The 48,760-nt window shown below is 37.2% G+C and carries 50 protein-coding genes; 39 read left to right on the top strand and 11 right to left on the bottom strand.

All coding sequences use genetic code 11. The features are described 5' to 3' along the window. The first annotated feature begins 157 nt into the window (after positions 1 to 157). The 7 genes from ACIQXF_RS10260 to accC all read left to right on the top strand — a co-directional run bounded on the left by ACIQXF_RS10260 (position 158) and on the right by accC (position 4,935). Positions 158 to 367 (top strand): hypothetical protein, encoded by a 210-nt coding sequence (locus ACIQXF_RS10260; RefSeq protein WP_012295089.1) that lies wholly within the window; start codon positions 158 to 160, stop codon positions 365 to 367. 5 nt (positions 368 to 372) lie between these two features. After that, complete coding sequence (locus ACIQXF_RS10255; protein ID WP_402782439.1) at positions 373 to 750, top strand: hypothetical protein; 378 nt, start codon at positions 373 to 375, stop codon at positions 748 to 750. Positions 751 to 762: 12 nt separating this feature from the next. Continuing rightward, complete coding sequence (locus ACIQXF_RS10250; RefSeq protein ID WP_402782436.1) at positions 763 to 1,674, top strand: stage III sporulation protein AE; 912 nt, start codon at positions 763 to 765, stop codon at positions 1,672 to 1,674. 207 nt (positions 1,675 to 1,881) lie between these two features. After that, complete coding sequence (locus ACIQXF_RS10245; RefSeq protein ID WP_402782433.1) at positions 1,882 to 2,301, top strand: hypothetical protein; 420 nt, start codon at positions 1,882 to 1,884, stop codon at positions 2,299 to 2,301. Beyond that, entirely contained in the window at positions 2,302 to 2,859 is a 558-nt protein-coding gene (locus ACIQXF_RS10240) for a SpoIIIAH-like family protein (RefSeq protein ID WP_402782430.1), read from the top strand. Positions 2,860 to 3,060: 201 nt separating this feature from the next. Further along, positions 3,061 to 3,564 (top strand): acetyl-CoA carboxylase biotin carboxyl carrier protein, encoded by a 504-nt coding sequence (gene accB, locus ACIQXF_RS10235; protein WP_402782427.1) that lies wholly within the window; start codon positions 3,061 to 3,063, stop codon positions 3,562 to 3,564. A gap of 12 nt (positions 3,565 to 3,576) precedes the next feature. Next, positions 3,577 to 4,935 (top strand): acetyl-CoA carboxylase biotin carboxylase subunit, encoded by a 1,359-nt coding sequence (gene accC / locus ACIQXF_RS10230; RefSeq protein WP_402782424.1) that lies wholly within the window; start codon positions 3,577 to 3,579, stop codon positions 4,933 to 4,935. Positions 4,936 to 5,115: 180 nt separating this feature from the next. Here the strand turns inward: accC and ACIQXF_RS10225 are convergent, their stop codons facing one another. After that, a complete protein-coding gene (locus tag ACIQXF_RS10225; protein WP_402782421.1) occupies positions 5,116 to 5,850 on the bottom strand; it encodes a hypothetical protein in 735 nt (244 codons plus the stop codon). Between the two features lie 420 nt (positions 5,851 to 6,270). Here ACIQXF_RS10225 and ACIQXF_RS10220 point away from each other — a divergent pair, with 420 nt between their 5' ends. After that, positions 6,271 to 7,257, top strand: a complete 987-nt coding sequence (locus ACIQXF_RS10220) for a hypothetical protein (RefSeq protein WP_402782418.1) — start codon at positions 6,271 to 6,273, stop codon at positions 7,255 to 7,257. 340 nt (positions 7,258 to 7,597) lie between these two features. Here the strand turns inward: ACIQXF_RS10220 and ACIQXF_RS10215 are convergent, their stop codons facing one another. After that, the gene (locus ACIQXF_RS10215) at positions 7,598 to 7,777 is read right to left on the bottom strand and encodes a hypothetical protein (RefSeq protein ID WP_402782415.1); all 180 of its coding nucleotides are present in this window, start codon (positions 7,775 to 7,777) and stop codon (positions 7,598 to 7,600) included. A 35-nt stretch (positions 7,778 to 7,812) separates the two neighbouring features. Then, positions 7,813 to 8,181: a membrane lipoprotein lipid attachment site-containing protein gene (locus ACIQXF_RS10210; RefSeq protein ID WP_402782412.1), complete on the bottom strand. Its 369-nt coding sequence runs from the start codon at positions 8,179 to 8,181 to the stop codon at positions 7,813 to 7,815. A 292-nt stretch (positions 8,182 to 8,473) separates the two neighbouring features. Between ACIQXF_RS10210 and ACIQXF_RS10205 the strand changes: the two genes are divergently transcribed. After that, on the top strand, positions 8,474 to 8,884 hold the full coding sequence (locus ACIQXF_RS10205) for an Asp23/Gls24 family envelope stress response protein (protein ID WP_402782409.1): 411 nt from the start codon (positions 8,474 to 8,476) through the stop codon (positions 8,882 to 8,884). Positions 8,885 to 8,974: 90 nt separating this feature from the next. Here ACIQXF_RS10205 and ACIQXF_RS10200 read toward each other — a convergent pair whose 3' ends face one another. From ACIQXF_RS10200 to ACIQXF_RS10190, 3 genes are all read right to left on the bottom strand, one after another. Continuing rightward, a complete protein-coding gene (locus ACIQXF_RS10200) occupies positions 8,975 to 10,144 on the bottom strand; it encodes an MFS transporter (RefSeq protein WP_402782406.1) in 1,170 nt (389 codons plus the stop codon). 325 nt (positions 10,145 to 10,469) lie between these two features. Then, positions 10,470 to 11,336 carry a MerR family transcriptional regulator gene (locus ACIQXF_RS10195; RefSeq protein WP_402782403.1) on the bottom strand — a complete coding sequence of 289 codons (867 nt, stop codon included), beginning with the start codon at positions 11,334 to 11,336 and terminating at the stop codon, positions 10,470 to 10,472. 12 nt (positions 11,337 to 11,348) lie between these two features. Beyond that, a complete protein-coding gene (locus ACIQXF_RS10190) occupies positions 11,349 to 11,525 on the bottom strand; it encodes a DUF2197 domain-containing protein (protein ID WP_402782400.1) in 177 nt (58 codons plus the stop codon). Between the two features lie 197 nt (positions 11,526 to 11,722). Between ACIQXF_RS10190 and nusB the strand changes: the two genes are divergently transcribed. From nusB to ACIQXF_RS10115, 15 genes are all read left to right on the top strand, one after another. Next, positions 11,723 to 12,103, top strand: coding sequence for a transcription antitermination factor NusB (gene nusB / locus ACIQXF_RS10185; RefSeq protein WP_402782397.1), 381 nt, complete (start codon positions 11,723 to 11,725; stop codon positions 12,101 to 12,103). A 152-nt stretch (positions 12,104 to 12,255) separates the two neighbouring features. Continuing rightward, entirely contained in the window at positions 12,256 to 13,110 is an 855-nt protein-coding gene (folD, locus tag ACIQXF_RS10180; RefSeq protein WP_402782394.1) for a bifunctional methylenetetrahydrofolate dehydrogenase/methenyltetrahydrofolate cyclohydrolase FolD, read from the top strand. 207 nt (positions 13,111 to 13,317) lie between these two features. After that, positions 13,318 to 14,133, top strand: coding sequence for an undecaprenyl-diphosphate phosphatase (locus tag ACIQXF_RS10175; RefSeq protein WP_402782391.1), 816 nt, complete (start codon positions 13,318 to 13,320; stop codon positions 14,131 to 14,133). 276 nt (positions 14,134 to 14,409) lie between these two features. Beyond that, positions 14,410 to 15,762, top strand: coding sequence for an exodeoxyribonuclease VII large subunit (gene xseA / locus ACIQXF_RS10170; protein ID WP_402782388.1), 1,353 nt, complete (start codon positions 14,410 to 14,412; stop codon positions 15,760 to 15,762). 2 nt (positions 15,763 to 15,764) lie between these two features. Further along, positions 15,765 to 15,998 (top strand): exodeoxyribonuclease VII small subunit, encoded by a 234-nt coding sequence (locus ACIQXF_RS10165; protein WP_402782385.1) that lies wholly within the window; start codon positions 15,765 to 15,767, stop codon positions 15,996 to 15,998. A 3-nt stretch (positions 15,999 to 16,001) separates the two neighbouring features. After that, the gene (locus ACIQXF_RS10160; RefSeq protein ID WP_402782382.1) at positions 16,002 to 16,883 is read left to right on the top strand and encodes a polyprenyl synthetase family protein; all 882 of its coding nucleotides are present in this window, start codon (positions 16,002 to 16,004) and stop codon (positions 16,881 to 16,883) included. Between the two features lie 164 nt (positions 16,884 to 17,047). Then, positions 17,048 to 18,949 (top strand): 1-deoxy-D-xylulose-5-phosphate synthase, encoded by a 1,902-nt coding sequence (gene dxs, locus ACIQXF_RS10155; protein WP_402782379.1) that lies wholly within the window; start codon positions 17,048 to 17,050, stop codon positions 18,947 to 18,949. Continuing rightward, positions 18,949 to 19,767, top strand: a complete 819-nt coding sequence (locus ACIQXF_RS10150) for a TlyA family RNA methyltransferase (protein ID WP_402782376.1) — start codon at positions 18,949 to 18,951, stop codon at positions 19,765 to 19,767. Before dxs ends, ACIQXF_RS10150 begins: the two co-directional genes overlap by 1 nt. 100 nt (positions 19,768 to 19,867) lie before the next feature. Then, positions 19,868 to 20,317 carry a transcriptional regulator AhrC/ArgR gene (gene ahrC / locus ACIQXF_RS10145; protein WP_402782373.1) on the top strand — a complete coding sequence of 150 codons (450 nt, stop codon included), beginning with the start codon at positions 19,868 to 19,870 and terminating at the stop codon, positions 20,315 to 20,317. A 35-nt stretch (positions 20,318 to 20,352) separates the two neighbouring features. Further along, positions 20,353 to 22,044 (top strand): DNA repair protein RecN, encoded by a 1,692-nt coding sequence (gene recN / locus ACIQXF_RS10140; RefSeq protein WP_402782370.1) that lies wholly within the window; start codon positions 20,353 to 20,355, stop codon positions 22,042 to 22,044. 122 nt (positions 22,045 to 22,166) lie between these two features. Beyond that, positions 22,167 to 23,114: a SpoIVB peptidase S55 domain-containing protein gene (locus ACIQXF_RS10135; RefSeq protein ID WP_402782367.1), complete on the top strand. Its 948-nt coding sequence runs from the start codon at positions 22,167 to 22,169 to the stop codon at positions 23,112 to 23,114. A gap of 354 nt (positions 23,115 to 23,468) precedes the next feature. After that, positions 23,469 to 24,260, top strand: a complete 792-nt coding sequence (gene spo0A, locus ACIQXF_RS10130; protein WP_053483724.1) for a sporulation transcription factor Spo0A — start codon at positions 23,469 to 23,471, stop codon at positions 24,258 to 24,260. A gap of 663 nt (positions 24,261 to 24,923) precedes the next feature. Next, the gene (locus ACIQXF_RS10125; protein WP_402782364.1) at positions 24,924 to 25,298 is read left to right on the top strand and encodes a hypothetical protein; all 375 of its coding nucleotides are present in this window, start codon (positions 24,924 to 24,926) and stop codon (positions 25,296 to 25,298) included. 468 nt (positions 25,299 to 25,766) lie between these two features. Further along, entirely contained in the window at positions 25,767 to 26,033 is a 267-nt protein-coding gene (locus ACIQXF_RS10120; protein WP_402782361.1) for a hypothetical protein, read from the top strand. A 102-nt stretch (positions 26,034 to 26,135) separates the two neighbouring features. After that, the gene (locus tag ACIQXF_RS10115; protein ID WP_402782358.1) at positions 26,136 to 26,714 is read left to right on the top strand and encodes a hypothetical protein; all 579 of its coding nucleotides are present in this window, start codon (positions 26,136 to 26,138) and stop codon (positions 26,712 to 26,714) included. Between the two features lie 299 nt (positions 26,715 to 27,013). On the opposite strand, the gene ACIQXF_RS10110 is transcribed toward ACIQXF_RS10115, so the two are convergent. The 3 genes from ACIQXF_RS10110 to ACIQXF_RS10100 are packed head-to-tail and all read right to left on the bottom strand — an operon-like array spanning position 27,014 to position 28,420. Further along, positions 27,014 to 27,556 (bottom strand): DUF7010 family protein, encoded by a 543-nt coding sequence (locus ACIQXF_RS10110; RefSeq protein ID WP_402782355.1) that lies wholly within the window; start codon positions 27,554 to 27,556, stop codon positions 27,014 to 27,016. A gap of 10 nt (positions 27,557 to 27,566) precedes the next feature. Continuing rightward, the gene (locus ACIQXF_RS10105) at positions 27,567 to 27,983 is read right to left on the bottom strand and encodes a hypothetical protein (protein WP_402782352.1); all 417 of its coding nucleotides are present in this window, start codon (positions 27,981 to 27,983) and stop codon (positions 27,567 to 27,569) included. Next, positions 27,980 to 28,420, bottom strand: coding sequence for a LytTR family DNA-binding domain-containing protein (locus ACIQXF_RS10100; protein ID WP_402782349.1), 441 nt, complete (start codon positions 28,418 to 28,420; stop codon positions 27,980 to 27,982). Before ACIQXF_RS10100 ends, ACIQXF_RS10105 begins: the two co-directional genes overlap by 4 nt. A 636-nt stretch (positions 28,421 to 29,056) precedes the next feature. Here ACIQXF_RS10100 and ACIQXF_RS10095 point away from each other — a divergent pair. From ACIQXF_RS10095 to ACIQXF_RS10085, 3 genes are all read left to right on the top strand, one after another. Continuing rightward, positions 29,057 to 29,251 carry a hypothetical protein gene (locus ACIQXF_RS10095; RefSeq protein ID WP_402782346.1) on the top strand — a complete coding sequence of 65 codons (195 nt, stop codon included), beginning with the start codon at positions 29,057 to 29,059 and terminating at the stop codon, positions 29,249 to 29,251. A gap of 338 nt (positions 29,252 to 29,589) precedes the next feature. Further along, positions 29,590 to 31,161, top strand: a complete 1,572-nt coding sequence (locus tag ACIQXF_RS10090) for a flagellar assembly protein A (protein WP_402782343.1) — start codon at positions 29,590 to 29,592, stop codon at positions 31,159 to 31,161. Then, a complete protein-coding gene (locus ACIQXF_RS10085; RefSeq protein ID WP_402782340.1) occupies positions 31,154 to 31,882 on the top strand; it encodes a glycerophosphodiester phosphodiesterase in 729 nt (242 codons plus the stop codon). Before ACIQXF_RS10090 ends, ACIQXF_RS10085 begins: the two co-directional genes overlap by 8 nt. A 47-nt stretch (positions 31,883 to 31,929) precedes the next feature. Here ACIQXF_RS10085 and ACIQXF_RS10080 read toward each other — a convergent pair whose 3' ends face one another. Continuing rightward, the gene (locus tag ACIQXF_RS10080) at positions 31,930 to 32,166 is read right to left on the bottom strand and encodes a DUF2627 domain-containing protein (protein ID WP_402782337.1); all 237 of its coding nucleotides are present in this window, start codon (positions 32,164 to 32,166) and stop codon (positions 31,930 to 31,932) included. 298 nt (positions 32,167 to 32,464) lie between these two features. Between ACIQXF_RS10080 and ACIQXF_RS10075 the strand changes: the two genes are divergently transcribed. The 10 genes from ACIQXF_RS10075 (at position 32,465) to ACIQXF_RS10030 (ending at position 46,032) form a co-directional block, all read left to right on the top strand. Beyond that, positions 32,465 to 33,559 (top strand): Leu/Phe/Val dehydrogenase, encoded by a 1,095-nt coding sequence (locus ACIQXF_RS10075; RefSeq protein WP_402782334.1) that lies wholly within the window; start codon positions 32,465 to 32,467, stop codon positions 33,557 to 33,559. A gap of 194 nt (positions 33,560 to 33,753) precedes the next feature. Continuing rightward, positions 33,754 to 35,181, top strand: coding sequence for a dihydrolipoyl dehydrogenase (gene lpdA / locus ACIQXF_RS10070; RefSeq protein ID WP_402782331.1), 1,428 nt, complete (start codon positions 33,754 to 33,756; stop codon positions 35,179 to 35,181). Between the two features lie 87 nt (positions 35,182 to 35,268). Then, positions 35,269 to 36,285, top strand: a complete 1,017-nt coding sequence (locus ACIQXF_RS10065; protein ID WP_402782328.1) for a thiamine pyrophosphate-dependent dehydrogenase E1 component subunit alpha — start codon at positions 35,269 to 35,271, stop codon at positions 36,283 to 36,285. After that, entirely contained in the window at positions 36,285 to 37,268 is a 984-nt protein-coding gene (locus ACIQXF_RS10060) for an alpha-ketoacid dehydrogenase subunit beta (RefSeq protein ID WP_402782325.1), read from the top strand. Before ACIQXF_RS10065 ends, ACIQXF_RS10060 begins: the two co-directional genes overlap by 1 nt. A gap of 284 nt (positions 37,269 to 37,552) precedes the next feature. Beyond that, entirely contained in the window at positions 37,553 to 38,896 is a 1,344-nt protein-coding gene (locus ACIQXF_RS10055; protein ID WP_402782445.1) for a dihydrolipoamide acetyltransferase family protein, read from the top strand. A 120-nt stretch (positions 38,897 to 39,016) separates the two neighbouring features. Continuing rightward, a complete protein-coding gene (locus ACIQXF_RS10050; RefSeq protein ID WP_402782322.1) occupies positions 39,017 to 40,720 on the top strand; it encodes a methylmalonyl-CoA mutase family protein in 1,704 nt (567 codons plus the stop codon). Beyond that, entirely contained in the window at positions 40,717 to 42,870 is a 2,154-nt protein-coding gene (scpA, locus tag ACIQXF_RS10045; protein ID WP_402782319.1) for a methylmalonyl-CoA mutase, read from the top strand. Before ACIQXF_RS10050 ends, scpA begins: the two co-directional genes overlap by 4 nt. Beyond that, complete coding sequence (meaB, locus tag ACIQXF_RS10040; RefSeq protein ID WP_402782316.1) at positions 42,870 to 43,964, top strand: methylmalonyl Co-A mutase-associated GTPase MeaB; 1,095 nt, start codon at positions 42,870 to 42,872, stop codon at positions 43,962 to 43,964. The genes scpA and meaB overlap by 1 nt, the downstream gene beginning before the upstream one ends. A gap of 435 nt (positions 43,965 to 44,399) precedes the next feature. Further along, positions 44,400 to 44,840: a BrxA/BrxB family bacilliredoxin gene (locus ACIQXF_RS10035; RefSeq protein WP_402782313.1), complete on the top strand. Its 441-nt coding sequence runs from the start codon at positions 44,400 to 44,402 to the stop codon at positions 44,838 to 44,840. Between the two features lie 214 nt (positions 44,841 to 45,054). Next, positions 45,055 to 46,032 carry an aromatic acid exporter family protein gene (locus ACIQXF_RS10030; RefSeq protein ID WP_402782310.1) on the top strand — a complete coding sequence of 326 codons (978 nt, stop codon included), beginning with the start codon at positions 45,055 to 45,057 and terminating at the stop codon, positions 46,030 to 46,032. Positions 46,033 to 46,052: 20 nt separating this feature from the next. On the opposite strand, the gene prli42 is transcribed toward ACIQXF_RS10030, so the two are convergent. Continuing rightward, positions 46,053 to 46,148 carry a stressosome-associated protein Prli42 gene (prli42, locus tag ACIQXF_RS10025; RefSeq protein WP_158003016.1) on the bottom strand — a complete coding sequence of 32 codons (96 nt, stop codon included), beginning with the start codon at positions 46,146 to 46,148 and terminating at the stop codon, positions 46,053 to 46,055. Between the two features lie 125 nt (positions 46,149 to 46,273). On the opposite strand from prli42, the gene mce reads away from it, so the two are divergent. Both mce and ACIQXF_RS10015 read left to right on the top strand, forming a co-directional pair. Beyond that, positions 46,274 to 46,687 carry a methylmalonyl-CoA epimerase gene (mce, locus tag ACIQXF_RS10020; RefSeq protein ID WP_053594596.1) on the top strand — a complete coding sequence of 138 codons (414 nt, stop codon included), beginning with the start codon at positions 46,274 to 46,276 and terminating at the stop codon, positions 46,685 to 46,687. Between the two features lie 5 nt (positions 46,688 to 46,692). After that, entirely contained in the window at positions 46,693 to 48,240 is a 1,548-nt protein-coding gene (locus ACIQXF_RS10015; RefSeq protein WP_402782305.1) for an acyl-CoA carboxylase subunit beta, read from the top strand. Positions 48,241 to 48,760: the final 520 nt, after the last annotated feature.

Genomic DNA, 48,760 nt, shown 5'->3' with positions numbered 1-48,760 from the left:
AAGTTCTGCTCCATCTAGTTGTTATGTTCATTATAAATAAAAGTACCCTGTAAGAGAGACTTTTTTTAAGTGTCTATCTTATAGGGTACATTTTAATGTATGGAGGTCTTTTTTTTTGAATAGCAACATATATTGCTGTACACGAGGGGGCGTATGAATGGAATTACAAGACGTATTAAGAGTCGCTGGAGTGGGACTAGTAGTTGCGCTTCTTCATGTTTTCTTTGATCAAACAGGGAAGAAAGAATTTTCGTTTTTCCTGTTTTTCATTGCCTATTTATATATGACAGCGGAACTACTGCGATTTTTACGTCTATTTTTTAACGAAATCCTTACATTCTTTCAATGGCTAACCTCTTCAGGGTAGTGTAAATGGAAATTGTCATTGTAGCTGTTGTCATGCTGCTTTTATTATTGCTTATAAAAGAAGTTATACAGCCACTCCATGCGCTAATTAGTGTAATGTTTTCGTTTTTGTTGTTTAGTATTTTGTTCTCGACACTCTTATTGCCATTCGTCAAGCAGCTACTCGAAACGTTAGCCTTTCTGCCTTATGCGAAGGCCATTGTAGTCAGTGCTAGCCTTTTTTATGTAGGGCAATGGGTGACAATGTTACTTGTAGAACATAACTATAAAGTACTCGGGAACATTGTTTTTGATGGGGTGAAGATTGTCATTTTGCTGTATTGGTTCAAAGAATTTTTGGCTGTTTTACAGGGGGTGTCAGCCATTTTACAAAGGCTAAACTAAGGAGCGAAGACAATGCAGGAGCAAATACTTTCGTTTTTAATTGATCCATTTTTTCTCTTGCTGAAAATGACGCTCATTTTGTGTGGCTATGTCATCATTTTCTTAGTTGTTAATATGCTATTACCAGACTTTGAAAAAGGGACAAGAATACTTTTTTTCCTCATAGTACTCGCCACAATAGGGCCGGTCGTTGTGAATTCATTTACATTAATCGACGAAATAGCACAAGGACTTGCCCATATATTTACAGCATTTTATCCCATTCTTACTTCAAGCTTTCTTTTATCGAGCAGTATCACAGCAATAGCTTCTTGGCAGCCTTTTTTACTTTTTTTTGTACAAGTCTTAACCATTATTAGTAGTAAGTGGCTTATTCCTGGAGTGCTTTTGGCCATCGTTTTTGATGTTTGTAGTGTCATTGTGAGAGATATTTCCTTTACGAGAATAGCTGAATTAATTCGTTTTACGATTATGAGTATTGTTTCGGCATCTGTTATCTGCTACATCATCTTAATGTCAGCAAGTGGTGTTGCGGCATTTAGTGTGAACGCAGCTGTTGCGGAGCCTGTAAAAAAATTAATAGAAGAAAATATTCCAGTCGTTGGCTCTTTTATAGTCGATAGTTTTTCAATGTTCCAGCACATGACTCAATTTTCTTCTTCCATTAGTAGTATTAGTGCATTTATCGCGGTCATTACAGTGTCGTTCATACCGACAGTTCAGCTTGTTATTAGTGCTTATTCGTTGAAACTATTAGCAGCTATTTTAGAACCAATTGCCTTCGATGATATTTGTAAGCTACTAGATCATGTTAGTAAATCTCTATTTACTCTTTGTGCTGTATCATTTCTAATTGCTTTTTCATTTATGTTTTCTTGTTTTTTCCTCATCGTTTTTGTCCAAGTTATGGCTGGGGGTAGATAGATTGATTCTTTTATTAGCGTTGCTTTTTATATGTCAGATATTTGTGTTTCTGACTGATGATAAAGAAATAATTTCGCTGACAAAACTTGTTATTACGTTGATATTTTTGCAATTGCTATTAAAGATTCCATTTATCAATTCATAGGAGGAAACAAGCGTACATACACTTGAAAAAGAGAAGATGAAAGGAGGCATTGTACAAGTGATGTGGAAAAGACGGGAAAAAAAACAACGTCATTTATAGTCTTAATGCTTATTGCCGCCTCCGTGGGAATTTTCATCATTTTACCTATGTATCAAACGAATACAACAAATGAGAGAGTAACACAGATGACCAATGAAGAAAAACTTGAGCAGACACTTAAGGCTATGCAAGGTGTTGGGGAGGTTAAAGTATATTTTTATTACGGAGACATGACAGATGCGAAGGATGACACTAAACTATTCAGCCAATATTTTCGTGGGACTGAACAAAGCACGAAAGAAGTAACAGGGATGCTAATTGTTTCAGAAGGTGCATCAGATATCTTTGTGAAAAATGAAATTCGTGCTGTCGTCAGTCAAGTGATGCAATTACCGATTCATCGAATTATTATTGTTCCAATGGAAAATAAGGAGGAAAAGTAAATGCGCGTACGTAGAAGAACAGTTTGGTTTATGACATTATTAAGTCTAGTAGCAGTTATTTCAGTGTATTATTTGGTTGACCCAGCAAAGCAATTTAATGGACTAACTATTTTTACAGATGACACATTAAAGCAAACAGCGGTAACGGGTGTAACTGATCAAGAAGCAACGAAAGAGGGTGTAACGAAGGAAGTATCTTCTCCAAGTCACTTATTTGAAGAAATGCGCATGCAGGTTAGTGATGAAAGAAGCCAGCTTCGTCAACAATTAACACAGAAAATCGCTTCACAAGAATACTCAGCAGATGAAAAAAATACGGCATATAATGAGATGGATAAACTTATAAAACAAGAATCAGCAGAAGCAATGCTAGAAATGCTTATTAAATCTTTAGGCTACTCCGACGCGTTTGTACGAGCTGAAGGTGATAAAGTTTCCGTTACTGTTATGGCGGAGGAATTATCAAAATCTCAAGCAAATGAAATTATTTATTTGGTAAAAACAGAGATGGAAGGCGCAAATGATGTCCAAGTAAAATTTAGTGCAAATAACTTTTAAAAAGATAGAGAAAAAGAGGAATATTCTGTTTATTTATTAGCTATTGTTATATATCAGCATAATGAAAAGGCTTTCGTTTATTAAAAGAAAGCCTTTTATTTTGTTCATATTTACTTAATTTTCATTTAACTATTTCAAAATGTTCCGAAAAAATATAGAATAGTGATTGTAGTAGATTTTATTTCATAAGGAGAGTTAGAAATGTTCAAAATTCAAGAAATTCGTGAAATCATTAAATTAGTAGATTCATCTTCAATTGACGAGTTCGTTTATGAAGTAGATGGCGCAAAAGTTAAGTTAAAAAAGAATGGGGTAGTTGTTACTGATACTGTAGCACCTAAAAAAGAAGTAGTAGCCCCTGTTGTACAACAATCTGCACCAGCAGCTCCTGTTGCACCAGCAGCTCCAGCAAAAACTGAAGAAGCACCAGTTGCATCTGCAGCACCAGCCAATAACGATCCTTCGTTACATAAAATCGTTTCTCCAATGGTTGGTACTTTCTACCAAGCTCCAAACCCAGATTCACCATCTTACGTAAAAGTAGGGGACAAAGTAGGCAACGAAACAATCGTTTGTATCGTAGAAGCTATGAAGCTGTTCAACGAAATCGAAGCAGAAGTTCAAGGTGAAATCGTTGAAATTCTTGTTAAAGACGGCGAATTAGTAGAATACGGTCAACCATTATTCCTTGTAAAAGCTGAGTAAGGAGTGCAAACCATGAAAAAAGTTTTAATTGCAAATCGCGGCGAAATCGCTGTGCGTATCATTCGTGCTTGTAAAGAGTTAGGCATTCAATCTGTAGCTGTATACTCAGAAGCAGATGCAGACGCATTACATGTGAAATTAGCAGACGAAGCATATTGTATCGGGCCAAAGCTATCAAAAGATTCATATCTTAGCTTCCCAGCTTTACTTAGCGTAGCAGAAAAAACAGGCGCGGACGGTATCCATCCTGGTTACGGTTTCGTATCTGAAAACGCTGACTTCGCTGAAGCTTGTGAAAACGCAGGTATTAAATTCATTGGTCCTTCATCTGATTCCATTAAAATTATGGGTATTAAAGACGTTGCACGTACAACTATGGAAGCAGCAGGTGTTCCACTTGTTCCGGGTACTGGTATTGTTCCAGATATCGAAACAGGTAAAGAATGGGCTGCCAAAATCGGTTACCCAGTTATCATCAAAGCAACTGCTGGTGGTGGCGGTAAAGGTATCCGTGTAGCTCGTACGGAAGAAGATCTTGTAAAAGGCATTGAAATTACGCAAAATGAGGCTGCAGCAGCATTCGGTAACCCTGGCGTATATTTAGAAAAATTCATCGAGTACTTCCGTCACTGTGAAATCCAAGTATTAGCAGATGGCTATGGTAACGTTGTACATTTAGGTGAACGTGACTGTACAGTTCAACGTCGTATGCAAAAATTAGTTGAGGAAGCTCCATCTCCAGCTCTATCTTCTGAACGTCGTGCTGAAATGGGTGCAGCTGCAGTTAAAGCTGCACAAGCTTGTAACTATGAAGGTGCTGGTACAATCGAGTTTATTTATGACTATCAAGAAGATAAATTCTACTTCATGGAAATGAATACTCGTATTCAAGTAGAACACCCAGTAACTGAAATGATATCTGGTGTAGATCTTGTACAACAACAATTAAAAATTGCATCTGGTGAAAAACTTCCTTTCACTCAAGATGATATTAAATTAAATGGATGGGCAATTGAATGCCGTATTAACGCAGAAAATGCTTATAAAAACTTCATGCCATCAGCTGGTACTGTAGATACTTATGTAACTCCAGGTGGCTATGGTGTACGTATTGACTCTGCTGTTTATGCAGGCTATACAATCCCTCCATACTATGATTCAATGGTTGCAAAACTAATTGTTCATGCAAATACACGTGAAGAAGCGATTGCGAAAATGAATCGTGCGCTTAGCGAATTTGAAGTATCTGGTCCTGGTATCAATACAACAATTCCATTCCACCAAGCATTGATGAACAATGACGTCTTTAAATCAGCGCAATTCAATACGAAGTTCCTAGAAGAGAACGATGTTTTAGGGACAAGCAAGTAATTGATTTGTAGATTTAGGGAATAGAACACCCATCAAAGTCGTAATTTTAAACCTTCTAACTTTTATTAGTTAGGAGGTTTTTTTAGTTTAAAAGATACCTCAAGGTGATTCTATAAAGTAAAAGCATGTTTTGATGCGAAACCACAAAACATGCTTTTTTACCTTTACTAATCTTCTTTTTTACTTTTTCTCTTTAATCTTATATATAACTTTAAATGCGGTTTCGACTTCTTCATCAACTAAAAGGTCCAAATCTACTGTGCGAAGCAAAACTTGATTAGACCAAGGTACAAGAAGTTCACCGCTTGCCTCCTCATCTTGGTGCCGATACGTTAAATAGGAGTTTGGGTACGGAGAAGCTGTATTTTCATCTTTTAGTGCAGTTGTCAATTCCACTATTTGATTGTCGTTCAGTTCATACCCCAAACCTTTTGAAATCGCTTTAAATGCTCTTTTCATTATCTGTGAATCAATAGGTACATTATCTTTGGATGCTATGATATGAATCCATTGTAATTTACCTTCTATTTCATCAAATGTAACATTTGAGTTTTTAATAGAGTCCACATATGTGCCTTTATGATATGTTGCAACCTGAATAGAAATTCTAGAATCTCCATTTTCAATGTCAAAACTTTCTATGCTTGTCGGGTTTGAGTAGCTCGACTTGAGTGTTTCTTCGGGATCTATAAGGAATTCCTGTTTTAAAGCTTCGATAATCGGATGTGACGGAATTAATTTCTCTTTAAATTCCTTTTCATTAAAGCTTCCTTTTAGTTTTTTATATTCCACTTCAGCAGATACAAAATTCTTTAAAGCCATCCCCCCACTAATCGTACCTACTAGAATAAGTATAAATAGAGCAGATAATAAATTTGAACCTCGAGAACTCTTTTTTTTACGTCTTGATGCCATGCGATGTCTCCTTATCTTTAATCTTTTTTCATATCGGTTTAAATGGAATAGATTTTACTATATCTAGATTTTGGTAGAGTGCCTTAGTAGAAAAAGAAGAGAGAAGATTCTAGTGCATGTAACAGTGGAAGTATGAAAATCGAATTTCTCAAATTAAACTAAAATGCAGATAGCTATAACTTCACCAATGCCAAACAAAGGTGTATATAGTGTGAAGCAATTCTTTAAGTGCTTCAATGTACCTAATGTTTTTTGGGGAAATTTTCTTTATTTTCGACATGATTATGTTACAATATCGATATAAATATACCAGTATTTACTAAAGTGTGTACTTTTTTAGAAGGGGATAAAAATGAAGAATAAAATGAAATTAGGTATGTATAGCGCATTATTAGTGAGTAGTTTAGTAGGGGGGAGTATATGAAAAAATTATTTTTATTACCTTTACTTTCCCTATTTTTAGTAGCATGTGGAAATACAGAGAATGAAGCTATATCAAAATCCGATAAAAAACAGCCATCTGAGGAAATAGAAGAAAAAAGAGTCGTAACTGAAGAGGAGAAGGCTGCTAAACGGGAAGAAATTATAGCAAAACTAAGAGAAAACGCGCGTTATAATGATGAAATTACTGAGCCATTCAATCTAACTCCATCTGTTGGGTATGCTGACACTATTTCTGATGCCATTATAAAGGGCGAACATGCTGTTTTAAGTTTTAGGCGGTTCTCCAACACTCAATATTATGATTTTGATAATAATATAACTGTACCTGGGTCTATTATTGAGTTTTCTAAATATTTAACTCTCTATATAGATAATATCTATATTGCTTATGATGATTTATCAACTCAATACAGACAAAGTATTATACCTGATCGCTATACTGAAGAAGGAAAGAGAAATAAATTGAGTACTAATGCCGTATTGATATATGAAGGTACGATCGTAAACGGCTTCCCTAGCGGTGGAAAAAAAGGTTATATGAGGCCAAGTTTGAAAATACATGCTGAACCTGATACGTTGAGATATGACTTATATCGAAATGACCAAAGCTTTGATGTCGTTACTGACGAACAGTTTTTCTTTAATGGAAAAGAACGTTCAGAAGAATACGTTCAAGGGGATTCAAATAAATTTTATATTGTAAATTATATCCCTAAAAAGTATTTAGAAAAAGGATTTTCTTTATATGTCGTGCCACAAGACAATAATGGGCTCTCCTCTTATATTTGGGGAAGTTGGTTCTCAGCAGGGAGTATGCAAATAAAGGATCCTGATGAATCTTGGGCATATGGAAATCTGAATTTGGTTTCTGAATCCGATTTAACCAAAATGCATGAAGCAATTTATTTGCCAACAGAAGAAGAAATTGACCAAATGGTAAATGATGAGTTGGGCATTGAATAAAAACAATCATGCATATACTAATCAAAGGGTACTTTTCAACGACGTAAATAAGGCTACATTGAGATGAGATGTACAATGCAATTAGTTCTAAGCCTAGTAAAATGTAATACTTCATAAATATGCGGCATGATGTAGTACTTGTGTGACAAGGTCCCTTGCCATTTTATATGTGAAATAGCCATGCAAAATAAGGAAAAAGCTATGCGCTTCAAGACTTTTTTAGTGTAGTAGTTTAGTACGCAATTAATAAAATAAAACAACTACCACTTCTCACGATTTAAAAAAAATTACGAGAAGTGGTTTTTATGCTTCTAAGGTTTGCATTTGAGGACTTTATTGCTCACGTTATATTAAATTTATTTAACATCTTCTTCGTTTTTTCTACCTCACCAACAAAACACGAAATGAATGAGATTACCACTCCTAAAATTGAAAAAATATATCCTAATAATGTGAACGAAATTAAAATAAAAGCAATGCCAAGCAGTGAAACAGAAATGCCAAAAAGTGATAACCGCATACAATCCTCCTAAAATTTTCTTTTGAAAAATTGACTTAGAAAACGGTCACATTGTCAAAATGCGTAGACTTTCCGTTAATTTTAATATTAATAACCTCAAGTTCAGGATCTAATGTTAATTTATAAACATGTTGTTGATTTTCATTGTCTTGTGGATTCGCTTCATCTAACTTAATGATTAAAGTATTACCTTGTGTTTCAAGGCTCGTAGTAACGGTTCCTTTAGACTGAAAAACAATATAACAAATATTTTCGCTAATATTAATGGATTGAAGCGTATATTGGTCATCAATTACCTTTTGTACTTTACTTGGAACATTCTCAATTTCACGAATACTAAGTGTAGAGGAATTACATGCTGCTAAAATCAATACGGTAAAAAACACCAATAACAGTTTCTTCACTCTCTTTCCCTCCTATAAATTAACTAAAGGAAAATTATACCTATAAGGAAATCATATCATAATTAAAACGAAGGTATCCCTAAAGATTTCTTCGTTTATTGATTTATCGAGAATTTTTTATAATTTATCGAAAAAAATTTATGATTTATCGAAAAAAAATTAGACTTTATCGCCCAACTTTTTAAATTTATCGGATAAAACGGCTTTACGGAGCCAAACATTCCTTTTTATAGTATAATAAGCGTAAGTACAGCATTTGTTTGTGATGTGTAAGGGAAAGGATGATATTTGTATGGCAGAGAAAGTAGGGCAATCTTTCGTACAACCAACACCTTCTGGAAAAGAAGAACTTGGGAAAATTGAAGTAGCAGCAGAGGTAATCGAAGTTGTTGCTGGAATCGCAGTTAACGAGGTGGAAGGCATTGCTGCAACTCGCGGAAATATTGCAACGGGCGTAGTTGAACGTTTCGGAAAAAAAGTACACAATAAAGGCATTAAATCTGGTGTCACTGAAACAGGTGAAATTGCCATTGATGTATTTTGCTCTGTGAAATATGGCTATGCTATTCCAAAAGTAGCAAAGGAAGTACAAACTCAAATTCGCCAAGCAATTTTTAATATGACAGCACTTGAAACAGCAGAAGTGAATGTACACATTACAGGTATTCACTTTGAAAAAGAAGAAGCTGCCGTACATGAATAGAAAAAAGGATTGCCCATGATGATTTATTCATCAAAGGGCAATCCTTTTTCTATAACGGAATTATTAGCAGTGATTTGTCCCGCTACTTTTTTAGATTTCAATGTGCTTTGGCTTTTTCCAGAACAAAGCAAGTATAACGCCTAGTGTTAAAACAATTGTCGCAAAGTAGTATGGATAGTTCAAATTAAAATCGAACAATATACCACCTAAAATTGGTCCAAATATATTACCGAGACTTGTAAACATTGAGTTCATGCCACCAACAAAGCCTTGTTCATTACCGGCAATTTTTGATAAATAAGAGGTAACGGCAGGACGTATTAAATCGAAGCCTACGAAAATAAAGAATGTCACAAATAAGATGGCAAAATAATGACTAACGATTGTCATAGCAAAAGTCAGAACAGCAGATAGGATGAGCGAGTAGCGGATAACATTGATTTCGCCCATTTTCTTTGTAAGCCAATCAAATAGTATTAGTTGAGCAAGTGCTCCAACTATCCCACTTCCGGTAATAATAATCGCAATATCTGACGGTGTAAATGCAAATTTGTGATCCACGAATAGACTAAATAACGATTCAAACGCAGCTAAACCAAAGGATAGTACAAAAATAAGTACAAATGGGATAAGGTATAGAGGGCTAAAAATACGCTTCGCACTACCTAAAATTGATGCTGGACCCTCCTCATCACCTAAAGTACGTGTCGGTTCTATTAACAATATAAATGACAAGATTGCTGCTAAAAATCCAAGTATACCAGCAGCGTAAAAAGGTATGCGTGTGCCGAACTCTGCTAAAAATCCACCGATCCCTGGTCCAATTATGAAACCAGTACTAATTGCCGCACTCATATAGCCAAGTGCTTTTGGACGCTGTGACAATGAAGTAATATCAGCTATATATGCTGTCACCGCTGGCATAATAAAGGCAGCACTAACACCACCGAGCATACGAGAGATGAAGAGTACTTCAACCGTACGACCAACCCCAAACAATAGTTCTGAAAGGCCAAAAATAAAAAGACCAACAACGATCATAATTTTACGGCCAATTTTGTCCACCAGTTTACCTGCGATAGGGGATGCGATAAGTTGAGTAATCGCGAATGCCGCCACCATATAACCGACAACTTTGCCTGAAATATTTAGCTCATTCATGATAGTTGGTAATACTGGAATAACTAATCCAATACCTAAAAAGGCAATGAATAGATTTGATAATAAAATAGCTAAGGTTAAAATTTGTTTCTTATTCATACATTTCTCCTTCAATCTTTCACGATACACGAGATCTAAATCTACTAGAATATTTCCATGTAATACAATAAACCCTATAGTAACTATAGGGTCAAAAGATTTGTATTAATTTTTTTCGTTTATTATCCTGCGTTAACTGGCAATGATTTAAAGAGAAGCGCTAGGTACAAGGTTTCCCTAAAGCCAGGAATTTAGTTGTGAGATGAACTGCCTGTAAAAGACCGATTGGTGAAGATTAATCAATGGAAGGAAGAAAATCCACACTAATTAAGTTTCACTTTATCAGTGTGGAAGTATTGGCAAATAGTTATACAAGATAGCATAATTAATTTGATGTGAGATTGCGGTTAGACTCACTTGATTTTTGTCTAACTTTTAATTCAACGATGAATTTCTTTTCGTGCTCTGAAGCTAATGTCGCAGGCATATAAAGTTCATAAACTTTTGATTCAAAGAGGTCTTGTTGTGCCTCTACATATTGTCTCAGTTTTTCATAAAACGAAAAGTATGTATCAGGATGATAGATAAAGGCAATACATATATAGTTGCCTGCAGGTTTTATTGTTTGCTTGATATTGGGAGAAAGCTTAGAGAATGTACGTTCAGTTAAGAGTGGTGTAAATATGGCATCATACATAATATTATTTACATCTGTATATCGTGCAAGTGGAAAGATACATCCGTAACGACTATTTAAGACACTTCCTTCATTTTCGATTATTTTCGTGAGTGTCGCATAGTAGGCATTGGTACTAGATGTTGGTGTAAGTTCAGTTGTCTTAACTTGCAAAATGGGCATCTCTTCTTCTACTTGAACATAAACCTCTCCAAAGATCGGAATATCAATTTGTTCTTGCATTTGTTTTTTGGTTTTAAGCAAAGTATATTTTACTTCATTTAATCGCGAAATCTTCTCCTCAATCCGTTGTTCTTGTTGTTCTAAAAAAACTAGCAATTCTTCCGAAGTTAATCCGAGTGCTTTATTTATATCTTCAAGGGATATGCCGATATACTTCAGAGACTTAATAATATCTAAGTAAAAAATCTGATTATCCTTATAATAACGATAATTCGTAGTAGTATCGATATAGGCTGGTTTAAATAAATCAATTTGGTCATAGTAGCGCAAGGTCTGTACAGATAGATTTGATAATTTGGCGACCTCACCAATAGTATAATAATGTTCTTTCATAAATTGCCTCCATTAGTAATAGCTAAAGAAGTTTCGGATGGTATCAAAGCGTATCTTATGTTTACAACCCTCACAATAAAATAGGCGTGATTTGCGTTCTTTCAATTGCTTATATTGTTCCTCACCTTCAAATAACTTGAATGTTTTTTTACAGCTTGTACAGTTAACTTCATAATGTATAAATATCACCCCTGAAGGATAAAATCAATTTCCTTCAGTATACCATTCTTGTTATTGTGGATTCTCATTTTTCGAACAGGCAGTTAAAGTAGCAGAAAGTTGCTTGAAAAAGGTTTCAGATTATTGAAAACTTGCTTGAATCCGTGTTTCTCGTACGAATCTATGCTATTATAAACCTTAATGCCACTTAAGAAGGAGAGCTTTACATGAAACGACATGAGGCACGCGAAAAAGCGTTGCAAGTTTTGTTTCAGCTAGACAATACCGATCTAACAGTCGAAGAAGCAATGGGGCATATTAAAGGTCAACCGACAAATGTCTTCTACGAAAAGATTGTTACTGGAACAGCTGAACATTTGGAGGAAATCGATGCTACTTTAGAACAGCATCTTGAAAAGTGGTCACTTGCCCGTCTACCGAAAATTGAAAGAACGGTTTTACGCCTAGCTGTATACGAGCTTTTATACATGCCAGAAACACCAAAAAGAGTAGTACTTAATGAAGCAATTGAGTTATGCAAAACATTTGGCGATGATGGCTCGTCAAAATTTGTTAATGGTGTACTTTCTAAATTTACAGAACAATAATGTGAAACTGTAATCGGTGGGAATCCACTGATTACTAGTTGAACCAATCGGACTTTACGGTCAGCTCGCGACAAATGTTCATTTTTTAGTTGTCGTACTGACCGTTAGTGCGGGATAAAAATGTGTTGAATTGGAAGGAGTAACTAAGGTTTATGTCAAGTGCGATTATTAATGGTAAAGAAATTGGTCAAGAAATTCGAAATTCAGTAGCAGAACGTGTAGCACGTTTAAAAGAACAAGGATTAACACCGGGTTTAGCAGTTGTTTTAGTTGGTGACAATCAAGCCTCAGCTACATATGTGAGAAATAAGCAGAAATCTTGTGAAGCAATTGGTATGTTTTCAGAGCTAATTAAACTACCAGAAGAAACTACACAGAATGAATTATTAGCACAAATCGAATTATTAAATAAGCGTGAAGATATTCACGGTATTCTAGTACAATTACCACTCCCTAAACATATTGATGAGGACACTGTTATTGCCACAATCGCTGTCGAAAAAGATGTGGATGGCTTCTCACCAGTAAGTGTAGGGAAAATGATGCTAGGCCAAGAAACATTTTTACCGTGTACACCGTTTGGCGTGATGAAGCTTCTTGAGTATTCAGGAATCAAAATCGCGGGAAAACATGCGGTCATCGTAGGACGTAGTCATATCGTTGGGAAGCCAATGGGGCAACTTTTACTACAAAAGGATGCAACCGTTACATATACGCATTCCAAAACTCCAGATTTACCTTCATTCACAAAACAAGCGGATATACTAATTGCGGCAGTTGGACGTGCAAACTTTATTACAAAAGAGCATGTTAAAGAAGGCGCAGTTGTTATTGACGTGGGTATTAATCGTGATGAAAATAACAAACTTTGCGGTGACGTAAACTTCAGTGAAGTCGATGGTATTGCGTCTCATATCACACCTGTACCAGGCGGTGTGGGTCCAATGACAATTACAATGTTACTATTCAACACAGTGCAAGCTGCAGAAAATAAGCTTGCAAATTAAGTTAAGTTAATTTGAATGACTCTTTCATGAAAAAACCATCTCAATGATATCATTGAGATGGTTTTTTTCTACAAATGTAAGTTTAGCTATATTTTAATAATGAACCTAAAATTTGTTTTTTCTGATAACCTTTGAGAACTTTTGCAATGCTTTGAACGTCTTATGGATCGTTGGGTATACATACTATAAAGATATAAGGGGGCTAATATGGAAAACATAGATTTAATATTGATTATCAAACATGTTATTATCGGTCTTGTGCAGGGTTTCACGGAGCCAATACCTGTATCTTCAAGCGGGCATGTTATGATTGTAAGTGAAATTCTAGGTCTTGGAGAGCAAGGTTTTACTTTTGCTATTTTAACGAACACTGCTTCATTACTTGCCATTATTTATATTTATCGGCAGGATATTGTTCGACTCATCAAAAATTTTTTCCTTTACCTTAAAACTCATGAGAATCGCTATAAGGCAGATTTTCGTTTTGCTGTCTATATTGTAATTGGTTCTATTCCAGCAGGTATTTTAGGTGTTTTATTAAGCGATGTTATTGCTGATAAGGTGAGTATGACAACAATTGCACTGATGCTATTTGTGACAGGTATTGCCTTGTGGCTTATTCGCAATATGCGGGGCACGAAAAAGGATGCAGATTTGACTGCAAAAGATGCTATTATCGTAGGGCTTGGTCAAGCGGTTGCCTTAACACCTGGTATAAGCCGTTCAGGAGCAACGATTATTTCAGCTATTGCAGTTGGTATGAAGCAGGAAACAGCCTTAAGATTTTCCTTCATGCTTTATATTCCTGTAAGTCTTGGTGGTGTCGTTCTTGGCATAACAGATTTTTTAAACGAGCCAAATAAAGGTGCACTAGCCATTCCTTACGCGGCAGCATTTTTTGCGACGCTGTTCATGACTTATTTTGCAATGCGTTGGTTTATGGGCATAATGAAAAGTGGCAAGCTTAGCTACTTTACTTATTATTGTTTCCTTGTAGGTACGCTCTTATTAATATTTTATTAATGTTAAAGGTCTCATAACTATAGTTAGTTGTGAGGCTTTTTGATGTTAAAAAGAGAGATAAGAGCTTTAGAGCAGAGTGATTTTTGTGTATTAGTGTCAATACAGTGATATTAATTAGGTCATCATTCCAGAGATATGTTATAGTTGGCTTTCAATAGGATGAAAGACAGTCGTTTTTTCTAGCAAAACTGCATTTTGGCACGTCAAGGACATTAAAAAATGTTATGATAGTTGTAGTTTTGTGAAAAACTTGATTTTAGTAAAGGAGCCGAAAATATGTCATCTGCTTCTTATTTAACTGTAAAAGCATTAACAAAATATATTAAAAGAAAATTTGATGCCGATCCGCATTTACGTGAAGTCTACGTAAAGGGGGAACTTTCGAATGTCAAGATTCATCAATCCGGGCATATTTACTTTACATTAAAGGATGATGGAGCGCGAATTGCGGCTACAATGTTTAAAACGGCTGCCACAAAATTAGCGTTCGAACCTAAAGAAGGTATGCAAGTATTTGTCCGTGGAGATGTAAATGTTTACGAAGGCTATGGTACATATCAGTTATATGTACAGGAGATGCAACCTGATGGTATTGGTAGCTTATTTGTTGCCTTTAATCAGCTGAAAGAGCAGTTACAAAAAGAAGGGCTTTTCAAACCGGAGTGGAAACAACCGATTCCTAGGTTTCCTGAAAAAATTGGTGTTTTAACTTCGACTACAGGTGCAGCTATTCGAGATATTTGTACAACATTAAAGCGTCGTTATCCACTTGCGGAAATATTGATTTATCCGACGCTTGTACAAGGAGCACAAGCAGCGCCAAATATTGTTCAAAATATTGAACAGGCAAATATCGATGCTAATTGCGATGTTCTTATAGTAGGGCGAGGCGGAGGATCGATTGAAGATTTATGGGCTTTTAATGAGGAAATTGTTGCCCGAGCGATTTTTGGAAGCAGAATACCTATTATTAGTGCAGTTGGCCATGAAACCGATACGACTATAGCGGATTATGTAGCTGATTTGCGTGCACCAACACCTACAGCAGCAGCTGAAATGGCTGTTCCTGATCAACAGGATTTATTTCAGCGTGTGCTTACACAAAAATCACAGCTTCATCAAATAGTAAGGGCGCAACTTATGGCAGAACGACAACGTCTAAATAAGCTCCAACAGTCTTATCCTTTGTCGATGCCAGAACGCCTATATCGACCGTTTACGGAAAGGCTAGCACAGCTTGAGTCTGGTTTACAAAAAGCAATGCAGCTCGATTTGATGAAAAAAACAGCTCAGTTACAACAATTACATAGTGCGGTGGAGCAACATTCACCGAAAAAGGCACTAATTTTCCATCAACGAGAGCTAGAAACACGTATTCAACAATTAAACCGCGCTTCAGCGCACTATGTGGCGAAGCAGAAACAACAATTTGAGGCGACAGTCAGAACTTTAGAAGCATTGAATCCGCTTGCTATTTTAACAAGAGGCTTCACAGTAGCTTATAAAGATAACGAAATGTTAAAATCATCAGCTGATTTAAAACCACACGATCAACTAACACTTTCCTTCCATGATGGAAAGGTTATTGCTGATGTGACAAAAATCTTGCCAAATAATGAGGAGGAATAGTTGTGGCCGAGAAACAACAAACTTTCGCAGAAGCAATGACGGCACTTGAGGAAATTGTCCGCCAGCTAGAGCAAGGTGATGTGCCATTGGAAAACGCGATTGATTTATATAAGCAAGGAATGGAGCTATCGCAATTTTGCCATAGTAAGCTACAGCATGCTGAGGAACAGTTAATATCAATTGTCCAAGAGAATGGCGAAACGACAGCATTTGATCCACTAAAGGGAGAGAACTAAGAAATGAATGAGCAATTAAAACATTTTATTGAAAGCAACATACCCCAAGTTGAAGCTGAAATGTTTGCACTTGTTGAAAGAATTGAGGCTCCAGCTGATTTAAAAGAATCAATGCTGTATTCATTAAAAGCTGGAGGAAAACGTATTCGCCCTCTTTTCGTATTAGCCGTACTTGAGCTTTATAACAAGAATTTGAAGGATGGGTTAACTGTAGGATCAGTTATTGAAATCATCCATACGTATTCGTTAATACATGATGATTTACCAAGTATGGATAATGATGATTTCCGTAGAGGTAAGCCTACTAATCATAAAGTATACGGCGAAGCACTTGCGACACTTGCAGGGGATGCACTGAACACAATTGCGTTCGGGATTTTAGCACGTATGGATGTATCAGCAGAAAAACGTATTGAACTTGTAAACCTTTTAAGTATAGCAGCTGGTGCAGAAGGTATGGTTGGAGGCCAGGTACTTGATATGGAAGGTGAAAAACGCCAGTTAAAACTAACTGAGCTTGAGCATGTCCATGTCAATAAGACTGGCGCTTTATTACGATTTAGTATTGAAGCTGGGGCTGTGTTAGCAGATGTATCACAAGAAGATCGCATAACTTTAAAGGAATATGCGCATCACATCGGTCTTGCCTTCCAAATTCAAGACGATATTTTAGATATTGAGGGAACTACTGAAGAACTTGGCAAAACTGCAGGTAAGGATGTAGCAAGTGATAAAAGCACATACCCAGCCCTCTTATCTTTAGATGGAGCAAAGGAAAAGCTTGCAGAGCATTATCAGCTTGCCATTAGCGCACTCGATAATTTACAAGTAGATGTTAGCTTACTACGTGAGTTTGCAGCCTATATTGTTCATCGTAAAAACTAGAAGAAAAACAAGGCGTTAAAGGCAAAGAATATGCTAGAATAGGTGAGGATGTTTGCCAATGTGCAAACAATGAAGTGCTCGTACTTTTAGCATATTGATAACACTGCTATAATGGTGGAAACACAAATACGGTGAATAATTTATTGAAAAGGTGTGTGAGAAAGGTGGATTTAAATAAGATAACTAGTCCATCCTTTTTAAAAAACTTAGACAAAAGGGATCTTGAGCGACTTGCACAAGAAATTCGTACCTTCTTAATCGAAAAATGTTCTGTCACAGGTGGTCATATCGGACCGAACCTTGGTGTTGTCGAGCTAACGATTATGCTGCATAAAATGTTTGACAGTCCAAAAGATAAGTTTTTATGGGATGTTGGCCACCAAGCATACGTGCATAAAATTTTGACAGGTCGTGCCAATCAATTTGATACACTACGTCAGTTCAAAGGGCTTTGTGGATTTCCAAAGCTTGTAGAGAGTGAACATGATGAGTGGGAAACAGGTCATAGTTCAACTTCGTTGTCAGCAGCCATGGGAATGGCAGCAGCGCGTGATATCAAAAAGGAAAAGAACTTTGTAGTACCAATTATTGGAGATGGCGCTTTGACTGGGGGTATGGCACTTGAGGCATTAAACCATATCGGTCATGCAAAAACAAATATGATTGTCATTTTAAACGATAATGAAATGTCAATCGCTCCAAACGTTGGCGCGTTACACAATGTGTTAGGACGTCTTCGTACAGCTAAAGAATATTCAAAAGCTAAAGAAGAACTAGAATCTCTTATTAATAAGATTCCTGTGCTAGGTGGTAAGCTTGCTTCTACTGCGGAGCGCTTAAAAGATAGCTTAAAATACTTAGTAGTATCAGGCGTGTTCTTTGAGGAGTTAGGATTTAAATATTTAGGACCAATTGATGGACATGATTTCGATGCTCTTGAGACAACATTAACATATGCTAAAAAAGTAAAAGGCCCAGTGCTCGTTCATGTTATTACGAAAAAAGGTAAAGGATACAAACCTGCTGAGGATGATACAATTGGTAATTGGCATGGGACTGGTCCGTATAAAATTGAAAACGGTGCCTTTGTAAAGTCTGAGGCAAAAGGTCCGGCTTGGAGTAGTTTAATTGCTGAGACTGTGCGTAAAATTGCTCATGAGGATAAACGAGTTGTCACAATCACTCCAGCAATGCCAGTCGGCTCGAAATTACAAGGTATTCAAAAGGATTTCCCGAATCGTTTCTTTGATGTAGGGATTGCTGAACAACATGCAGCCACAATGGCAGCAGGTCTGGCAACGCAACAAATGAAGCCGTTTTTAGCTATTTACTCAACGTTCCTTCAACGTGCCTATGACCAGGTACTACATGATATAGCACGTCCAAACTTGAATGTCTTTATTGGTATTGATCGTGCTGGCTTAGTTGGCGCAGATGGTGAAACACATCAAGGCGTATTTGATATTGCATTCCTTCGCCATATCCCGAATATGACGATTATGATGCCAAAAGATGAAAATGAAGGTCAGCATATGGTGAAAACAGCCATTGAATATGATGGTGGTCCAATTGCGCTACGTTATCCACGAGGTAATGGTATTGGCGTTCCGTTGGATGATGAGCTTAAGACTCTACCGATTGGCAGCTGGGAAGTATTACGTGAGGGTAAGGATGCTACAATTTTAACATTTGGTACGACGATTCCAATGGCAATGGAAGCGGCGAATCTATTAGCACAGCAAGGTGTGGAAATAGAGGTTGTCAATGCCCGTTTCATTAAACCAATGGATGAGGATATGCTACATCGTATATTAGTAGGTCGTAAGCCAATATTAACAATTGAAGAAGCAGTTTTACAAGGTGGCTTTGGTAGTGGGGTATTAGAATTTGCCCATGATCATGGCTACTTACATGCAATTATCGATCGTATGGGAATTCCAGATGAATTTATCGAGCATGGCAATGTAGATCAGCTACTCGCTGAGATTCATATGACAGCTGAGGATACAGTGGCACGTATGCATGTGTTACTACAACAAAAACAGCAAGTAGGTTTGAATAAATAATGACAAAACAACCGAAAGAACGTGTAGACATACTACTTGTAGATCGAGGGCTATGTGAAACGCGTGAAAAAGCAAAACGCTCCATTATGGCAGGGCTAGTTTTCTCAAATGAAACTCGCATTGATAAGGCGGGAGAGAAAATAGCAATAGATGCACCATTACAAGTAAAAGGCTCTGATTTAAAATATGTAAGTCGTGGTGGCTTGAAGCTAGAAAAGGCACTACAAATTTTTGATATGTCTGTAGAGGGCAAGCTAATGCTTGATATTGGCTCCTCTACAGGCGGTTTTACCGATTGTGCATTACAGCATGGGGCAAGACATTGCTATGCATTAGACGTTGGCTCAAACCAACTTGCTTGGAAAATTCGCTCTGATGAACGTGTGACGGTGATGGAAAAAACAAATTTCCGATATACGACAGCGCCAGATTTAACAGAAGGCTTACCGGATTTTGCAACAATTGATGTTAGTTTTATTTCGTTATCACTAATTTTGCCTGTCTTAAAAACACTTTTAATGCCAGGTGGGAATGTGATGGCGCTAGTAAAGCCTCAATTTGAAGCCGGGAAAGAGAAGGTTGGTAAAAAAGGCATCGTTCGTGATAAAAAAGTACATTTAGAAGTATTAGAAAAGACAGCTGCAATGGCGACAGAGGTTGGCTTTGTTGTGAAGGATGCTTCGTTTTCTCCTATCACAGGAGGCGAGGGGAACATTGAATTTTTATTCCATTTAGTGAATCCTATCGCTGATGAAGAAATTCCTGCATATACAGCTTTTAATACACTAGTTGAAGAAGCGCATAACTCACTAAAATAACACGTGCTCACTACCTGAGCCGTGTTTTTTCTTGTGCTTTGGTACTGAAAATGGTAGTGTGAATATACAAATATTTAATTATTTATAAGAGGTGACCACTATGAATAAAGGACAAAGACACATAAGGATTCGGGATATTATTGCTAATCATGAAATTGAGACACAAGATGATTTAGTCGATTTTTTAAAAGATGCAGGCTATAATGTGACACAAGCAACGGTATCAAGAGATATAAAAGAACTTCATCTTGTTAAAGTACCTTTACAGGATGGGCGCTATAAGTATAGCTTGCCCGCAGACCAACGTTTCAATCCTGTACAAAAATTACACCGTGCATTGGCCGATGCTTTTGTCAGCATTGACGGTGCATCTCACTTTTTAGTTATGAAGGCTCTTCCTGGGAATGCCAATGCTATTGCATCACTACTTGACCATCTAGATTGGCCAGAAATTTTAGGTACAATTTCTGGTGATGATACCATTTTAATAATTTGTCGAAACGAAGATGAGCGTGAAAATACAAAAAATCGCTTATTAGACATGCTATAAAATAGCAGGGTAATTTGATACAGAGGTGACATTTCGTGTTAAGAGAGCTTAGTATTCGAAACTTTGCCATCATTGAGGATTTAACGGTGAGTTTTTCAGACGGTTTAACTGTGTTAACGGGAGAAACAGGTGCTGGAAAATCAATTATTATTGATGCAGTACATTTACTTGCTGGCGGCCGGGGGAATTCTGAATTTATTCGACATGGAGCTAGAAAAGCTGAACTAGGTGGGTTATTTCAAATTTCAAATCCTGGACATCCTGTTCATAAGAAACTTGAAGAGGCAGGCATTGAGATTGAAGAGGATACCATTATTTTGCGCCGTGATTTAAATGATACTGGCAAAAGTATTTGCCGAGTTAATGGTAAACTTGTGCCATTATCGGTACTACGTGATATTGGTGCCAGCCTCATCGATATTCATGGACAGCACGAAAATCAAGAGCTTATGGATGAGAAACAGCATATTCATTTACTTGACCATTTCGCCGAGGAACAGCTTATACCAATCCAAGAGTCGTACTGTTCCAAATATGATGAATATCGTTCTCTAAAAAAAGAATTAGCTTCGATTTCAATTGATGAACAGTTGATGGCGCAACGTATTGATTTGTACCAATTCCAAATGAAAGAGCTAGAGGATGCCAATTTAAAGCTGGGTGAGGAAGATGAGCTTTTAGATGAACGGCGCCGTCTTATGAATTTCAATAAGATTTTCGAACGTTCCAGTGCAGCATATGAAGCTATTCAAGGTGATTCCAAAGGCCTTGACTGGATTGGTAATGCAATGGGTGCCCTAGAAGATGCTGCGACAGTTGACGAGCAATTTAAAGAAGCGTCGGAAGCTGTTACCACTGCCTTTTATGCTTTACAAGATGCTGCCTATCAGGTCAAAAATGTACTAGATGAATTAGAATTCGATCCAGCTCGTTTAAATGAGGTTGAGCAGCGATTAGCCCTGTTACAGAATTTGAAGCGTAAATATGGCTCAACAGTAGAAGAAATTTTAGCGTATTACGAAAAAATTAAAACAGAGCTAAATGAGCTTTTAAATCGTGATGAAATTTTGCAAGTTAAAGAAAGAAAAGTATTAGAAATGGAATTAGTATTAAATGAACTTGCTGCAGAGCTTTCTACTGTACGAAAGGCCGCTGCACATGACTTAAGTGAAGCCATTATGGCTGAACTACGTGAATTACATATGGAAAAAGCGAAATTTATTGTCAACTTTGATGAATTGCCGTACTTTGATGCGAATGGTAAAGACCAAGTAATTTTTTATATTTCTACGAATGTAGGCGAACCACCGAAATCTTTACCGAAAATTGCTTCCGGTGGTGAATTATCGCGCATGATGTTGGCACTAAAGACGATTTTCTCTTCGTCAAACGGTATAACTTCTATCATATTTGATGAAGTTGATACAGGTGTTAGTGGCCGTGTGGCTCAGGCTATTGCAGAAAAAATTGCCGCCATATCCGTTAATTCTCAAGTCTTATGTATTTCTCATTTACCGCAAGTGGCAGCGATGGCAGATCATCATTATTTTATCAAAAAAGAAGTCGAGCATGATCGTACATTTACATCATTGTTGGAAATTGATACAGATGCTCGAATTGAAGAAGTCAGCCGTATGATGTCTGGTGCTGAAATTACAGAATTAACACTACAGCACGCAACGGAGCTTTTAAAAATGGCAAATGAACGGAAAAAACAAATGAGATAGCCATAAATCCAGAAACAACATCAATTGTTTCTGGGTTTTTTCTTTTTGCACAAATATTTACCGCTTATAAGAATGCCACAACAACACATAGTAAAAAGACAAAAATAAAAAGGAGGTGTCGTATGTTTCGTCGTTGGCGTCAATTAGTCATTTTGCCTATGCTCATCGTTTTATTGTGCTTGCCCGTTCAGGCTTTTGCTGCAAAAAAGCTTATTCCGATGGGCGAAGCAATTGGAATTCAACTTCAGTTATCACATGTGTTTGTAGCGCATGATGTACTATTAGCTTCCAATCAGTGGATGAAAGGAGGCGCTGTTATTGAAAAAATAAATGATATCACTGTAAAAACACTTGCCGATGTCAAACAAGCTGTTACTCAGCGGGGACAGCAGAAATGGACGATAAAAAGTGAAGGAAAAGAAGTAACGCTTGTGTTACAAGAGCAAGAAGCAGAACATGTCATTTCATTTTTGAAAGATGAAACAGATGGAGTAGGAACATTGACATACATTGATCCAGAGACAAAAAATTACGGAGCATTAGGCCATCAAATTGTCGATTCAACCTTACAAGAAGCCCCTATTTTCCATGCTGGTTCCATTTTTTTAGCTTCCATTCAACAAATTCGTAAAAGCATACCAGGCCAACCCGGCTATAAAATATCCTCCATTGAAAAACATCAAGAACCACTAGGAAGTATTGATAAAAATACAGTTTATGGTATTTTTGGGCGTTGGGAAAACGGTTACCAACAAAGTTTGCCAAAAGCAATTGAAATTATGCATGAAAAGGATATAAAAACAGGAAAAGCTGAAATCTATACGGCGATAGAGGGCAGTAAGGTGGAATCTTTTTCAATCGAAATTACAAAGGTCGAAAATGAACGCCTTGAATTTATAGTATCGGACAAAAAGCTCATTGAAAAAACAGGTGGTATTTTGCAGGGGATGAGTGGCAGTCCAATAATTCAAGACGGTCGTTTTGTGGGTGCTGTTACACATATGTTTGTGGAGGAGCCTAAAAAAGGAGCAGGAATTACAGTATCGGAAATGTTAAGAAAATCTTCATAAAAAGGATGGAGCCGCCTTTTGGTGGCTCCATTCCTTCATACATAGAAGTGCCATTTATTATCTTGTTCAACAAGTATTTTGTTTATTTATAAAGGGATTAGCGATACTTAAAAAAAACTGTAGTTTTATCTCCATTTTTTCACTAAAATAAATGATATAAGCATTCGACAATTTGCAAGTATTTATCATAACTTGTCGATATAAAAAGAAAGTATCGGACTACATACTCATTTTTGGAAATAGAAAAGGTTTTTAAAACAAAAATGTCGAAAATTCCACAGTGTGCCAAAATTGCATAAGGGGATAGGAAACGCTTTGAGAGATTCAAAGCAGATTTTAGAAGGAGGAATTTAAATGACAAAGGTAAAAGTGGCGATTGCAGATGATAATCGAGAGTTATTAAAAACAATGGAGCAGTATTTTCAAGGGCATCCCGAAATAGAAATTATTGCAACTGCTTCAAATGGGAAAGTTTGTTTACAAATGCTTGAGGAATTTACACCAGATATTTTACTTCTAGATATAATAATGCCACATCTTGATGGCTTAGCTGTATTAGAATCGATGTATCAAAATGAGCGAATGTCATCGATTCAAGTCATCATGTTAACTGCTTTTGGTCAAGAAGATGTCATGAAGCAGGCTGTTGATTTAGGTGCCTCATATTTCATGCTAAAGCCATTTGAATTCGATCAATTGGTTCAAAAGATTTTACATTGCGCTGGACAAAAAGCAACACTTCCGAAAAAGACGAGCGTTTTACAACCTGCAGCGCCTCAAAAATTAAATCAACATCAATTAGACAGTACGATTACAGCCATTATTAAAGAAATCGGGGTTCCTGCACATATTAAAGGTTACTCTTATTTACGGGAAGCTATTCAAATGGTGTTCGAAGATATTGAGCTATTAGGTTCTGTGACGAAAATTTTATATCCAGAAATCGCTAAAAAATTCAATACGACTCCATCACGTGTAGAACGTGCCATTCGCCATGCTATTGAGGTCGCATGGAACCGTGGCAATTATGAATCGATTTCGTCGATGTTTGGATATACCGTACATCACTTAAAGTCGAAGCCGACAAATAGCGAATTCATCGCTATGATTGCGGACAAAATTCGTATCGACATGATGGCGAGCTAAGCATTGGTATGACTGCGTTTGTGGACGCCAGGCTAACGGAGAATATGCGGTAAACTTATTTTCTAAAACAGTTATATTACTTTTATAATAACGCCTTTCTTAAACAGGTTATTACGACTGATTAAGGGGGCGTATTTTTTATGGCTTTAAGTTTCCGTATTAGAAATAGATCGCTACATGTTCGATTGTTCCGCAAAGGTCTTTAAAACATTAAAATCGTATGAACAAACACTTAGATTATTCGCAAGGTCTTTTGGATAACTTCGAAATAGAGGATGATAAAAGCGTCAAGGCAGAGCATATACAAGCTTATATTCGTTCAATCGAAGAAAGGCGACGAGTTTACAGTAAGTACCGAGGAATCGCCTGTAAACTACCCAGAACGACGCAGCGATTTTGGTAAGCCTGTGAGTAAAACGACAATAGCGAATTGTGTATCGTAACATAAGAAAAGTGAAGTTTATTCATTAATGCGCCCGATTATGGAATAAAAACGTATTACTTTTTCTGTCTGTTTTACAAATTTTCAATCTCGGAAGTTAATTCTTTGTTAAAAACTAATATTATTTTTCGTGCATTTTTTCGGACAGATCTATGTATAAAAAATTCGAACTAGAGAAAAATAAAATTGATAAGTAAAAATGTTATAAAGAAAATATAACTATGGATTTTCAACCAGCAAAAACTGTTGACGAGTGGAATACACTAATGAAAAGTGATTCTAAAGACTTGATACGATTTTTAGATGACTGGAATTCTTTTAAAAGACATAAACAAGACTTACTGGAAGGTATAGATGAAAAGATTATTGAAGCATTTACAGAAAAACCAGTCTTCAATAATGGTGGTCTTGCAGGTGCTAGATATGACATTTTAGCCGACAAGCTAACCTTTACTCAGTTTGAAACTCTTTTTGGTTATTTTGGACTTAGTATGCATTTGTTTGATGGAGGAAATGATGATTGGAGGAACTACTATTGTTCTAGTCCTGGAACCTGTGGAAGTATGCCTGGATTCATCTGCACCAGCAATTGTTAAGCATACGATTGAATTCACATATGTAAAAAAGAAAGACGATTGCCACTATTCGGCGTCGTCTTTTATGTTCTTTAATGTTAAGATGTCGGAAATATTCACCCCCAATACTTTACATAATGTACCTAAAGTATCTCGCTGATAATGAAAGTTGCAGTGGGCATCGTAAATATTCAACGCAAACTACTGAACAGACGTTATAATGATAGTTTACGGCAATGTTATTGTGCCAGCTTTCTCGTTTTGACAGGCATCATCTGGTGTTCAGACCTTGCGCACAACTTTTTTTATTTTAGAAAAATAATGGATATTTTCTAAATGATTGTTACTATTCAACGAACGAAGCAGTTTAGTTGAACAGCAATTGGGGTTATTCGGTAAAATTAATATAAGAAATTGAAAAAATAATATAAAATGGAATATGAGAGTTTTTACTTTTTTGACCAATCAGTGATTTAGAGGTGATTAGTAATGACACTTAGATGGTTATGGATATTGGTTATTGCGTTTAGCGTACTAGAATGGATTTCAATTCCATTCATAGGAGCATTTACAGGAAAACTATATCAATTAGTTTATGGTATATTAATAATTGCTTTTATTATTTACCCATTATTTTTCATGACTTCTCTCTTGCTATTACAAAAGGGAAATAAAAAAATTGGTGCAGTAATTTTGCTTATTCCACTAATCGTGTATGCACCCTTGCTAATAGGTCTTCAAACGTTGCTTAAATAAAGTATGACTAATTGAGCTAACGTTGCAGTTTAGTTGAAGAAGGATTAATTGATTATCTCTATAATTATGGAAATAGTGACAGTATCAAAAGGAGAGAGAAAATTGGATAATTCATTATTGATGAAGACTGATACATCCTTAACTTTGAACTTTTTGATTTACTTGCAAAATATTTTCCTCAATCAAAATCAAAATGAAGAAGAATTAAGGTTTCCATATTTATCAAACAGAATGATGTTTAAAGAACACTTTGAATTAAAGTATAAGGAACTTTGGAATGAAGTCTCAGAAAAAATATATAATGATGATGGTAGCGATTTAAGAATATTTTATGAAGAAAAAGATGTATTCTATCAAAGACTGTTTATAAATAATGCAGATAGTTTGAAAGGTTTTAATGAAGTATATAAATCTTTTCAAGTGTGGTGGGGTAGCTTTGCAGGGAGCTTTTCGGTAGAAAGGTCTATCAATGAAATAGGTCGAAGTTTATATTTAGAATTGGCAAATTTTCTAAAGAATAGTGGAGTCGAACCTCAAAAGCACTTAAATATAATTTTAGTATATGATGACTGTTTATTAGCTAATAATGAAGTCTATTCATACTTTGCAATTCTTCCTATAAAAGATTTCTTTGTTAAATATAAAGAATTAGTTTCTAAATTAAGAGAATGTTTTTATTAAGCAGACAGGGGCTTTAGTTTAATATTCGAGCTATTTTTTAACCTCGGAAATTTCCGCTATAATTTTTCGGCGGTTAATATACAACGCTGTCAGACGCAGCGGGAATCGTTGAATCGGATGGTTATTTACCTATAAACTTCTTTGGGGGATATAAATAACTAAATAAAAATGTGTAAATTTAATGCACATCTTGTTTATTTGTTTACATCAACAATAAATAGGAGTGCGTTTTTTTGCGTACAAAAAAGTGTATGATATTATATCTAAGCCACGGCAAGAGTAAAAAGCTAGTCTTATTACTAGCTTTTAATTTCCTTTTTCAACATTAAAAATAAGTAAAGCACACCAATTTCTATGATTAGCGGGACAAAAATAATATTTAAATGGAGGAAAATCACACTTATCAAAATAGCTATACAAATAAATATTGAACTATATCGATAACTTTTTGATTGATAAAAAAATGAATATGGTAACAAATGTGCACCGTAAATAATTGCATATACAGGTAAGACCCACATAGGTGCTTTAATTAATAGAAGAATACAAATAATTAAATATAAAACTTGATTGTTTGTTGCAATCAACAGTCCATTAATCAATGGATTTTCTTTATAAAATAAATCAACATTTAATATTTTGGCACAAAGAATTGAAACAGGAAATAGCAATGCTCCACAAGATAAAATACCAATATTTTTTATCATTAAATCAAAAGGCAGCAAAGCGATTATTGTAATAACTCCCCAAATAAATATCGAGGCCATTATAAAAGGAAGCCCCTTCTTTTGTTTCTTTGCAATATCATTTAATAATACTTGTAAGCTAGTATCAATGTTCATTTTCGTCTCCTTAATTTTCTAGCGCTTTATTTAAACTATCCGCTATTTTTTTATTTTCATATTTTGAGAAAAAATAAAATCCGATGATATGGCCAATCAACGTTATTACTACAATTAGTAACAAATAAGGTTTGATAATTTCGAATACTTTTGGTGAAAAAAGATATACACTTTCAATACAACAGAAAAAATTCAAAAAAGTACTAATAGTAATTTTAGTTGTTACTTTGAATGTAGAGTAGTTCCACAAATAAGGATAAGCTATACCAAAAACAATCCCCATTAGAATACTGATTCCAATTAAATTCCAAATATAAAGAAATCGGACTGTTTCTTCATGAAGATTAAAAATAGTAATTAAAAAAACAATCCAAATCATCCCCAAAAATGAAACTTGCAAAAAGCTATTTTTTAAATCTTTTATCATATCAGTCTCTCCTTAATAGACTTTGCATAATGTCTACTGACAATATACTTATTTTGTTGTTTTGTAATAACTTCCAATCTCGCATGGCTTCCCGAAGCAAACGAGCTTATTTGATTCATATTCAAAATCAACGAATTGTTGATTCTAACTAATCCGAATGACTCCAAGTAAGATAATTCTTTTAAAATCTTATTAAGAAATAGTTCTGTTCCATCTATTAAAAAGATTTTAGTGAAATGACCTGATGCTTCAATTACTTCGATGTCATTTAGTTCAATCATAACCTGACGATTTGTTTTGAGATCTGTTGCGAATAATGTCCTAGATTGAAAAAAACGTTGTTCAAACGTCGAAAGCAATTCTTTATTTGATGGATTACTAATAATCTCAATTTCAGAGGATGATTGATTGTTTTTCCAAGTATAGTTGAATTTCATGTTGATCTCCTTCCTGTTTTTATCGTAGCAACACTTCTCAGAACTTACGATGATTTTTCGTTTTGTTGCAAAAAAAATAGATTTTGTTACAACATTGATTCAGTAAATTTAAAGCTAGAGTTTTCATGCCATCACAAAACTTATCTATTTCCTACAACAAGAGGAACACAATTAAACGTGTCTATTTTTGAAGGCACAGTGAGGAGAAAAGGGAAGAGTTTTTTAGACATATTTCTTTGTAAAGGTAATACAAGACACATTAACACAATATCATTCCCTACATCATCTATACTATTTGATACTTTAGTCGTAATGCTATATATTAAATAGCTACCGATTTTGATGCTTGATAAAACAATTGCTATACCAGTATTTTATGTGGTAATGATACAATAGGAAAGCGTTGTTTGGTATATATATGGTAAATATGAAACGGAAGAAATCAGCCAGCCATTATCTCTTAGCGACATGATAAGTCCTAAAAGCCTTAGAAGTCTATTCAGCAATAAAGTGCAGCTCTATGCAGAAAAAACATATACAAAATGACAAGCCAATTTGTAGTAGTACATAAGGGTAAAAGTAATTTTTAAAGATCTGAGAATTAATAATTAGTTACATTTAAAAGGAGGGAGATTGTTGAAAAGCGTAAACTTTCAACTTGATGAAAATAACTCGCTAGAGATAACCCAGATAGAAGATAATTTATTTGAGGTACGACTTGGAATTAACGGAAGCATTAATATTTCCTATATGACGCGTGAACAACTAGCAAATATCGAGCAACTAGGCGCTAATATTCGTATAGACACAATTCAAGAAAGGCTGCTTTAGGTAGTCGTATTTTTTTGGCTTGGTATTGAAGACCTAATGCAAATTTATAAAAATTGTGACAGAAACATTATTTATAAGAAAAAATAAGTGAAGATTTTGTAAAACCACCTGACTATTTCCATGAGTTTTATATACTTATAATAGTGGAATATTTTGAAATGAGTAAAAATATTCCTTTTTATAGTAAAAAACAGCTAATATCGAAGTAGAAAAGTAAAAAATAGCTTTGTGTTTTACTGATAAAGTAGGGGTATTTTCTTTCTGAGTAGTGACAATTGTCTCTAAACAAATGTAAATAGATTGTATATACTTACAGATAGAGGGAAGGAGGAGGTAGCTTGATTCTAGTTCGAAATGATAACTTCGAAATATCGGAAGAAAACGGAAAGGTATTTTTACTTACTTTCAATGCGGGTTTTCCATTAAAAGAATTTGATAGTATTTTACGTAGTCATCCACGACTTAAATTGTCTAATTTTTCAATATTAAAAAATGTCTTAGCGACAGAAGGCACAAGCCCTGTTGAAATTGGGCGCTGGCTTCCTAATGTTGAAGCTGAAATTGCACGAGATAAAATGTCTGCCTCTATATTTATCTATGAAACGCATGATTTTATTGAAAAGAATAAAGAAAAATTAACGCAACAAATTCTGGAAACACTTGAGGACGAAGGAATTGTTTACGGAATTTTAGATTTTGATATTTCGAAGCTTGAACCAGGAAAAGCATTTTTAATTGCACAAGGAACACCACCTATAGCAGGAACAGATGCTCAAATTACATACTTACCTAAACCAGAGAGAAAGCCAGTAATTCGCGAAGATGGGAAAGCTGATTATTATGACATGAACTTTATTTCAGAAATTTCTGAAGGCTCATGGCTTGGCGAGAAAATTCCTGCGACATTAGGTAAACCAGGGAAAAATGTACTAGGAGAAGTGATTGCAGCTGCACCTGGTCGTGATTTTCCTATACGATACGATATAAAATCAGCTTATGAAGTGGAAGAGGACGGGAAAATTGTTATCCGTTCAAAAATAGCTGGTGTATTAGATGATGTCAAGGGCATGATCGGTGTTAATAGACATTTACCTATTCATGGGGATGTTGGTGTTGAAACCGGTAATCTTGAATTTAATGGATCACTTAGCATTAAAGGAACGGTCACATCTGGCTATACAGTCATTGCTACTGGAGATATTTCCATAGAAGGCGCAGAAGGTGTAAGCGGTGCCAAACTAATTAAATCCATCGAAGGTGATGTCTATATTCGCGGTGGGATTTTTGGCCTTGGTTCGACTATTGTAGAGGCAGGCGGCAATATTTTCGTGAAGCATGTCAATGAGGCAAATTTATTTGCAGATGATAGTATTCATATTGGATTTTATGCATTGGGATCACAGCTCACTGCAAATTCTATCTTTGTAGACGAACGAAAAGGTAAAATTATTGGGGGGCGTGCTGTAGCAAAGAGCACAATCGTTACGGCTATCTCTGGAAATCGTTTGGAGCGACGAACTGATTTAATTATCGAAAGCGTCAATAAAAAGGAAAGCTATTCCATAATGCAAGAGAAGGCTACACAGCTTAAAGAACTGCAATCAGGAATCTCAGAGCACGAGGCAAAAATTAAAGGTTTATTACCATTCCTTAAACAAATGTCTAAGGAACAGGTAGCAACATTTGAGGAAACGAAGCAGGCCTTAACAAAATTGAAGGCTGAAGCAGCAACAATTGATCGTGAGGTTAAGATCATGATGGATGAAATGCGTCATGCTGGAAAAGAGGAAATTCTCGTGACCAAAGAAGCTCATCCTGGTACCTATATTCAAATTGGCAAAAAATCATCTATGCTAAGTAAAATGACAAATGGTAAATTTCTTCTTGAATTTGGTGAGTTGAATGTCTAACGACTCATTCATTCCTGTGTTCGCACATCGAGGGGCTTCAGCGTATGCACTTGAAAATAGCTTCAAGGCTTTTGAAAAGGCATTAGAGCTAGGTGCAGATGGGATTGAAATAGATATCCAGCTTTCAAAGGAAGGAACTCCAGTTGTGTTTCATGATCCACAGTTGTCAAGGTTAGCTGGCATTAATAAGCTTGTGAATGAATGTACGATAGAAGAGCTACTGAGTTTTAAACTTGGGAAACCGTGGAGACGATTATTTTCAACGTATAAAATCCCAACTTTTGAGGCAGTTTTGGCATGGGCAAATTCACAACAGCTACCTCTTAATATCGAATTAAAATCAACAATCCTTGATAATAAAAGCGCACTTATTCAAATGCTTCACGGACTTACTTTACCTATTGGTAGTCATTTTTCATCTTTTCATTACGAGCTACTAGAGATCGTCAAAAAATATAAGCCACATTATGAAACAGCACTTATAGCTACCAAAAAATTAAAATGGGATTTGCTAAGTGATTACAAAGCTATTGACAGTGTGCACATGCATAAAAAATATTATAAACCAAGATATTTAGAGGTATGTGTAGCAAGTGGTAAAGCATGTCGCTTTTATGCGATTGATGGAAATGAAACATTTTTGACGAATCCGCATCCTTCTGTAATTGGTTGGATTACAGATTATCCTGATATAGTAATAGCGAAACAACAACGTCAATAAAAATAGCTATCCAGTAAGTCTGATGCGACTTATTTGGATAGCTATTTTTATTTTTTTTGGAAGCGCGGAGCCACTTTTCCATTTTTTCGATCGCGGTGAAGTAAAAATCCTGCGAAAAAGCCAAAGCCAATAACAAAGAAAATGATGCCAACGACGAATTGTAGCCATAAAAATGGGAAAGGGGAAATGAGCTTTCCAAATAATGTATCACGCATAAATTTAATGCCACCTGCAGCCATAAGACCTGGAATAAGCATTACAATAAATGCAGCTAAACGAGCCATGCATGTCCCTCCTTATTCCTCAGTTTAATTGTACCTGTGGATAATGGAATGTCAAGAAACGTTATACATCTATGTATCTAGTTAATGCATTTGCAAGTAACATTTAAATCAGTAATTGTAACTGAATGTTTAGAAAATTCTTACTTAAACGAGAATGTGTAATAATAGTTGCGAAATTGTGAAATTGTCAGTATTGTAAAATTAAATGGAGCAATATTATCCATTACTAAACAATTTTATAACTTGATTGGGATGGGCATTTGGAGATGCACTTTCCAAAGCAAAGGGGCGAGTTTTCATGGAAATCTTCAAGTATATGGAAAAGTATGATTATGAACAATTGGTATTTTGCCAGGATGAAGCATCAGGGTTAAAAGCGATTATCGCTATCCATGACACGACACTTGGACCAGCACTAGGTGGAGCACGCATGTGGACATATGCATCAGAAGAAAATGCGATAGAGGATGCATTACGTTTAGCAAGAGGGATGACGTATAAAAATGCTGCAGCTGGTTTAAACCTTGGCGGTGGAAAAACGGTCATTATCGGTGACCCATTTAAAGATAAAAATGAAGAAATGTTTCGTGCACTAGGACGTTTTATTCAAGGGCTTAATGGCCGCTATATTACGGCTGAAGACGTTGGTACAACGGTAACAGATATGGATTTAATTCATGAGGAAACAAATTATGTAACGGGAATTTCTCCGGCTTTTGGTTCATCAGGAAATCCATCTCCAGTAACAGCTTATGGAGTTTACCGTGGTATGAAAGCAGCGGCAAAGGAAGCGTTTGGATCTGAATCACTAGAGGGACGTACAATTTCTGTACAGGGGCTAGGAAATGTAGCCTACAAGCTTTGCGAATATTTACATAATGAGGGTGCAAAACTTGTTGTTACAGATATTAATCAAGCGGCAATTGATCGAGTTGTCAATGATTTTGGAGCTACTGCTGTGGCACCTGACGAGATCTATTCTCAGGAAGTTGATATCTTCTCACCTTGTGCTTTAGGAGCGATTTTAAATGATGAAACGATTCCTCAACTAAAAGCAAAAGTGATCGCTGGATCTGCAAATAACCAACTACAAGATTCTCGCCATGGCGATTATTTACATGAATTAGGTATTGTTTATGCACCTGATTATGTAATCAACGCAGGTGGAGTAATCAATGTAGCTGATGAATTATACGGCTATAACCGTGAGCGTGCAATGAAGCGAGTTGACGGAATTTATGATAGTATCGAAAAAATCTTCGCTATTTCAAAACGTGATGGCATTCCGACATATGTAGCGGCTAACCGTTTAGCTGAAGAACGTATTGCTCGAGTATCCAAATCTCGTAGTCAATTCATAAAAAATGAAAAAAATATTTTACACGGTCGTTAAGAATCGCATATTAGTTTAGAGAAGTCGCATTGTCGACTTCTTCTAACTTTAAATAGTAAATTAAAAGATTGAAATGTAATTAAGCTAAAGCATTAAGCACTAATACTTTTGCAAGGCAGCCTTATCTATTGGGGTTGTAAAAAGATTGTATAGATAGGATGCTTTAGCATTTTTTCTCATAAGGGGGAATCCATATGGCTCAAAATTATGATGTTGTCATTTTAGGCGGAGGTACAGGTGGCTATGTTGCAGCAATTCGTGCAGCACAGCTGGGCTTGAAAACAGCCATTGTCGAACGCGAACGTCTAGGAGGCACATGCTTGCATAAAGGCTGTATACCAAGTAAGGCCTTACTTCGAAGTGCAGAAGTGTATCGAATGGCAAATAAAACAGCCGCTGATTATGGTGTAGAAATTGAAGGGGTTACATTGCAATTCGACAAAGTGCAAGCTCGGAAACAAGCTATTGTTGAGCAATTGAGCCAAGGCGTGAATACACTGATGAAAAAAGGGCAAATAGATGTTTATCACGGAACAGGGCGAATTTTAGGGCCGTCAATTTTCTCTCCAATGCCTGGTACTATTTCAGTTGAAATGAGTAACGGTGAGGAAAATGAAATGCTTGTGCCAGCAAATGTTGTGATTGCAACAGGATCGAAGCCAAGAGAAATGGCAGGGTTAACAGTTGATGGTAAATACGTGATGAACTCTGATCATGCGTTACTGATGGATGAACTGCCAAAATCATTGTTAATTGTTGGCGGTGGAGTTATTGGAATAGAATGGGCATCTATGCTGTGTGATTTTGGAGTTTATGTAACAGTCATTGAATACGGGCCATCGATTTTACCTGCAGAGGATGCAGATATTGTTAAAGAAGTGACAAAGCAGCTTGAAAAAAGAGGCGTCCGTATCGTGACAAATGCTCGCCTTGATACTGGAGCTTTTAAAATTGAAAATGATAACGTTTTCATTTCTGCGAAAGTTCATGATAATGAAGAATTATTTGAGGCTGATAAATTATTGCTGTGTGTAGGGCGTGAGGCAAATACGCAAGGCATTGGATTAGAAAATACAGAGATCGAAGTAGAGAATGGGTTTATCAAAGTAAATAATTCGTATCAAACAAAGGAATCACATATGTATGCCATAGGTGATGTTATCGGTGGCTTACAATTAGCACATGTTGCTTCACACGAAGGGCTGTCTGCTATCGAACATATTGCAACAGGTAAAACAGAGGCACTTGATGTCTTGAAAGTGCCAAAGTGCGTTTATTCTTACCCAGAGGTTGCAAGTATTGGCTTAACAGAAAGTGCTGCAAAAGAGCAAGGGTATACATTAAAGGTCGGTAAGTTTCCATTTAAAGCGATTGGCAAAGCACTTGTCAATGGAGAGACTGATGGCTTTGTAAAAATTGTTGCTGATGAGGGCACTAATGATATTTTAGGTATTCATATGGTGGGACCACATGTGACAGATTTAATTGGAGAGGCATCACTTGCTAAATTGCTTGATGCAACGCCATGGGAAGTTAGTCAGGCTATTCATCCACATCCGTCACTCAATGAAGTACTCGTGGAATCAGCACTTGCAGTTGATAATCGTGCCATTCATTTTTAAGATTCATAAATTTCTTAACTAAAGTATGGTCATGTGGGGATAAAAAATGCTTTAGTTATTTCTCTAAAATACGAAAGGGGTGTTCGTATGCAAGATGTTCAAATCAAGCATGAAGATCTAGGTTTATCAAATGAAGATGTACTTGGAATGTTCGAAACGATGTTAATGGCAAGAAGATTAGATGAAAGAATGTGGTTATTAAATCGTTCTGGTAAAATTCCGTTTGTTATTTCTTGTCAAGGGCAGGAGGCAGCACAAGTTGGAGCAGCCTTTGCACTCGATAAAAATAAGGATTATATTGCACCGTATTATCGTGATATGGGTGTTGTTTTACATTTTGGTATGACACCAAGAGAGTTGATGTTATCTGCTTTTGCCAAATCAGAAGATCCTAACTCTGGTGGTCGTCAAATGCCAGGTCACTTTGGACAAAAGAAAAATCGTATTTTAACAGGCTCTTCACCGGTTACAACGCAAGTGCCACATGCTGTTGGTGTTGCACTTGCGGGTCGTTTACAAAGAGAGGATTTTGTTTCATTCGTTACACTCGGTGAAGGCTCATCTAACCAAGGTGATTTCCATGAAGGCGCAAATTTTGCTGGAGTACACAAGTTGCCAGTCATTATCATGGTAGAAAATAATCAATATGCAATATCTGTGCCAGTTGAACGTCAATTGGGCTGTGCAAAAGTATCTGATCGAGGTATAGGCTACGGTATGCCTGGAGTTACTGTTGATGGTAAATGTCCATTACAAGTCTATAAAGTTGTGAAAGAGGCAGCCGATCGTGCACGGAATGGAGAGGGTCCAAGTTTGATCGAAACGGTAACATATCGTTTGACAGCCCATTCTTCAGATGATGATGATCGTCAATATCGTACGGCTGAAGATATTGCAGAAGGAAAGGCAAAAGACCCTATTCTATTATTTGAAAAGTATTTAATAGATGCTGGCGTGATGTCTGAAAAAGTACGTGCTGAAATAGAAGAGCGTGTTATGGCAGAAGTGAATGAAGCAACAGATTATGCAGAAGCTGCTCCTTATGCACAGCCAGAGCATGCATTGAAATATGTCTATGCACCAGTGGACGGAGGTGACGTGTAATGGCAGTAATGTCTTATATTGATGCGATTACATTAGCGATGAAGGAAGAAATGGAACGTGATGAACGAGTTTTCATTTTAGGGGAGGATGTTGGTCGTAAGGGCGGTGTATTCAAAGCAACCACTGGTCTGTACGAACAATTTGGTGAATATCGTGTACTTGATACACCGCTTGCAGAAAGTGCTATAGCGGGGGTAGGTATTGGGGCAGCCATGTACGGCATGCGTCCTATCGCCGAGATGCAATTTGCTGATTTCATTATGCCTGCTGTTAACCAAATCGTTTCTGAGGCAGCAAAAATCCGTTACCGTTCTAACAATGACTGGTCTTGCCCAATGGTTATACGTGCACCATTTGGCGGAGGTATTCACGGGGCACTCTATCATTCTCAATCTGTTGAAGCGCTTTTTGCAGGCACACCTGGGTTGAAAATTATCATTCCATCAACGCCCTATGATGCAAAAGGTTTATTAAAAGCAGCAATCCGTGATGAGGACCCAGTATTATTTTTTGAGCACAAACGTGCATATCGCCTCATTAAAGGTGAAGTGCCAGCAGATGATTACACATTACCTATTGGCAAAGCAGATGTTAAGCGTGAAGGAGAAGACGTTACTGTCATTACGTATGGTTTAGCTGTTCATTTTGCTTTACAGGCGGCAGAGCGCCTAGCTGCAGACGGTATTTCGGCCCATATTCTTGACCTACGCACAGTATATCCGCTCGATAAAGAAGCAATCATTGAGGCGGCAAGTAAAACAGGTAAAGTTTTACTAGTTACCGAGGACAATAAAGAGGGCAGCATTATGAGTGAGGTTGCGGCAATTATTGCAGAGCATTGTTTATTTGAACTCGACGCACCAATTCAACGCTTAGCTGGCCCAGATGTTCCAGCAATGCCATATGCACCAACGATGGAAAAGTATTTTATGATAAACCCTGAAAAAGTAGAGCGTGCGATGCGAGAATTAGCTGCCTTCTAATTGAAAAGGGCATATTGTTAGTCTTTTTTCAGTGACTCGAAAAAGTTAAAGCCTAGAGGGATGAACAGATTTTGACAGGACATAAATTTGCAATTAGTCATTGAAATTATCAATCTTCCTAAGCGATAGTGATTGGAGCAAAGATTATTGGCTGTTTGTGAAAAGTTGAAATCTGTACGAGTGTTGATCTACGCGTAAATGAAACCGTGTCTTTACCTCAGCTGTTTTAAAGCGGTGCGTCAGATACAATTACGCTTAGGCATATTTGATGGGAGGAATAGATGATGGCGATTCAAAATATTACAATGCCTCAACTCGGTGAAAGTGTAACAGAAGGTACAATTGAAAAATGGCTTGTAAAGCCAGGTGATACGGTAAAAAAATATGATCCATTAGCAGAAGTAGTAACTGATAAAGTAAATGCAGAAATTCCGTCTTCTTTTGAAGGGGTCATTACAGAGCTACTTGCAGAGGAAGGGCAAACGTTACCTGTTGGAGCAATCGTTTGTTCTATTGAAATAGCAGGTGACAGCGAGTTACCTCCTCCACCTCCATCGAAGAAATCAGCGGTAAGTACAGCTATTTTAAATGCAGGTGTACAAAAGAAACAAGAGGCTCAGCCAGCCACTACTGCTCCGATAGTATCGCAAAAAGCAGTTCGACAGGATAAAATACGCTATTCACCAGCTGTTCTTCGACTTGCACAAGAGCATGATATTGCACTTGACCAAATCACAGGAACAGGTGAAGGGGGACGTATTACAAGAAAAGACCTTATGCAACTGATAGAAGCTGGAAATATTCCAACTTCGCAGGTTGAAACACTGCCTGCTGTCGATACAGCCGTGCAACAGCCTACACCAGTAGCAGCACCTGCTTCACAGGAACTTACTAAACCATCATCACCAGCACAGCCAATTCAAGCTGGCGATATTGAAATTCCAGTGACGAAGGTGCGCCGTGCCATCGCCAATAATATGATGCGAAGCGTCCATGAAGTGCCGCATGCATGGATGATGATGGAAGTAGACGTAACAGATTTAGTAGCATATCGTGATAGTATTAAGTCAGAGTTTAAACAAAAAGAAGGCTTTAACATTACTTATTTTGCTTTCTTTGTGAAGGCTGTTGCTCAAGCACTAAAAGAATTCCCAATGATGAATTCCATGTGGGCAGAGGACAAAATTATTCAAAAACATGACATAAATATTTCCATCGCAGTCGCGACAGATGATGCATTATTTGTTCCTGTTATAAAACACGCGGATGAAAAATCGATTAAAGGTATTGCAAAAGAAATTAACGAGCTTGCTGTGAAAGTTCGCGCTGGAAAACTGGCAATGGATGATATTAAAGGTGGTACATTTACGGTCAATAATACGGGCGCATTCGGCTCTGTTCAGTCGATGGGCATCATTAATTATCCACAAGCAGCAATCCTTCAAGTGGAAAGTATTGTAAAAAAACCGGTTGTTTTACCGGGTGGAATGTTCGCTGCACGAGATATTGTGAATTTATGTTTATCTTTAGATCATCGCGTTTTAGATGGACTAGTTTGTGGTAAATTCCTAAATAGAGTAAAAGAAATACTCGAAAAGACGAATAAATCTTCAATGTCAGTCTACTGATGACTTGTCGGAAACCTGTTGTATAACGGTTTCCGCATTTTTTTTGCTTTCCGAGTCGCAATTTGTCATGTAGAATAACAAATAGAAACTACTAAGGGGGGAAGCTGATTAAGCGTCCGCATGTCAAACAACATGAAAAATATTGAATTTGAAAAGCCGTCCTATTCAGAATGGCAAGATGCAGCAATCAAGGCTTTAAAAGGGAAACCATTCGAGTCTCTTTTAACGAAAACGAGTGAAGGTGTTACATTAGAACCTCTTTACACGCAAGAAAGTTTAGTAGCAAAACTTGGTGAAGAACTTGATAAACAAGTTGCCACAATCCGTTCCCTACAAAATAGTCAGGCATTCCAAGTGGCACAGCAAGTATATGCTGATACAAGCGAAGCATTTTTTGCACAGCTTGATGATAGCTTAGCTCGTGGCAATGAAGTAGTAACAATTGATAGCCGTGTAAAATTCGCATGGACTGAGGAAGTATTGGCACAATTAGCTCCTTATTTCTCAGAATATTCGTTTAAAATTACGGTTGAAAATTCAAACGACTCATTATTAGCAGTATTCGACAAAATAGCAGTTGACCAACGAGAAGCTGTAAAAGGTTTCATCGTATCGAAAACCCCAATCTCTTTAAATGATTTCCCGAATGTGCGCTCAATCGGTGCGGATACAACGGTTTATCATAACGAAGGAGCAAATGCAGTACAAGAATTAGCATATGCACTTGCACTAGCGGCAAAATTCGCAAATCAAGAAGAAAGCTTTGAAGCATTTGCCAAGAAATTCTATGTATCATTTGCAATCGATACACAGTTCTTTACAGAAATCGCGAAACTCCGTGCATTTAAAGTACTTTGGAAAGCGTTCTCATCCGCATATGGTGTAGCTGAAAATGTAAAAGTTCCAACTATTGCTGAAACTTCATTAAGAAGCTTCTCAAAGCTGGATGTTTATGTAAACTTATTACGTGCAGCTAATGAAGCGCTTTCGGGCTTAATTGGCGGTGCGGATGTCTTTACAGTTCACCCACATGATGCATTAACAAAACCAACAGAGCAATCAATTCGTATTGCACGAAATGTATCTTTAATCTTAAAAGAAGAAACAAATGTATTAAAGGTAACAGATCCTGCTGGTGGCTCATACTTCATTGAGTCATTAACAGCAGATTTCGTGACAGAAGCTTGGGCTTTATTCTTAGAAATTGAAGCAGCAGGAGGCATTGATGCTTATACTGTCTCAGGTAAGCTTACTGAGGAAATTGAACAATCCTATCAAGCGCGTATTAAAGCCGCACAAACACGTAAACAATCGTTAATCGGTACAAATATTTATGCAAATCCTGCAGATGTGCTTGAAGACGAGATAAACCCACTATTTGCAGAAATTAAGCGAATTGCTAAACCTTTCGAGCAATTACGTGCTGCAATGACTGCTGCAAATATGAATACAGGAATCTTAGCATTAGGTACATTGAAAAGCTCAAAACCACGTGCTGATTTTGTGTCAGGTTTCTTAAACACTGTAGGTCTAGTACCAGAAAAAAGTGAGCCAGTTGCAACAGCTGAAGGAGCAATAGCTTGGTTAAACGCTACAGATGCAAAATATGTAGTAATCGCAGGTAACGATGACGATACAAAAGAATTAGTACCAGCTATTTTAGCAGGTAAACCAGCTAACGTAATTGTGGACGTAGCAGGTAAATTTAAAGACGAAGAAGAAGCTTGGTTAGCAAATGGCTTAAACGGCTTTATTTTCGCAGGACAGAACATCATCGAAAAATTAAATTCAGTGTTCGCTAGCATGAAGGAGGTCCAACGATGAGCAAGCCAAATTTTAGTGCAGTTGAAATCGAAAAAGTATTAGCAGCTGAGGCACCTCAAGCGTCAGAAGATAAATTTATGACAAATGAAGGTATCGAAATTAAAGATATTTACACAAAAGATGATATTAAAGACGCAAAACATTTAAATGATGTTGCAGGTATTGCACCAAATACACGTGGTCCATACCCTACGATGTATGTTGCTCGTCCATGGACGGTTCGCCAATATGCAGGTTTCTCTACAGCCGAAGAATCGAATGCATTCTACAAGCGTAATCTAGCTATGGGACAAAAAGGTCTTTCTGTTGCCTTTGACTTAGCTACCCACCGTGGTTATGACTCAGACCATCCACGTGTAACAGGGGATGTTGGTAAAGCTGGGGTAGCGATTGATTCTGTAGAGGATATGAAAATTTTATTTGACCAAATTCCTTTAGATCAAATGTCAGTGTCAATGACAATGAACGGTGCTGTTTTACCAGTTCTTGCGTTCTATATCGTTGCAGCAGAAGAGCAGGGAGTTACACCTGACAAGCTTGCTGGTACGATTCAGAACGATATTTTAAAAGAATATATGGTTCGTAACACTTATATTTATCCACCAGCTATGTCTATGAAAATTATTGCTGATATTTTTGAATATACAGCGAAATACATGCCAAAATTCAACTCTATTTCGATTTCTGGTTACCATATTCAAGAAGCGGGTGCAACGAATGACATAGAGCTTGCTTATACATTAGCAGATGGCCTTGAGTATGTCCGTACTGGGCTAAAAGCTGGAATCGATATTGATGCCTTTGCACCGCGTTTATCATTCTTCTGGGCAATCGGTATGAATTATTACATGGAAGTTGCAAAAATGCGTGCTGCACGCCGAATTTGGGCGCAAATGATGTCAACGTTTAATCCGAAAAATCCTAAGACATTAGCGCTTCGTACACACTCACAAACATCTGGTTGGTCTTTAACAGAGCAAGATCCATTTAATAATGTGACACGTACGCTAATTGAAGCAAATGCATCATCAATGGGCCATACGCAATCACTTCATACAAATGCACTTGACGAAGCGATTGCTCTGCCAACTGATTTCTCAGCACGTATTGCACGTAATACGCAGCTATTTTTACAGGAAGAAACAGCGATGACAAAAGTTATTGATCCATGGGGCGGTTCGTACTATGTGGAGAAATTAACGGACGAAATTACAAAATCTGCGTGGGCATTAATTGAAGAAATCGAAGAACTTGGTGGTATGGCAAAAGCAATCGAAACAGGTCTTCCAAAAATGAAAGTCGAGGAAGCAGCGGCAAAACGTCAAGCAAAAATCGACTCAAAAACAGAAACAATTGTTGGTGTAAACAAATATCGTCTAGAAAAAGAAGAACCTATTGATATTTTAGACATTGACAATACATTAGTACGTCAAAAACAAATTGAGCGTTTAGAAGCAATGAAGGCAGCTCGTGATGAAGCAGAAGTACAAAAACATCTAGCTCGATTAACTAAAGCGGCGCAAGATGGGGAAGAAAACTTATTAGCTATAGCAGTAGATGCAGCGCGTGCTCGAGCTTCATTAGGTGAAATTTCAGATGCGATTGAAGTTGTATCTGGTCGTCATAAAGCAGTAATCCGTTCAATCTCTGGCGTTTACTCTGCAAACTTCTCAGATGAAGAGCAAATTGCGGAAGTAAAACAAATGACAGAAGAGTTCCTTGAAAATGAAGGTCGTCGTCCACGTATTTTAGTAGCGAAAATGGGACAAGACGGACATGACCGCGGCGCGAAAGTTGTCGCAACTGGTTATGCTGACATAGGCTTCGACGTTGATATTTCACCATTATTCATGACACCTGCTGAAGCGGCTCAAATGGCTGTGGAAAACGATGTACATGTAATCGGTGTATCTTCTTTAGCGGCTGGTCATAAAACACTAGTGCCTGAGCTAATCGAAGAGCTAGGAAAGCTAGGTCGTGAAGATATTATCATCATTGTTGGCGGTGTAATTCCAGCACAAGACTATGAATTCCTTTATAACGCAGGAGCAGTAGCAATCTTTGGTCCTGGTACAGTAATTCCTGTATCTGCCATTAAAATTATCGAAGAAATCTACAAACGTCTAGGTTATGAGGAAGTGTCTGAATAATGGACAAAAACAAAGGAATGCCTGAAAGTGCGCTATTTGTTATGGACGGAGTAGAGGCAACTCACGACGGAATGCAAAATGGTACACCGAAAAAGTTCCGAAAGAAAAAGGCAGACAATATTAATATACAGGAGCTTGCGCAAGAAGTACGCGCAGGCTCTCGTACACAATTATCAAAAGCCATTACACTCATTGAAAGCTCAAATGTAACGCATAAAGTGCAGGCACAAGAGCTTTTACAAGAGCTTCTACCGCATACAGGAAACAGTGTCCGCATAGGGATCACTGGTGTTCCTGGTGCTGGAAAAAGTTCTTTCATTGAGGCTTTCGGAACGATGCTTTGTGAGATGGGGAAAAAAGTGGCAGTCCTTGCGATTGATCCAAGCTCTTCTTTATCAGGAGGGAGCATTTTGGGCGATAAAACACGAATGGAGGAGCTCGTGAAGAAGCCGAATGCATTTGTTCGTCCATCCCCATCAGCTGGTACCCTAGGGGGTGTCCATAAAAAGACACGTGAAACGATGCTAGTTTGTGAAGCAGCCGGTTACGATGTGATTTTAATTGAAACAGTCGGTGTTGGACAAAGTGAAACGTATGTCCGTGGTATGGTTGACTTTTTCTTGCTACTAGTATTAACAGGTGCTGGAGACGAGCTACAAGGCATGAAAAAGGGCATTATGGAATTGGCAGATGCCATTGTAGTGCATAAGGCTGATGGTGATAATGTACGACTTGCGAAAAAGACGGTTTCCGAGTACAAGCAAATCTTACATTTCTTACAGCCCGCGACACCAGGATGGATGTCCACAGCAATGCCGGTTAGTTCATGGGAAAAACGTGGGCTCGACAAAGTATGGAGCACAATCGGAGAATTCAGACAAATCGTTGAGGCGAATAATTACTGGTCGATTAGACGTCAAAATCAAACAAAAGATTGGTTCCAATCGATGATTATTGATCATTTAATCGATACGTTTTATGGTGATCCAGAGCGTAAAGCACAAGTGCAACTGCTAGAACGTCAAATTTTAAATGGACAGTTGACCGTAACACAAGGTGTAGATCATTTATTTAGCGATGAACAATCACAGTAATAATATATTTTGTTATCCGGCTTTAACAAAGCAGTAATTTATGTACCAAAAGCGAGGCGTCAGTTACAATACTTTCACCCTCTAGATTTTGCAAAAGCAAAGAAGTTAAGTGAGAAATTAACTGCCCAGAAATGCCCGTCTGGTGAAGAGTAATAATCGTTAGAGAATGAGGAAAACCTCCACTGATTAAGTTTCACTTTATGTGAGCAAGAAGGTGCACAAAATCGTCACTTACTGCTATGATAGAAGATGTATTAGCGTCGAAAATCTAAAGCTAGTGTTTAACTTCTTTCAGCTGAAAGAAGTTAAAGCCTCCGGCGGATGTCACGGAATCAGATAGGCGTTCTTTGTGCATGCACAAAGCCGATTCCGGACGCAATTATGCCGAGGCATAATTGATGATGATGATGCAAACTTGAAAGGGGCTATCGCTTTATGAATATGGATTACGATTTATTTATGCAAGAAATTTTAAAAACGGCACGTGGGGAAATTGAGGCAGCTGGTTATGAACAGCTACGCACACCAGAAGCTGTTGAAGAGGCGTTTGCTCGTCCAGGTACAACATTAGTCATGGTAAACTCAGTATGTGGCTGTGCAGGGGGTATTGCACGTCCAGCAGCAGCACAAAGCGTACATTACGATAAACGTCCAGACCATCTTGTAACGGTATTTGCTGGCCAAGACAAAGAAGCAACTGCAGCTGCCCGTTATCACTTCGGTGAAGATCACTTACCATCCTCCCCATCCTTTGTATTACTTAAGGATGGACAAGTGGTAGCAGAAGTTGGACGCTATGAAATTGAAGGACATGACCCAATGTCTGTTGTGACAAACTTACAAGCAAACTTTGAGGAATATTGCGACGAACTTTAATTTTATTCATTAAAAGAGAAGCTATTCTATAAGTAGGAAGCCCCGCAGCGATATAAAGTCTGCGGAGGCATACTGCTTAGCCACTTCAAGCTTTGCATCTTTTGACTTTAATTACATTTAGAATTTTTGAAATATTGGCTAAATAAATAACTGAATGTTATCTTAGTAATGACTAAAATTAGTGAAGAATACTGAAGGATGGGAGGCAGTCGACTTGAAGAAATTTTCAATCGGCTATCGTACATTAAAAACGGCAATTGGTACGGCAATTGCTATAGCCATTGCTCAGTATTTTGAATTAGCTTCTTATGCATCTGCTGGTATTCTAACAATATTATGTGTACAACCAACGAAGAAAAAATCCCTTCGTGCGGTATATACACGATTCGTCGCGAGTATTATCGGTATGTTTTATGCATTTTTGAGCTTTCAGCTATTTTCCTATCATCCGCTTACATTAGCAGGAATGCTGCTAATTTTTATACCAACAATTGTATCATTAAAGGTAGCAGATGGCTTTGTCTCCAGCGCCGTTATTATCATGCATATATATGCTGCTAAGAGTTTCTCAATGGAGCTTGTTTATAATGAATTTGCTTTAATGGCAATTGGTTATGGAACGGGAATAGCTATTAATATGTATATGCCAGACATTAAAAAGGAATTAAATTACTACAGAGTTAAAATTGAGGAACTTTACAGTAGGATTTTTTTAGAAATTGCCAACTATTTAAGAGAGGGCGATACGTTATGGGATGGACAAGAAATTATTGAAGCAATCACAGCTTTAAATAATGCCAAATCCCTAGCATTTAAAGATGTTGAAAATCATTTTACGAGACGAAAAAATGACTACTATTTGTATTTTGATATGCGTGAACAGCAGCTAGAAATTATAGATAGGGTACTTCCAAAAATAACGGCACTTCCTGTTATAGTACAAGAGGCGGTTATCGTTGCCGACTTTTTGCAAGACCTCGGTGAGCACGTTCATTCAGGGAATACGGCTAGTCATTTCAGAGAGAAGTTAGAGCATGTAAAACGAGATTTCGCCCAATTACCTTTACCAAAAAACCATGAGCAATTTCTAGCACAAGCAGCGCTCTATCAATTTATAGAGGAAATGGATCGATATTTAGAAATTAAGCAGTCTTTCAAGGGGTTAAAGGTAAAGAAAGAGCGCCCGCAGTAATGCGGACGCCTCGCTTTTCATTACACTAGCATCGATAAGCCGAATGCTAGTGATGAGATTACCATGATCGCGACCATAGTATAAACAACAATTTTTTGAAATTTTTTATTACTCATATGCTCGTTCGCTCCTTCTTTTCTTATAAATAGTTTAGCAAATCTGAAAAATTTCTCAAGTAGTAGAGTTTTGACGAAAAAGTCTGTAAAATAGAATATGTACCATAACAGAAGGAGATGTCACCATGGAGAAAGTAGATCACATTGGTATTGCGGTTCGCGATCTTGATGAACGCATTACATATTATACAGAAACTTTAGGCTTAAAGTTACTGAAGGTGGAAGAAGTAGAATCTCAACAGGTTCGTGTTGCATTTATTGACGCTGGTAACGTGAAAATTGAACTATTAGAACCGATGAGTGAAAAAAGTGCTATTCACGGATTCATCGAAAAACGTGGAGAAGGTATTCACCATGTTGCTTTCGGTGTGACAGGAATTCGTGAGCGTATGGCAGAGCTTCGTGAAAAAGGCGTACGTCTTTTATCAGAAGAACCAGGACCAGGTGCTGGTGGTGCAGAGGTTGCTTTTATGCATCCTAAATCATCTTTCGGTGTGTTATATGAATTATGTGATAAAAGTGGAAAAGGGGATAAGTGATTAGTATGGATATGTTCGACAGAATTAATGATTTATATGACCGTAAGACGGTAATTGAGCTTGGTGGTGGCTATGAGCGCATCGAAAAGCAGCATGAAAAAGGTAAATTAACAGCTCGTGAGCGTATTGAATTATTACTTGATGAAGGTACATTTTTCGAAATCAACCCATTCATTACACACCGTACAGTAGACTTCGGTATGGACAAATTAGAAGGTCCTGGTGATGGTGTAGTAACTGGTTTCGGTAAAATCAACGGACGTCCAGTATACTTATTCTCTCAAGATTTCACAGTATTTGGTGGAGCACTTGGTGAAATGCACGCAAAAAAAATGGCAACAGTCATGGATCTTGCTGCGAAAAATGGCACACCTTTTATCGGTATTAATGATTCAGGTGGTGCACGTATTCAAGAGGGTGTACTTTCACTTGATGGATATGGTCATATTTTCTATCGTAATGCAATCTATTCTGGTGTAATTCCGCAAATCTCAGTAATTATGGGACCATGTGCTGGTGGAGCGGTATATTCTCCAGCAATTACAGACTTCATTCTAATGGTTGATAAAACATCTCAAATGTTCATTACAGGACCTAAAGTTATTGAAACGGTTACTGGTGAAAAAATCTCTGCTGAAGATTTAGGTGGTTCTAAAGTCAATAACGCTGTAAGTGGTAATGCACACTTCCGCGCACCATCTGAAGAAGAAGCTATTAATCAAATTAAGAAGCTATTGAGCTACTTACCACAAAACAATAAAGAAAAAGCTCCGCGTCAGGCACGTCCAGAGGGTGATGACTATCGTCCAGAAATCGTGGATACAGTGCCAATTGAAACAATACGTCCTTATGATGTACGTAAAGTAGTGGAGCAAATAGTGGACGAAGGTTCATTCATGGAAGTGCACTCAGAATTTGCGAAAAACGTAGTAGTTGGTTTTGCTCGTATCGCTGGTGAATCAGTTGGTCTTGTATGTAACCAACCTAAAGTACTTGCTGGTGGATTAGACATTGATTCATCTGACAAAGCTGCTCGTTTCATCCGTACTTGTGATGCTTACAATATACCAATCATTACTTTTGAAGACGTTTCTGGCTTCTTCCCAGGCGTTAAACAAGAGCATGGTGGTATCATCCGTCACGGAGCGAAAATCCTTTATGCATACTCAGAAGCAACTGTACCAAAAATTACTGTAATCCTGCGTAAAGCATATGGTGGTGCATACGTTGCCCTTAACTCTAAATCAATTGGGGCTGACCTTGTGTTCGCTTGGCCTAACGCAGAAATTGCGGTTATGGGTGCAGCGGGTGCAGCTAACATCATCTTTGCACGTGAAATTGCAAAGTCGGATGATCCAGAAGCAACACGTGCAGCAAAAATTGAAGAATATAAAGAGAAGTTTGCAAATCCATATGTTGCAGCATCTCGCGGTATGGTAGACGATGTTATCGATCCACGTGATACACGTATTAAGCTAATTCAAGGACTTGATATGCTATCAAACAAACACGAAACACGTCCAGAGAAAAAACACGGAAACATCCCTCTATAAGAATTGTACAAGCCCAGTAACCATTTGGTTAGTGGGCTTTCATGTTATTGAAAAACTATTGTGTCAATGAAATTAAAGTAACCTAATAAATAAAGTATGACCTTTCGGCAAAAAAAAGGGGTTGATTTCCATTCCGACTGGTCGCTTTGTTGTTGCTGTCGCTACGCTTTCGCACAGAGCAAAGCTTCCTAGGGGCGTCCGATGGCTTGCTCTCCAGGGGCTCGGGCCAACACGATGTTGGTCACGAAGGCGTTATCACAGGACGTGATGCTTTTAGCCTTCGTTCCTCTATCGCTAACCCCCAAGGAGTTGACCAGTCTCCACTCCAATCAACATTTCACTTAGCATAAATCTTCTTGCATTCACGTTAATTTATAGTGATAAATTAATAGCTCAGCAATGAATGTTAACTGTGCGAAAGCGAAGCGACAGCAACAAATGTTAACTGTGCGAAAGCGAAGCGACAGCAACAAATGTTAACTGTGTGAAAGCGAAGCGACAGCAACAAATGTTAACTGTG

Origin of the sequence: Lysinibacillus sp. NPDC097231 (assembly GCF_044761885.1) — a bacterium.
Classification (GTDB): Bacteria; Bacillota; Bacilli; order Bacillales_A; family Planococcaceae; genus Lysinibacillus.
This window is presented reverse-complemented; position numbering and strand designations above follow the sequence as displayed.

What these genes read in the sequence shown, in the direction of transcription:
- prli42 (WP_158003016.1), bottom strand. Translation starts at nt 46,148, where the DNA reads ATGAGTAATAAAAAATTTCAAAAAATTGTTGTTTATACTATGGTCGCG.
- mce (WP_053594596.1), top strand. Translation starts at nt 46,274, where the DNA reads ATGGAGAAAGTAGATCACATTGGTATTGCGGTTCGCGATCTTGATGAA.
- ACIQXF_RS10110 (WP_402782355.1), bottom strand. Translation starts at nt 27,556, where the DNA reads ATGAACATTGATACTAGCTTACAAGTATTATTAAATGATATTGCAAAG.
- ACIQXF_RS10215 (WP_402782415.1), bottom strand. Translation starts at nt 7,777, where the DNA reads ATGCGGTTATCACTTTTTGGCATTTCTGTTTCACTGCTTGGCATTGCT.
- meaB (WP_402782316.1), top strand. Translation starts at nt 42,870, where the DNA reads ATGGACAAAAACAAAGGAATGCCTGAAAGTGCGCTATTTGTTATGGAC.
- ACIQXF_RS10015 (WP_402782305.1), top strand. Translation starts at nt 46,693, where the DNA reads ATGGATATGTTCGACAGAATTAATGATTTATATGACCGTAAGACGGTA.
- ahrC (WP_402782373.1), top strand. Translation starts at nt 19,868, where the DNA reads ATGAATAAAGGACAAAGACACATAAGGATTCGGGATATTATTGCTAAT.
- ACIQXF_RS10035 (WP_402782313.1), top strand. Translation starts at nt 44,400, where the DNA reads ATGAATATGGATTACGATTTATTTATGCAAGAAATTTTAAAAACGGCA.
- ACIQXF_RS10195 (WP_402782403.1), bottom strand. Translation starts at nt 11,336, where the DNA reads ATGAAAGAACATTATTATACTATTGGTGAGGTCGCCAAATTATCAAAT.
- ACIQXF_RS10120 (WP_402782361.1), top strand. Translation starts at nt 25,767, where the DNA reads ATGACACTTAGATGGTTATGGATATTGGTTATTGCGTTTAGCGTACTA.
- ACIQXF_RS10060 (WP_402782325.1), top strand. Translation starts at nt 36,285, where the DNA reads ATGGCAGTAATGTCTTATATTGATGCGATTACATTAGCGATGAAGGAA.
- ACIQXF_RS10105 (WP_402782352.1), bottom strand. Translation starts at nt 27,983, where the DNA reads ATGATAAAAGATTTAAAAAATAGCTTTTTGCAAGTTTCATTTTTGGGG.
- ACIQXF_RS10200 (WP_402782406.1), bottom strand. Translation starts at nt 10,144, where the DNA reads ATGAATAAGAAACAAATTTTAACCTTAGCTATTTTATTATCAAATCTA.
- ACIQXF_RS10055 (WP_402782445.1), top strand. Translation starts at nt 37,553, where the DNA reads ATGGCGATTCAAAATATTACAATGCCTCAACTCGGTGAAAGTGTAACA.
- ACIQXF_RS10205 (WP_402782409.1), top strand. Translation starts at nt 8,474, where the DNA reads ATGGCAGAGAAAGTAGGGCAATCTTTCGTACAACCAACACCTTCTGGA.
- ACIQXF_RS10050 (WP_402782322.1), top strand. Translation starts at nt 39,017, where the DNA reads ATGTCAAACAACATGAAAAATATTGAATTTGAAAAGCCGTCCTATTCA.
- ACIQXF_RS10255 (WP_402782439.1), top strand. Translation starts at nt 373, where the DNA reads ATGGAAATTGTCATTGTAGCTGTTGTCATGCTGCTTTTATTATTGCTT.
- ACIQXF_RS10150 (WP_402782376.1), top strand. Translation starts at nt 18,949, where the DNA reads ATGACAAAACAACCGAAAGAACGTGTAGACATACTACTTGTAGATCGA.
- xseA (WP_402782388.1), top strand. Translation starts at nt 14,410, where the DNA reads ATGTCATCTGCTTCTTATTTAACTGTAAAAGCATTAACAAAATATATT.
- lpdA (WP_402782331.1), top strand. Translation starts at nt 33,754, where the DNA reads ATGGCTCAAAATTATGATGTTGTCATTTTAGGCGGAGGTACAGGTGGC.
- ACIQXF_RS10075 (WP_402782334.1), top strand. Translation starts at nt 32,465, where the DNA reads ATGGAAATCTTCAAGTATATGGAAAAGTATGATTATGAACAATTGGTA.
- ACIQXF_RS10220 (WP_402782418.1), top strand. Translation starts at nt 6,271, where the DNA reads ATGAAAAAATTATTTTTATTACCTTTACTTTCCCTATTTTTAGTAGCA.
- ACIQXF_RS10065 (WP_402782328.1), top strand. Translation starts at nt 35,269, where the DNA reads ATGCAAGATGTTCAAATCAAGCATGAAGATCTAGGTTTATCAAATGAA.
- folD (WP_402782394.1), top strand. Translation starts at nt 12,256, where the DNA reads ATGTCAAGTGCGATTATTAATGGTAAAGAAATTGGTCAAGAAATTCGA.
- ACIQXF_RS10100 (WP_402782349.1), bottom strand. Translation starts at nt 28,420, where the DNA reads ATGAAATTCAACTATACTTGGAAAAACAATCAATCATCCTCTGAAATT.
- ACIQXF_RS10085 (WP_402782340.1), top strand. Translation starts at nt 31,154, where the DNA reads ATGTCTAACGACTCATTCATTCCTGTGTTCGCACATCGAGGGGCTTCA.
- accB (WP_402782427.1), top strand. Translation starts at nt 3,061, where the DNA reads ATGTTCAAAATTCAAGAAATTCGTGAAATCATTAAATTAGTAGATTCA.
- ACIQXF_RS10175 (WP_402782391.1), top strand. Translation starts at nt 13,318, where the DNA reads ATGGAAAACATAGATTTAATATTGATTATCAAACATGTTATTATCGGT.
- accC (WP_402782424.1), top strand. Translation starts at nt 3,577, where the DNA reads ATGAAAAAAGTTTTAATTGCAAATCGCGGCGAAATCGCTGTGCGTATC.
- ACIQXF_RS10250 (WP_402782436.1), top strand. Translation starts at nt 763, where the DNA reads ATGCAGGAGCAAATACTTTCGTTTTTAATTGATCCATTTTTTCTCTTG.
- ACIQXF_RS10135 (WP_402782367.1), top strand. Translation starts at nt 22,167, where the DNA reads ATGTTTCGTCGTTGGCGTCAATTAGTCATTTTGCCTATGCTCATCGTT.
- ACIQXF_RS10260 (WP_012295089.1), top strand. Translation starts at nt 158, where the DNA reads ATGGAATTACAAGACGTATTAAGAGTCGCTGGAGTGGGACTAGTAGTT.
- ACIQXF_RS10080 (WP_402782337.1), bottom strand. Translation starts at nt 32,166, where the DNA reads ATGGCTCGTTTAGCTGCATTTATTGTAATGCTTATTCCAGGTCTTATG.
- scpA (WP_402782319.1), top strand. Translation starts at nt 40,717, where the DNA reads ATGAGCAAGCCAAATTTTAGTGCAGTTGAAATCGAAAAAGTATTAGCA.
- ACIQXF_RS10160 (WP_402782382.1), top strand. Translation starts at nt 16,002, where the DNA reads ATGAATGAGCAATTAAAACATTTTATTGAAAGCAACATACCCCAAGTT.
- nusB (WP_402782397.1), top strand. Translation starts at nt 11,723, where the DNA reads ATGAAACGACATGAGGCACGCGAAAAAGCGTTGCAAGTTTTGTTTCAG.
- ACIQXF_RS10125 (WP_402782364.1), top strand. Translation starts at nt 24,924, where the DNA reads ATGGATTTTCAACCAGCAAAAACTGTTGACGAGTGGAATACACTAATG.
- ACIQXF_RS10225 (WP_402782421.1), bottom strand. Translation starts at nt 5,850, where the DNA reads ATGGCATCAAGACGTAAAAAAAAGAGTTCTCGAGGTTCAAATTTATTA.
- ACIQXF_RS10240 (WP_402782430.1), top strand. Translation starts at nt 2,302, where the DNA reads ATGCGCGTACGTAGAAGAACAGTTTGGTTTATGACATTATTAAGTCTA.
- spo0A (WP_053483724.1), top strand. Translation starts at nt 23,469, where the DNA reads ATGACAAAGGTAAAAGTGGCGATTGCAGATGATAATCGAGAGTTATTA.